At 42.9% G+C, this 57,671-nt stretch carries 56 protein-coding genes and 1 riboswitch (2 of these 57 only partly in view); of the genes, 12 read left to right on the top strand and 44 right to left on the bottom strand.

Features of this window, described 5'->3' with window-relative positions; all coding sequences use genetic code 11:
- The 3 genes in view from BLT29_RS03060 to BLT29_RS03050 are tightly spaced (at most 53 nt apart) and all read right to left on the bottom strand, a layout consistent with a single transcriptional unit that may run on beyond the window.
- Positions 1 to 433 carry the 5' portion of a glucose-6-phosphate isomerase gene (locus BLT29_RS03060; RefSeq protein WP_090774841.1) on the bottom strand. It extends 920 nt beyond the left edge of the window, so 433 of the gene's 1,353 nt are visible here — the first part of the coding sequence; its start codon is at positions 431 to 433; its stop codon lies beyond the left edge, outside the window.
- Positions 434 to 486: 53 nt separating this feature from the next.
- Positions 487 to 1,584, bottom strand: coding sequence for a D-alanine--D-alanine ligase (ddlA, locus tag BLT29_RS03055; RefSeq protein WP_090774840.1), 1,098 nt, complete (start codon positions 1,582 to 1,584; stop codon positions 487 to 489).
- Positions 1,585 to 1,612: 28 nt separating this feature from the next.
- A complete protein-coding gene (locus BLT29_RS03050; RefSeq protein WP_090774839.1) occupies positions 1,613 to 2,776 on the bottom strand; it encodes an iron-containing alcohol dehydrogenase in 1,164 nt (387 codons plus the stop codon).
- Between the two features lie 179 nt (positions 2,777 to 2,955).
- Between BLT29_RS03050 and BLT29_RS03045 the strand changes: the two genes are divergently transcribed.
- The gene (locus BLT29_RS03045; protein ID WP_090774838.1) at positions 2,956 to 3,189 is read left to right on the top strand and encodes a DUF378 domain-containing protein; all 234 of its coding nucleotides are present in this window, start codon (positions 2,956 to 2,958) and stop codon (positions 3,187 to 3,189) included.
- Positions 3,190 to 3,225: 36 nt separating this feature from the next.
- Here BLT29_RS03045 and yugI read toward each other — a convergent pair whose 3' ends face one another.
- Complete coding sequence (yugI, locus tag BLT29_RS03040; RefSeq protein ID WP_090774837.1) at positions 3,226 to 3,630, bottom strand: S1 domain-containing post-transcriptional regulator GSP13; 405 nt, start codon at positions 3,628 to 3,630, stop codon at positions 3,226 to 3,228.
- A 93-nt stretch (positions 3,631 to 3,723) separates the two neighbouring features.
- On the bottom strand, positions 3,724 to 4,863 hold the full coding sequence (locus BLT29_RS03035; RefSeq protein ID WP_090774836.1) for a DEAD/DEAH box helicase: 1,140 nt from the start codon (positions 4,861 to 4,863) through the stop codon (positions 3,724 to 3,726).
- Positions 4,864 to 5,013: 150 nt separating this feature from the next.
- Between BLT29_RS03035 and BLT29_RS03030 the strand changes: the two genes are divergently transcribed.
- The gene (locus BLT29_RS03030) at positions 5,014 to 5,565 is read left to right on the top strand and encodes a cysteine hydrolase family protein (RefSeq protein WP_090774835.1); all 552 of its coding nucleotides are present in this window, start codon (positions 5,014 to 5,016) and stop codon (positions 5,563 to 5,565) included.
- A gap of 47 nt (positions 5,566 to 5,612) precedes the next feature.
- Here the strand turns inward: BLT29_RS03030 and BLT29_RS03025 are convergent, their stop codons facing one another.
- Positions 5,613 to 6,083 (bottom strand): S-ribosylhomocysteine lyase, encoded by a 471-nt coding sequence (locus BLT29_RS03025; RefSeq protein ID WP_090774834.1) that lies wholly within the window; start codon positions 6,081 to 6,083, stop codon positions 5,613 to 5,615.
- 113 nt (positions 6,084 to 6,196) lie between these two features.
- On the opposite strand from BLT29_RS03025, the gene BLT29_RS03020 reads away from it, so the two are divergent.
- Together BLT29_RS03020 and BLT29_RS03015 are read left to right on the top strand one after the other, a co-directional pair.
- Positions 6,197 to 7,018 (top strand): YihY/virulence factor BrkB family protein, encoded by an 822-nt coding sequence (locus BLT29_RS03020; RefSeq protein ID WP_090774833.1) that lies wholly within the window; start codon positions 6,197 to 6,199, stop codon positions 7,016 to 7,018.
- Positions 7,019 to 7,097: 79 nt separating this feature from the next.
- Positions 7,098 to 7,370, top strand: coding sequence for an HU family DNA-binding protein (locus tag BLT29_RS03015; protein WP_090774832.1), 273 nt, complete (start codon positions 7,098 to 7,100; stop codon positions 7,368 to 7,370).
- Positions 7,371 to 7,452: 82 nt separating this feature from the next.
- Here BLT29_RS03015 and BLT29_RS03010 read toward each other — a convergent pair whose 3' ends face one another.
- A complete protein-coding gene (locus tag BLT29_RS03010; protein WP_090774831.1) occupies positions 7,453 to 7,722 on the bottom strand; it encodes a hypothetical protein in 270 nt (89 codons plus the stop codon).
- Between the two features lie 22 nt (positions 7,723 to 7,744).
- On the bottom strand, positions 7,745 to 9,232 hold the full coding sequence (locus BLT29_RS03005) for a leucyl aminopeptidase (RefSeq protein WP_281241395.1): 1,488 nt from the start codon (positions 9,230 to 9,232) through the stop codon (positions 7,745 to 7,747).
- A gap of 177 nt (positions 9,233 to 9,409) precedes the next feature.
- Between BLT29_RS03005 and BLT29_RS03000 the strand changes: the two genes are divergently transcribed.
- Positions 9,410 to 9,874 carry a divergent PAP2 family protein gene (locus BLT29_RS03000; RefSeq protein WP_090774830.1) on the top strand — a complete coding sequence of 155 codons (465 nt, stop codon included), beginning with the start codon at positions 9,410 to 9,412 and terminating at the stop codon, positions 9,872 to 9,874.
- A 230-nt stretch (positions 9,875 to 10,104) separates the two neighbouring features.
- On the opposite strand, the gene BLT29_RS02995 is transcribed toward BLT29_RS03000, so the two are convergent.
- Complete coding sequence (locus BLT29_RS02995) at positions 10,105 to 10,431, bottom strand: YuiB family protein (protein WP_090774829.1); 327 nt, start codon at positions 10,429 to 10,431, stop codon at positions 10,105 to 10,107.
- A gap of 80 nt (positions 10,432 to 10,511) precedes the next feature.
- A complete protein-coding gene (locus BLT29_RS02990) occupies positions 10,512 to 11,720 on the bottom strand; it encodes an NAD(P)/FAD-dependent oxidoreductase (RefSeq protein WP_245701019.1) in 1,209 nt (402 codons plus the stop codon).
- Between the two features lie 241 nt (positions 11,721 to 11,961).
- Between BLT29_RS02990 and BLT29_RS02985 the strand changes: the two genes are divergently transcribed.
- Entirely contained in the window at positions 11,962 to 12,954 is a 993-nt protein-coding gene (locus BLT29_RS02985) for an NAD(P)/FAD-dependent oxidoreductase (protein ID WP_090774828.1), read from the top strand.
- 119 nt (positions 12,955 to 13,073) lie between these two features.
- On the opposite strand, the gene BLT29_RS02980 is transcribed toward BLT29_RS02985, so the two are convergent.
- The gene (locus BLT29_RS02980) at positions 13,074 to 14,375 is read right to left on the bottom strand and encodes an NCS2 family permease (RefSeq protein WP_090774827.1); all 1,302 of its coding nucleotides are present in this window, start codon (positions 14,373 to 14,375) and stop codon (positions 13,074 to 13,076) included.
- Between the two features lie 54 nt (positions 14,376 to 14,429).
- Positions 14,430 to 14,531: riboswitch (purine riboswitch) on the bottom strand.
- Positions 14,532 to 14,722: 191 nt separating this feature from the next.
- Between BLT29_RS02980 and aceA the strand changes: the two genes are divergently transcribed.
- Positions 14,723 to 16,009, top strand: a complete 1,287-nt coding sequence (gene aceA, locus BLT29_RS02975) for an isocitrate lyase (protein WP_090774826.1) — start codon at positions 14,723 to 14,725, stop codon at positions 16,007 to 16,009.
- A 119-nt stretch (positions 16,010 to 16,128) separates the two neighbouring features.
- Here the strand turns inward: aceA and BLT29_RS02970 are convergent, their stop codons facing one another.
- Complete coding sequence (locus BLT29_RS02970) at positions 16,129 to 18,303, bottom strand: malate synthase G (RefSeq protein ID WP_090774825.1); 2,175 nt, start codon at positions 18,301 to 18,303, stop codon at positions 16,129 to 16,131.
- Positions 18,304 to 18,484: 181 nt separating this feature from the next.
- Between BLT29_RS02970 and BLT29_RS02965 the strand changes: the two genes are divergently transcribed.
- Entirely contained in the window at positions 18,485 to 19,117 is a 633-nt protein-coding gene (locus BLT29_RS02965) for a hypothetical protein (protein WP_090774824.1), read from the top strand.
- Between the two features lie 44 nt (positions 19,118 to 19,161).
- Here the strand turns inward: BLT29_RS02965 and BLT29_RS02960 are convergent, their stop codons facing one another.
- From BLT29_RS02960 to BLT29_RS02865, 20 genes are all read right to left on the bottom strand, one after another.
- Positions 19,162 to 19,653: an acyltransferase gene (locus BLT29_RS02960; protein WP_090774823.1), complete on the bottom strand. Its 492-nt coding sequence runs from the start codon at positions 19,651 to 19,653 to the stop codon at positions 19,162 to 19,164.
- Positions 19,646 to 20,293 (bottom strand): pyrophosphatase PpaX, encoded by a 648-nt coding sequence (gene ppaX, locus BLT29_RS02955; RefSeq protein WP_090774822.1) that lies wholly within the window; start codon positions 20,291 to 20,293, stop codon positions 19,646 to 19,648. Before ppaX ends, BLT29_RS02960 begins: the two co-directional genes overlap by 8 nt.
- Positions 20,294 to 20,315: 22 nt before the next feature.
- Complete coding sequence (gene lgt, locus BLT29_RS02950; protein WP_090774821.1) at positions 20,316 to 21,131, bottom strand: prolipoprotein diacylglyceryl transferase; 816 nt, start codon at positions 21,129 to 21,131, stop codon at positions 20,316 to 20,318.
- Positions 21,112 to 22,059 carry an HPr(Ser) kinase/phosphatase gene (gene hprK, locus BLT29_RS02945; RefSeq protein WP_090774820.1) on the bottom strand — a complete coding sequence of 316 codons (948 nt, stop codon included), beginning with the start codon at positions 22,057 to 22,059 and terminating at the stop codon, positions 21,112 to 21,114. The genes lgt and hprK overlap by 20 nt, the downstream gene beginning before the upstream one ends.
- A gap of 171 nt (positions 22,060 to 22,230) precedes the next feature.
- A complete protein-coding gene (locus BLT29_RS02940) occupies positions 22,231 to 22,578 on the bottom strand; it encodes a phage holin family protein (protein WP_090774819.1) in 348 nt (115 codons plus the stop codon).
- Positions 22,572 to 22,772 carry a PspC domain-containing protein gene (locus tag BLT29_RS02935; protein WP_090774818.1) on the bottom strand — a complete coding sequence of 67 codons (201 nt, stop codon included), beginning with the start codon at positions 22,770 to 22,772 and terminating at the stop codon, positions 22,572 to 22,574. The genes BLT29_RS02940 and BLT29_RS02935 overlap by 7 nt, the downstream gene beginning before the upstream one ends.
- A gap of 80 nt (positions 22,773 to 22,852) precedes the next feature.
- Positions 22,853 to 23,935: a DUF4097 family beta strand repeat-containing protein gene (locus tag BLT29_RS02930; RefSeq protein WP_090774817.1), complete on the bottom strand. Its 1,083-nt coding sequence runs from the start codon at positions 23,933 to 23,935 to the stop codon at positions 22,853 to 22,855.
- Positions 23,936 to 24,072: 137 nt separating this feature from the next.
- A complete protein-coding gene (gene uvrA, locus BLT29_RS02925; protein WP_090774816.1) occupies positions 24,073 to 26,937 on the bottom strand; it encodes an excinuclease ABC subunit UvrA in 2,865 nt (954 codons plus the stop codon).
- A gap of 4 nt (positions 26,938 to 26,941) precedes the next feature.
- The gene (gene uvrB / locus BLT29_RS02920) at positions 26,942 to 28,912 is read right to left on the bottom strand and encodes an excinuclease ABC subunit UvrB (RefSeq protein ID WP_090774873.1); all 1,971 of its coding nucleotides are present in this window, start codon (positions 28,910 to 28,912) and stop codon (positions 26,942 to 26,944) included.
- A gap of 204 nt (positions 28,913 to 29,116) precedes the next feature.
- The gene (locus BLT29_RS02915; protein ID WP_141769833.1) at positions 29,117 to 30,280 is read right to left on the bottom strand and encodes a PDZ domain-containing protein; all 1,164 of its coding nucleotides are present in this window, start codon (positions 30,278 to 30,280) and stop codon (positions 29,117 to 29,119) included.
- 154 nt (positions 30,281 to 30,434) lie between these two features.
- A complete protein-coding gene (locus tag BLT29_RS02910; RefSeq protein WP_090774814.1) occupies positions 30,435 to 31,853 on the bottom strand; it encodes a S41 family peptidase in 1,419 nt (472 codons plus the stop codon).
- A gap of 120 nt (positions 31,854 to 31,973) precedes the next feature.
- Positions 31,974 to 33,275: a murein hydrolase activator EnvC family protein gene (locus BLT29_RS02905; protein ID WP_176763770.1), complete on the bottom strand. Its 1,302-nt coding sequence runs from the start codon at positions 33,273 to 33,275 to the stop codon at positions 31,974 to 31,976.
- A gap of 27 nt (positions 33,276 to 33,302) precedes the next feature.
- Entirely contained in the window at positions 33,303 to 34,193 is an 891-nt protein-coding gene (gene ftsX, locus BLT29_RS02900) for a permease-like cell division protein FtsX (RefSeq protein WP_090774812.1), read from the bottom strand.
- Positions 34,183 to 34,869: a cell division ATP-binding protein FtsE gene (gene ftsE, locus BLT29_RS02895; protein ID WP_090774872.1), complete on the bottom strand. Its 687-nt coding sequence runs from the start codon at positions 34,867 to 34,869 to the stop codon at positions 34,183 to 34,185. The genes ftsX and ftsE overlap by 11 nt, the downstream gene beginning before the upstream one ends.
- A 245-nt stretch (positions 34,870 to 35,114) precedes the next feature.
- Complete coding sequence (locus tag BLT29_RS02890) at positions 35,115 to 35,447, bottom strand: c-type cytochrome (protein WP_245701016.1); 333 nt, start codon at positions 35,445 to 35,447, stop codon at positions 35,115 to 35,117.
- On the bottom strand, positions 35,448 to 36,314 hold the full coding sequence (locus tag BLT29_RS02885; protein WP_090774811.1) for a YitT family protein: 867 nt from the start codon (positions 36,312 to 36,314) through the stop codon (positions 35,448 to 35,450). It lies immediately after the preceding gene.
- Positions 36,315 to 36,427: 113 nt separating this feature from the next.
- Positions 36,428 to 37,532 (bottom strand): peptide chain release factor 2 gene (prfB, locus tag BLT29_RS02880; protein WP_141769832.1). Its coding sequence is split into 2 segments (ribosomal slippage): positions 36,428 to 37,459 and positions 37,461 to 37,532, totalling 1,104 coding nucleotides; the frame shifts between segments, so codons are not numbered across the junction.
- Positions 37,533 to 37,560: 28 nt separating this feature from the next.
- Positions 37,561 to 40,083, bottom strand: a complete 2,523-nt coding sequence (gene secA / locus BLT29_RS02875; RefSeq protein ID WP_090774870.1) for a preprotein translocase subunit SecA — start codon at positions 40,081 to 40,083, stop codon at positions 37,561 to 37,563.
- Positions 40,084 to 40,262: 179 nt separating this feature from the next.
- On the bottom strand, positions 40,263 to 40,829 hold the full coding sequence (hpf, locus tag BLT29_RS02870) for a ribosome hibernation-promoting factor, HPF/YfiA family (protein WP_090774809.1): 567 nt from the start codon (positions 40,827 to 40,829) through the stop codon (positions 40,263 to 40,265).
- A gap of 162 nt (positions 40,830 to 40,991) precedes the next feature.
- On the bottom strand, positions 40,992 to 41,189 hold the full coding sequence (locus BLT29_RS02865) for a cold shock domain-containing protein (RefSeq protein ID WP_090774808.1): 198 nt from the start codon (positions 41,187 to 41,189) through the stop codon (positions 40,992 to 40,994).
- A 372-nt stretch (positions 41,190 to 41,561) separates the two neighbouring features.
- Between BLT29_RS02865 and BLT29_RS02860 the strand changes: the two genes are divergently transcribed.
- Entirely contained in the window at positions 41,562 to 42,386 is an 825-nt protein-coding gene (locus tag BLT29_RS02860; protein ID WP_090774807.1) for a DUF6612 family protein, read from the top strand.
- Positions 42,387 to 42,397: 11 nt separating this feature from the next.
- On the opposite strand, the gene BLT29_RS02855 is transcribed toward BLT29_RS02860, so the two are convergent.
- The 5 genes from BLT29_RS02855 to BLT29_RS02835 form a co-directional block, all read right to left on the bottom strand.
- Positions 42,398 to 43,102, bottom strand: coding sequence for a ComFC family protein (locus tag BLT29_RS02855; protein WP_176763769.1), 705 nt, complete (start codon positions 43,100 to 43,102; stop codon positions 42,398 to 42,400).
- Between the two features lie 2 nt (positions 43,103 to 43,104).
- The gene (locus BLT29_RS02850) at positions 43,105 to 44,433 is read right to left on the bottom strand and encodes an ATP-dependent helicase ComFA (protein WP_090774805.1); all 1,329 of its coding nucleotides are present in this window, start codon (positions 44,431 to 44,433) and stop codon (positions 43,105 to 43,107) included.
- 49 nt (positions 44,434 to 44,482) lie between these two features.
- Complete coding sequence (locus tag BLT29_RS02845) at positions 44,483 to 45,325, bottom strand: DegV family protein (protein ID WP_176763768.1); 843 nt, start codon at positions 45,323 to 45,325, stop codon at positions 44,483 to 44,485.
- Between the two features lie 159 nt (positions 45,326 to 45,484).
- Positions 45,485 to 46,198: a response regulator gene (locus BLT29_RS02840; protein WP_437182617.1), complete on the bottom strand. Its 714-nt coding sequence runs from the start codon at positions 46,196 to 46,198 to the stop codon at positions 45,485 to 45,487.
- A gap of 24 nt (positions 46,199 to 46,222) precedes the next feature.
- Positions 46,223 to 47,242 carry a sensor histidine kinase gene (locus tag BLT29_RS02835; RefSeq protein ID WP_090774804.1) on the bottom strand — a complete coding sequence of 340 codons (1,020 nt, stop codon included), beginning with the start codon at positions 47,240 to 47,242 and terminating at the stop codon, positions 46,223 to 46,225.
- A 293-nt stretch (positions 47,243 to 47,535) separates the two neighbouring features.
- On the opposite strand from BLT29_RS02835, the gene BLT29_RS02830 reads away from it, so the two are divergent.
- Positions 47,536 to 48,168 carry a YigZ family protein gene (locus tag BLT29_RS02830; protein ID WP_090774803.1) on the top strand — a complete coding sequence of 211 codons (633 nt, stop codon included), beginning with the start codon at positions 47,536 to 47,538 and terminating at the stop codon, positions 48,166 to 48,168.
- Here the strand turns inward: BLT29_RS02830 and BLT29_RS02825 are convergent.
- A complete protein-coding gene (locus tag BLT29_RS02825; protein ID WP_090774802.1) occupies positions 48,147 to 48,782 on the bottom strand; it encodes a pyroglutamyl-peptidase I in 636 nt (211 codons plus the stop codon). The genes BLT29_RS02830 and BLT29_RS02825 overlap by 22 nt on opposite strands.
- A gap of 133 nt (positions 48,783 to 48,915) precedes the next feature.
- Between BLT29_RS02825 and BLT29_RS02820 the strand changes: the two genes are divergently transcribed.
- Positions 48,916 to 49,521 carry a trimeric intracellular cation channel family protein gene (locus BLT29_RS02820; protein ID WP_245701014.1) on the top strand — a complete coding sequence of 202 codons (606 nt, stop codon included), beginning with the start codon at positions 48,916 to 48,918 and terminating at the stop codon, positions 49,519 to 49,521.
- A gap of 278 nt (positions 49,522 to 49,799) precedes the next feature.
- Entirely contained in the window at positions 49,800 to 50,138 is a 339-nt protein-coding gene (locus BLT29_RS02815; RefSeq protein ID WP_090774800.1) for a hypothetical protein, read from the top strand.
- A gap of 63 nt (positions 50,139 to 50,201) precedes the next feature.
- Here BLT29_RS02815 and BLT29_RS02810 read toward each other — a convergent pair whose 3' ends face one another.
- The 6 genes from BLT29_RS02810 to BLT29_RS02785 form a co-directional block, all read right to left on the bottom strand.
- Complete coding sequence (locus BLT29_RS02810) at positions 50,202 to 52,025, bottom strand: oligopeptide ABC transporter substrate-binding protein (protein ID WP_245701012.1); 1,824 nt, start codon at positions 52,023 to 52,025, stop codon at positions 50,202 to 50,204.
- 372 nt (positions 52,026 to 52,397) lie between these two features.
- Positions 52,398 to 54,212 carry an oligopeptide ABC transporter substrate-binding protein gene (locus tag BLT29_RS02805; RefSeq protein ID WP_090774866.1) on the bottom strand — a complete coding sequence of 605 codons (1,815 nt, stop codon included), beginning with the start codon at positions 54,210 to 54,212 and terminating at the stop codon, positions 52,398 to 52,400.
- A 15-nt stretch (positions 54,213 to 54,227) separates the two neighbouring features.
- Positions 54,228 to 55,136, bottom strand: a complete 909-nt coding sequence (locus BLT29_RS02800) for an ABC transporter permease (protein ID WP_090774799.1) — start codon at positions 55,134 to 55,136, stop codon at positions 54,228 to 54,230.
- A gap of 18 nt (positions 55,137 to 55,154) precedes the next feature.
- Positions 55,155 to 56,117 carry an oligopeptide ABC transporter permease gene (gene opp4B / locus BLT29_RS02795; protein WP_090774798.1) on the bottom strand — a complete coding sequence of 321 codons (963 nt, stop codon included), beginning with the start codon at positions 56,115 to 56,117 and terminating at the stop codon, positions 55,155 to 55,157.
- Positions 56,118 to 56,121: 4 nt separating this feature from the next.
- Positions 56,122 to 57,054, bottom strand: a complete 933-nt coding sequence (locus tag BLT29_RS02790; RefSeq protein ID WP_090774797.1) for an ABC transporter ATP-binding protein — start codon at positions 57,052 to 57,054, stop codon at positions 56,122 to 56,124.
- A protein-coding gene (locus tag BLT29_RS02785; RefSeq protein WP_090774796.1) for an ABC transporter ATP-binding protein crosses the window boundary here: on the bottom strand, positions 57,041 to 57,671 show its 3' portion. Its footprint extends 392 nt past the window's final position; only the last 631 of its 1,023 coding nucleotides appear in the window; the start codon falls outside the window, past its right edge — the gene reads right to left on this strand; the stop codon is at positions 57,041 to 57,043. Before BLT29_RS02785 ends, BLT29_RS02790 begins: the two co-directional genes overlap by 14 nt.

Here is a 57,671-nt window from a genome sequence, read left to right as displayed (position 1 = left end):
ATTTTGAAATGACATTAATTGAGAAATCTTTATCACTGAGCACATCCAATAAGTCATGCACATACGTTGAACTCATCGTCTGTCCAACAAAAAAGACTTGCGGCGCTTTCCGTTCTTCACGTGGCAATTGATTGAAAAACGAATGATTGAGTGCCTCTAACGCCGCTTTTGCGCCAAGGTAAGAGCCGCCAATGCCTATGACTAATAATACGTCGGAATCGTGTTGAATCCTTGTTGCTGCTTTTTCAATTCGCGCAAATTCCTCTTGATCGTACGCGATCGGCAAGTCAACCCAACCTAGGAAATCATTCCCTGCTCCTGTTTTTTTATGTAACGCTTCGTGAGCTACATCTACTTGTGCTTGTAACATATCTATTTCATGTATTCCTAAAAAAGGTTTTGCTTTGCTGTAATCAAAGTGAATGACTGTCATGACGTTAATTCAATCCTTTCATCGTTCATACACTGCCTCGTCGTTCTTTCCTGCTAAACACGTGAATGCTGCAATGAATTGTTTTGAGCATGGCGCTCCATCGCTAATTCGACCAATGTTGTAATCAATGTTTGATAAGACATCCCGGTCTCTTCCCATAATTTTGGGTACATACTGATCTTCGTGAAACCTGGCAATGTATTAATTTCATTCACCACAATTTCATTTTCCGCTGTTAAAAAGACGTCGACACGAGCGAGACCAGCACAACCAAGTGTTCCATACGCCTGAATGGCGACTTCCTGAATCCGTTTTTCTACACCTTCAGCAAGGTTGGCCGGAATTGCAAGCATGGCGCCATCGTCGTCAATATATTTGGCATCATATGAGTAAAAACCATCTCGTGGAAGGACTTCGCCACAAATACTTGCTCTAGGCTCATCATTCCCTAAAACGGCACATTCAATTTCGCGACCGATCACAGCTGCCTCAACGACCACTTTGTGATCATATAAAAAGGCATCATCAATGGCTTTGTCCAAATCAGCTTTGGTCATTACTTTGCTCACACCAACAGAAGAACCTTGATTCGCTGGCTTTACAAATAAAGGTAAGCCAAACGTCTCAACGAGCTCATCCACATCTATGCTCCTTCGCTTTGCACGCGTATATGCCTGACCACAAGCGACCTGTAAACCTGCCTCACGCAACAGTCGCTTGGCAACATCTTTATCCATGCTCACGGCAGATCCAAGTACATCTGAACCGACAAAAGGGATATTTGCTAAACGGAGCATCCCTTGTAGCGATCCGTCTTCACCAAGTGTCCCATGGACAATCGGAAACACAACATCGACATCGGTCAATGCGCGATAGGATGAAGACACAAGCGCCGTTTTCTCGGCCCCTGGGATCATCGCTACGCCTTGCCCTGACGGTGCAAGTGCAATCGTCGCCGGATCATCAGCATTCATTAAAAAGTGATCCTCATCACTTACATGCCATTTTCCGTCTTGATCAATCCCAATTAAGACGGGCTCATAGCGTTCACGATCAAGCGCATCAATAATATTTTTCGCCGATTGTAATGAAACTTGGTGCTCAGCCGATTTTCCGCCAAAAATGATCCCCACACGCTTTTTTACACCCATATTCAATTCTCCTCCCCACGACATTCATTTACAAAGATGCGTGCAAAATCCGCAGCACATCCGCTCTATCTAGTCTGTAGTAATGACCAAAAATGCCATTCCCACAAGCAATATCGGTGATCTCCTCAAGTTGGTCTTCACTAATGCGATAATCAGCCAAACGCGTTGGTGCACCTAATTCACGCCAAAAAGAAGCTAACTGGTCAATTCCTTCTAACGCCACATCGCGCGCTTCTTTACCATTCGCATCAATCCCAAATACGCGCGTTGCTAATTGTGCGCCACGAGTTGGATTTACATCAACACTTTCACGTAACCAATTCGGGAACAAAATGGCCAATCCACCTGCATGGGGAATATCTGATACAGCTGACACCGCATGCTCCAATATGTGTGTGCCCCAATCGCCTTTTGCCCCCATTTGCGTCATACCATTCAATGCCATCGTTCCACAGTACATCATTGTTTCCCGTAAAGAGACGTCATTTAGATCATTTAACAACGCGGGTGCTGTTTCCAATACAGTTTGCAAAATTGACTCACAAAAACGATCTTGCAATGGTGTATTTTCAGCAGGGTGGAAGTAGGCTTCCAATACGTGACTCATGATATCTACAATTCCGTATACCGTTTGCTCACGCGGTACAGACAGTGTATTCACAGGATCTAAAATCGAGAAGTTCGGAAAGCTAAAAATGCTGCCCCATCCAATTTTTTCGTTTCTTTCCCAATCTGTGATCACCGATCCCGAGTTCATTTCTGATCCCGTCGCTGCAATGGTTAAAATTGTTCCAAACGGTAATGCATCACGAGGGGTCTCCACTTTTGTAATCACATCCCAAATGTCACCATCATGTCTTGCGCCAACTGCAATGGCTTTTGTCGCATCAATGACACTACCACCACCGACAGCTAAAATAAAACCAATATTCTTTTCACGACAAAGGGCAATGCCTTTTTCTACCGTTGTTAACCGTGGATTCGGTTCAACTCCCGCTAGTTCTGTGACATGACAACCTGCATGAGACAGTTGCTCGAGGACGGTGTCATAAAGGCCATTATGCTTAATGCTCCCACCACCATATACAAGCAACACATTCCTGTCATATACAACCATTTCCTCAACTAACGTCGTTGTCTTTCCTTCACCGAAAATGAGTTTTGTTGGATTATAAAATGTAAAAGCGTCCATGTAGGAATATTCCTCCTTGTTTTAACCGGACTATATTTATGTTACCTTGTTTTGCCCGACGTTGCAAAATATGCTACTTCCATCAAAACACTTGCATAATCTATCCGCAAAAACGTAAAGATATTAGTAAGCACATTATTTTTTGTGTGTCTAACACGTTTTTAGCGGAGGTGAATCACGTGAATGGGTTTCAAAAAACAGCGCTTGTTCTAATCATTATTGGTGCCCTCAACTGGGGATTAATCGGCTTCTTCCGCTTTGACCTTGTTGCCTTCTTATTTGGCGGACAAGCAGCCGTCTTCTCTCGCCTCATTTATGCACTTGTCGGTTTGTCAGGATTATACGCCATTTCTATCTTGATGAGACCTCAAGTAGCCTTCGACGAGGATCATACGACTGAACCACAACGTTAAGCAAAAAGCAGCTAGAAGCTCTAGCTGCTTTTCTGCTTATTTCTTTGCACGTTTATTTAAGTCAGCTTGAATTTCGTTTGACTGTTTTAACCAGTCTTTGAGTTTATCTTCTAACGTATTAAACCCTTGTTGTTTCGTTTGCGTGACTTGCATGCGACGTCCTCCACTGGTTGGACGCGGCTTATTCGCACGTGCAGGGGCTTCTTGTGTCGCGCGAATAGAAAGGGAAATCTTTCCTGATTCTTCATTCACTGACATCACTTTTACTTTCACTTCATCGCCTACACTCAATACTTCGTTAATGTCTTTCACATAACCATGAGCAACCTCAGAAATGTGCACCAATCCTTGCTTCTCGTTATCAATTGCAACAAATGCACCGAATGGTTTAATACCCGTTACCTTTCCTTCAACAATCGTACCTTCTGCGTAATTAGACATACATCACAACTCCTAAATATGTTTTAACCTTTTAATTTTATCATATCTAAAGAAATTGCGCAAAGGGATTGTCGCAGGTTGTCAGCAAGCATATCACTTGCTTATCTTCAATTGCCCATGACGTAACGTCCCTTCACTAAAAATTGTGCCTAGCGTTGCTTCATACTTCTGAACTTTATAAGCCTCACGCGCTTCAAGAAGGGTAATGACTTTTCCTGGTGCATTAAAACGACCCGTTCGACCAGCGCGGTGAATGTAACTTTCAACCGTGTTCGGTGCATACACTTGGATGATGTGTGTAATATGAGCAATATCTAAACCGCGAGCTGCGACATCTGTTGCCACAAGTATGGCTGCTTCTCCTTGTTCAAATGCACGAATCGCTTTGCTACGTTCATGTTTATCTCCTTCAGAAGAAAGCGCAACTGCCGAAATACCATGATAACGTAATTTTGCTGTGACTTCATTTAGTTGATCAATTTGGTTGACAAACACAAGCCCTTTTTTAATTGATTCGGCATGAATCACTTTACGGGTAACATCAATGCGTTCTCTCGCAGTCGTTTGGATCACGATGTGCGCCAAAGTATCTGGCAGCAAACCACCGTCCACTTTGATCTCATGAACTTCAGGTAACCAAGCTAAAAGCTGCTTCGCCACATCTGCTTGCACTGTCGCCGATACACATAAAAATTGCGCCGTACGACCAATCCTTTTTCCAAGCATCTCAACCGTGCGCCACGACACCGCTTCATCAACCATCCGATCAACCTCGTCAAGCGCAACCATCGCCACATCGGTTAATTTCAATTTTTTCATTTCGATTAGCTCTAATACACGTCCAGGTGTGCCAATAACAATATGAGGTTTTTGTTTTTTTAATTTGTCGACTTGACGATTGATATTTGTACCACCGATAAATGCTGCTGAAGTAATCGGACCATTTTGTGTCAACGTGCGTACCACTTCCATGATTTGGAGAGCCAATTCTTGTGACGGTGCAATCACAATCGCTTGAACTGCTTTTTTATCAATTTGTATATGTGCCAAAATCGGTAACACATAGGCAAGTGTTTTGCCTGTTCCTGTTTGTGAACGCGCCAAAATGTTCTTTTTTGCTAACGCCTCTGGAATCATTTTTGCTTGAATTGGGGTTGGGTCTGTCACCCCTTGCGCTTGTAAAACTTCAGAAATCCCAGATGGCCACGTAGTCATTGTAAAATGTTTCAACATCAGTCTTTATACTCCTTTGTACGGACTAAGCCGTTGCTCACTAACCATGCACAATTCGTCCTATCTTCATTGTATGAGCCGAGGCGCTTTGGTCATCCTAATCATAACATATTCCTACTCCTGGAAACGACAGAGAAAGAGAGATGAATCATGACGATCAATCGCTCAAATGATGCACTACTTATTATTGATATGATTAACCCCTTTTCCTTTCACCATGCAGAGCAACTTTATCCGTTTGCTGAAAAAGCCGCATATCAAATTGCTTTGCTTAAAAACCACATGAAAAAACGCGGGCGACCCGTGATTTACGTCAATGATCATTACGAACGCTGGCAAGCGGAATTTACAACGCTCGTGCACAATGTCATTGACGCCGATGCGATCGGGTCACCTCTTGCAAAAATTTTAATGCCTTGTGCGGATGACCTATCCGTTATGAAACCAAAATTCTCCGGTTTCTTTGCCACACCGCTTCACTTGTTGCTTGAACACTTGAAAGTGGATACACTCATTTTAACAGGCATTGTTGGCAATATGTGCGTGTTATTTACTGCAAATGACGCATACACACTTGAGTACGAGCTCATTATTCCACGCGATGCCATTGCTTGTTTTTCCGAAGAAGATAGCGATCATGCTTTGCATCACTTCAAGCATTTATTAAAAGCGAATATTTCACCAATAAACACATGGCTATAAAAAATCGAGCCACCTCTGTCAGGGCTCGATTTTTTTATAATCGGTCATTAAAAAACTTGGGCGAGTGACTTCTTATCTTGTGCTAACCATTTGTTCATTTGTTCTTTCGTCCCAGCTAAGTTGTGCAACTTCGCCTGACCACATTCTTTTTCGGTGGCGGCAGGAATTGACGTTTCCGTTAACGAATATACGAATGTTTTCTCTAACAGCGTGATCACTTCGTCGACTGTTGGTTTACCACTTACGATTAAATAATAACCTGTTTGGCATCCCATTGGTGACACATCAATAATGTCAAAATGTGCATATTCATCCGCAAAACGACGAATATTGAGCGCAAGTAGATGCTCCAATGTATGAATCACATCCGGATCCAATCTATCTTTATTGGGCTGACAAAAACGGATGTCAAACTTATTCACTTCCCCATCTGTTCCAACATGATGCGTCCCACAATGACGGACATACGGTGCTTTTACAATCGTATGATCAAGCTCAAAACTTTCTACTGATGGCATATTAAACTCACTCCTCTTTTGTTCATGCTTTTATTATAAACGATGACGGATCATTTTGTCGAAACAAAAAGTCTACAATCCCGATCTGAATTAAAATTAGGGGGGCACCCACAGTGAATCTTCACTCTTTTTTTCGAAAATGGTTTCACAATCTAAAAGACAGTTACATTTTTGACGCTGCCGCCACACTTGCCTTTTATTTTATTTTGGCGATTTTCCCGCTCATGGTTTGTGTGTTAGCTAGTGTATCATTTTTTCGTGTCAATACATATGACGTACATCAATTTATTACTTCCTATGTCCCAGGTGAATTAGGAGATATGTTTGGAAAAATTGTTTTAAACACGATTGGTGATCCAAAAACAGGACTATTTTCGATTGGTATCATTGGTACACTTTGGTCTGCTTCTAATGCCATTAACGCTTTCATCCGTTCCGTCAATCACGCATACAAAATCGAAGAAACGCGTCACTTCCTTCATTTACGTATCATCGCCATCATTTTAACGATTGGCATGATTTTGTTAATTGTGCTCGCTCTTGCCTTGCCGGTTTTCGGAAATGTGATTTTGTTGTTTTTAGAAGACCACCTCCATTTATCGAAAACAGTTGGCGATTTATTAAGCTCTTTACGATGGGTTGTAACTACACTTATCATATGTGTTGTTTTAAGCGTCCTATACAAAATTGCACCAAATCAACCATTGCGTTGGTATGATGGACTAGCGGGTGCTTTATTTGCAACTGCCAGCTGGCAGCTCATCTCCTTTCTTTTTTCTCTTTACCTTAGTCACTTTGCTCATTACGAAAACACATATGGACCCATTGCTGGTGTCATCGTTCTCATGCTTTGGTTCTATTTTACTGGTATGATCTTAATTATTGGTGCAAAACTTAATGCAACCTTTTATCAGCTGAGGAAAAAAATTGCTTAGAAGATGTATACAATGCGCATAAATGGGTACGATGGTAGCAGAAATGATCACGTTTTAACGATAAAGGAGTGAATGTTAAATGAACAAAACAGAATTGGTACATGCCCTCGCAGAACGAGCACAACTATCAAAAAAAGATGCTGGAATTGCTGTTAACACCATGTGTGATTTAATTACAGAAGCGCTAAGCAAAGGCGAGACTGTTCAACTCATTGGGTTTGGCAACTTTGAAGTACGTGAGCGTGCTGCGCGAAAAGGACGGAACCCACAAACCGGTGAAGAAATCGAGATTGCTGCGACACAAACGCCAGCTTTTAAAGCCGGAAAACAACTAAAAGAAGCCGTAAAATAAGAAAAAAAGCCTGTTCATCGATCGATGAACAGGCTTTTTTCATGCAACCGCATCATATCTATGCAACGACATGGCGCCTCATTTACTTTTTTGTAAACGTTAATGAATGATCACGACGTCCTCTCAATTCATATGAAAGGGTGTCTCCTGGTTGGACAGACAACTGTAACGGCGCAGTGGTCACTCCTTTATTCATTGCGATGAGCGTATGCGTACCTGCTGGCACTTCAATGACCATTTTTTGCCTTCTTTTCAATACACCCATAAAACAATTGTTAATGAATACTTGTGACCGCCGTTTTAATGCGTAAAGTTCTCGCACACATGTAATTTCTACATAAGCAATGTCCATCTGTCTTTTTCCTCTCTAACGTTTACTTGTTTGCACGAATTATATGATGTGCAAGTGTTCGCGCCATCACACCGGTCGCACCGGCAGGACCAAGTGGTGTGCCTTTTTCTAACCAAGATGTACCAGCAATATCAAGATGTACCCAAGGGGTTTCTTCAACGAATGCACCTAAGAAAAGGCCTGCAGTAATGCTACCAGCTGGACGCCCAGGGGCATTGTTTAAATCCGCCACATCGCTTGTCTTTAATAGCTTTTCATACGCCTTACCACTTGGGAATTGCCAAATTGGCTCGCCCATTTCCGCGCCTGCTTGACAGAGCTTGCACATAAAGTCTTCATCATTTGTGACGGCGCCCGTCGTTTCATGACCTAGCGCAACGATACAAGCACCTGTTAACGTTGCGACATCTATTAATCGTGTTGCACCTAGTTGTTTTGCATACGTCAAGGCATCTGCTAAAATTAACCGCCCTTCGGCATCGGTATTACGTACTTCAATGGTTTTCCCACTTAAAGAATGTAATACATCTCCTGGCTTCATGGCTTCACCATTAATTAAGTTTTCACTAGACGGGATTACAGCAAGAACATTCGCCGCTGGCTTTTCTGCACCTATAATGTCCATTGCCCCGAGTACTGCCGCAGCGCCGCCCATATCGCCTTTCATTTCGTGCATGCCAGCAGACGGCTTCAACGAGTAACCACCCGAGTCAAACGTTAACCCTTTTCCGACAAAGGCAGTGACACAATCGTCTTTCGGGTTTCCTTCGTAGCGGAGGACGATGAGTTTAGCCGGTTGGGAACTCCCTTGCGCCACGCCGAGAAGTGCCCCCATCCCGAGACGATGCATTTCTTCCTCGTCTAATACTTCATACTCAAACGCATGCTTCATTGCCAAGTCAACAGCGACATCTTCTAAATCGGTTGGTGTCATTTTATTTGCTGGTGTATTCACCAAATGCCGGGCCATATTTGTTCCTTGACCATATGTATAACCACGTTCCGCAAAAAATACACCGTTTTTTTCAAGTGATTCTCCATATAGCGCGACAGAAACTATTTTTGTTTGTGCACCCTCTTCAGCTTCCTTATAGTGGTGCTTTTCATATTGGCTTAACGACAGTGCTTCCCCAATACAAAAAAGCACATCATCTACTGGTGCAGACCCCAAAAATGAGTCCACATCAACACCCACCGTTTCTAATTGATTTTGTTGCAATGCTTGGCCTATTTTACCAATATGTAAACGCAAATCATGTTGGTCGCCGTTATAATTTTCCCCTAAATAAATAAGATAAAGCCATTTTGTTTGTGTTTTTCCAAGTGTGGGTACACTAATGAAGTCGCCAATTTTCTTTGTTTGTGCCATTTGCGTCGCTAGCTCTTGTAACTGACCTGATAAACATCCATCTACTTTTCGAAATAAGCTCGTAAGTTGATTTGACGTGACACCAAGTAAAAAGGCATCTTGAACAGTTGTTGCATCCCATTGTTGCTTCATTTCAAACAAATGTCTCATCTCCTCTTTGCATCTTATGCTTTAAAGTATAGCATATCCCAAGCAAAAACAGCGCGAAAAACAGCGACCAGTTTCGTAAAATTGTTTCATCGTATATGGTATACTAGTATTTGTTGGAAAACATAAACGTTACATAATGATTTGCAACATAGAAAGGAGCATCTTTTTATGGATATTTTGTACAACTTTCCCCTTTTATCTGCTTTTCTCGCCATGCTTATCGCCCAATTCCTAAAAATACCGCTCACTTTTTTTGCGACACAAAAAGTCGATTGGTCCTTATTTACAAGTACTGGCGGCATGCCTAGTTCACATTCAGCAGCGGTTACAGCGCTTTCGACAAGCATTGCACTCGAGCAAGGGCTTGATTCTTCGTTGTTTGCTGTTTCCGCCGTATTAGGGATCATTGTCATGTTTGATGCAACGGGTGTCAGGCGCCACGCTGGTTATCACGCAACAGTTTTGAATCAGTTACTAAAAGACTTTAACAAGCTTGTAGAAGAAGTTAAAACATGGCAGAAAAAGGAAAATGAGCAAAAGCTGAAGGAACTACTTGGACATCAACCGATTGAAGTCTTTTTCGGCGCATTACTTGGGATCCTCATTGCAATTGTATTCAACATGGTTGTTTAGATATTAAAAAAATGCCCTTTCTCTTACGCACAATCATCATAAGAGAAAGGGCATTTCCACTTGCATTTAAAAGTGACCCAAGGTCAAATTCGTAAATACGTAAATGGTTGACAACAACGCAGATAAACATAACGCACACATAAACAAACGTAACAACCATTTTCTCATTAGGCTCACACTCCTTCCTTACATCCTTTCCTGTAAGGAAGTGTTTATGCAGGTCTCACTCATTAAAACATTTGGTATCCTGCCTTACGTAACAGCTTCATAATGATTCCAGCTGCAATGGTACCAAACAAACCACTTATTAACACAATAATATCAGCTACATGTAGTGATGCAAAACTAGAGAAAAGTTGTGAAAACGCGTTCCCAGGCTCTTTTACATACAACATATAGGGAGATTTATTCACAATCAATAAAATCACAATTGGATACAAAAATGCCATAATCCAAGTCAAACGTAAAATCATGTTTAACAAAAAACCAATACCAGCAAACAAAATAAAAAACAATAGCACCGATACAAGCAACTGCAAAATATGTACCTGCTCCATCTATCATCCCTCCACATCGCTAGTGTACGAAAAAAGCACCTCGCACGTCAAGGCGAGGCGCTTTCGTACATCGTTACTTATTACAACGGGAATTTCCCTTTTTTTAGCGCGAGCAAAGGGCCACCCAGCATCAGCAATGCCCGATTATCAATCATTTTTTTCATGAAACTCGCTGTGCCACCATACAATTTCTTCGAGCCGACCACACCGATCGCTTCTTTTCCACCAAGAGAAGCAACGGTTCCTTTAATATCCGGTTTAAACGTTGCAAGGTTGCTACCGCCACCAACAAGTGTCATCACATTATGTGCACATGTCTTTGCCATTTGCATCGCAATTTGTGCAGTCGGTGGGTATGGACGGTTCGCTTCTTCATTAATAATCAGGGCACAGTCCCCGATAATGAAGACATCATCATGACCTGGTGCGCGTAAATCTGGTTCAACTTTGACACGTCCACGATTTGCTTCAAAACCAGACTTTTCAATGACTGGATTCCCGCGTACGCCTGTTGCCCATACAATCGTTTCTGCCTTAATTTCTTCCCCTTCACCAATTTTGACACCTGTCTCGGTCACTTCTTTGATTGGTGTATTAATTTTAAACTCTACACCACGACTTTCAAGCACATTCATCCCATATTCGACCAACTCAGGATCAAAACCAGGTAGGGCCATCGGCGCTGCCTCAACTACGTATAGACGGACTGCCTCGCGTGGAACATCATACTTTTTGCATAGTTCAGGTACACGCTCTGACAACTCGCCAATAAACTCCATGCCTGTAAAACCCGCACCTGCAACGACAAATGTCAACCGTCCTTCGTGCTGATCCTCGCCATTGTGATAGCTTGCAAATTGTTTTTCGATATGCCCTTTTACTTGACGGGCACCATTTAATGTCCATTTCGTAAATGCATGTTCATGCACACCAGGAACGCCAAATGTTTCTGAAACCGCACCAAGTGACACAACGAGGTAATCATAAGACACTTCACCATCTTTAAGTAAAACTTTCTTCTCTTCACGCTTAATTTCAACAACTTCGTCCTGAAGAAAATGAACCCGATTCGTATTTAACACAGTTGAAATTGTCACACGTGCTGCTTCAGGATCCATCGTCCCAGCTGCTGGCTCATGTAGCCACGTTGTTTGATAATGATAATCGTGTTTATTCACGAGTGTAATAGACGCATCGTTCGCGCCAAGTTTCTTTGAAAGAGTTACTGCCGTATTCATCCCCGCATAACCAGCTCCAAGGATAACAATTCTTGCCTTCTTCACGCTCATCACTTCCATCTTTTTAAGATTCATTCGTTCATGGTAGCATGTCAATTTCTTTGTGATCTATTTCACGTTTTTCTTCAAGAAATCGTCACCATCTTCAACACTCTAATGATAGTTGTTTTTTGAATGAAATTCAACCTCTTTTTCTTTATTTTCTAAGGAAATCATCGCCTTTCCTTTTCGAAGCTGGACAGGTCATGTATAATGAGAAAGGATCTCATTTCAAAATGGAGGTGCAACGGTTTTGCACAAGACGAACGAAACATTCGATTTAACCATTATCGGTGGGGGTCCTGCCGGGCTTTTCGCCACATTTTACGCCGGAATGCGACAAATGAACGTACAAGTTATTGAAAGTATGCCGCAATTAGGTGGGCAACTTTCCGCTCTCTATCCAGATAAATATATTTATGATGTCGCTGGTTTTCCAAAAGTGAAAGCACAAGACTTAGTTGATCAACTGGCAAAGCAAGCACAGCAATTCAATCCAACATTGTCACTTGAGGAAGCGGTTCAGCAATTACACCGTGAAGAAGATGGGTCATTTACGCTCACAACAAACAAAGCGGTTCACAAAACAAAAGCCGTGTTGATCACCGCTGGGGCAGGTGCTTTTGCGCCCCGTAAGTTAAAAGTCGCCGACGCAGATCTCTATGAAGATAAAAATATTCATTACTTTATTCGCGATTTATCTGTATTTACTGGTAAACGTGTCGTTGTTGTGGGTGGCGGGGATTCTGCAGTTGATTGGGCACTCATGCTCGAGCCGATCGCAAAAGAAGTGACACTTGTTCACCGCCGTCATGAATTCCGCGCTCACGAGCACAGTGTCGAACTACTGAAAAAGTCATCTGTGAACCTTTTAACACCATTTGAAACAGCGGCATTGCACGGCGATGAGCATGGCGTCAAAGAAATTACTTTCCAAGAAGTGAAAGGAGAACAAATGAAAAGGATTGCTATCGATGAAGTCGTCGTCAACTTCGGCTTTGTTTCAAGCCTTGGACCGATCAAAGAATGGGGTTTAGACATTCACAAAAATGCGATTGTCGTCAACTCCAAAATGGAAACGAACATTCCAGGTGTGTACGCAGCAGGAGATGTGACAACTTACGATGGCAAAGTAAAGTTGATTGCAACGGGATTTGGTGAGGCACCGACTGCTGTGAATAACGCCAAAGTATTTATTGACCCAAAAGCGCGCGTGTTCCCAGGACATTCAACAAGCCTTTTTTAAGGAAAAAAAACCAGTAGCGTGCCGCTACTGGTTTTCTTATTTGTATCAATGAATTATTTACTATTCTAACCTCAACGGCACTCTTGATGTTGATATTACCTAAAACAGGCTTGATGCCATTAATGATGTAAGAAACCTAAATACACAATAAACACAACAAATAATGCATACATGAGCGGATGTAATTCACGCCCGCGTCCTTTCACAACCATCGTTAAGGGATATAACACAAAGCCTAAGGCAATCCCCGTAGCAATGCTATATGTGAGTGGCATTGTCACAACTGTAAAGAAAACCGGAATGGCAACTTCCATCTTCCCCCAGTCAATAAACCGTAGTGATGTCGCCATCATCACACCAACGATAATTAAAGCAGGTGCAGTGACTTCAGCGGTGATGACACTTAACAACGGTGAAAAAAACAACGCGACCAAAAACAATAAACCCGCGACAATCGCTGTCAAACCGGTACGTCCCCCAACAGCAACACCCGATGACGATTCAACGTACGCCGTTGTCGTCGACGTACCAAACAATGAACCAATCGTTGTCGCACTCGCGTCAGCAAACAAGGCCCGACCGGCGCGCGGCAAGCGATTATTTTTTACAAACCCGGCTTGCGTCGCAACAGCAAACAATGTTCCGGCCGTATCAAAGAAGACAACAAACAATAACGTTAAGACAATCCCGACCATCTGTAGTGTGAACACCTCGGCCTGCCAATCGACGGCAAATGCAGCCAAAAATGTCGGTGCTAAACTTGGCGGTGTTGCAATAACACCAGCAAACGAGGTAAAGCCTGTCACAACACCGACGACCGCGGTGAGCGCCAACCCATAAAAGACAGCACCACGAACACCACGGACAACCAAGATGATCGTCACGACAATCCCAAACAATGACAATAGTGCCCCTGGCTCACTTAAATTCCCTAAAGCGACAAATGTACTTTCATTGCTGACAATGACACCTGCATTTTTAAAACCAATAAACGCAATAAATAAACCAATCCCCGCTCCAGCGGCATACTTTAGCTCCTCTGGAATCGCATCAATAATTTTTTCCCGGATTTTAAACAATGTAATAGCTACGAAAATAACACCTGAAACAAACACCGCAAACAAGGCCGCTTGCCACGACAAGCCCATACCAATCACCGCTGTATAAGCAAAGAATGCATTCAAACCCATTCCTGGCGCAAGCGCGATCGGATAATTAGCGAGTAACCCCATAATAAGCGATCCGACGCAAGCTGCAAGTGCAGTCGCAACAAATACAGCACCCACGTCCATTCCGGCCGCTCCTAAAATTTCTGGATTAACGAATAAAATATAGGCCATCGCGAGAAATGTTGTGAAACCGGCCAGAACCTCTCTCCGTACACTTGTACCATTCTCTTCTAATTTAAAAAAACGCACCATCTCTGCCTCCCAAAATGAAATAAACCTCAAGCAATAAACACTTGAGGCAGACATGACGAACCATCATCATGTCGTAGTCAAGCCATTTACGGTAGCTCGGTAGAAACTTGCAGGCCTTATCCCTGCGATTATACGACCATGAAACACAATTTTCTTCATTTTTTTCAGTATAACAATTGTTTCCTACGTGGTCAATAAAAAACGAACATTGTTTTGTGGATAACCATCATTATTCGTCTTTATACAACATGAATAAAAAAATGATTGACCATTCATTTATACTGTAATAGTATAGAGTTAGAAATATAATTTTGTATTATAACAGATGCTCAAGGGAGAGATGATGAATGACAAACGCAGTAGCAGCCACAACTTTAGAAGCATTTTGGGCAAATGATGCCCGTTGGAAAGGCATTGAGCGCCCGTACTCAGCAAAAGATGTGCTCGCACTACGCGGCTCCGTTAAAATCGAGTACACATTAGCACAATTAGGTGCAGACCGTTTATGGAAGTTAATGCATGAAGATCCATTTGTCCGTGCGCTCGGTGCATTGACTGGTAACCAAGCGGTCCAACAAGTCAAGGCTGGGTTGAAAGCGATTTATTTAAGTGGTTGGCAAGTTGCCGCCGATGCCAATTTATCCGGCAACATGTACCCTGACCAAAGTTTGTATCCAGCCAACAGCGTCCCGCACGTCGTCAAACGCATTAATCAAGCGTTACAGCGCGCCGATCAAATCGAACATGCCGAGGGAAATACCGACCATCATTGGTTTGCACCGATTGTCGCTGACGCAGAAGCTGGGTTCGGTGGGAAGTTAAATGTCTTTGAGTTGATGAAAGGCATGATTGAAGCTGGAGCAGCTGGCGTGCACTTTGAAGACCAGCTTGCTTCTGAGAAAAAATGTGGTCACTTAGGCGGAAAAGTATTAATTCCAACGCGCACCGCGGTGCAAAACTTAATTTCTGCCCGCTTAGCCGCAGACGTCTTAGGTGTTCCGACGATCTTAATCGCCCGGACCGATGCAAACGCTGCTGATCTTCTCACAAGCGATGTTGATCCAGCTGATCATCCGTTTATCGCAAGCGGCGAACGTACGGAAGAAGGGTTTTTCCGGACAAATGCTGGGCTTGACCAAGCGATTGCCCGCGGCCTTGCTTACGCCCCATACGCGGACCTTATTTGGTGTGAAACATCTGAACCGAACTTGGAAGAAGCACAAGCATTTGCTGATGCAATCCATGCGAAATTCCCGGGCAAGCTGCTTGCTTATAACTGCTCGCCTTCATTCAACTGGAAAGCAAAATTAAGTGATGCTGAGATCGAAACATTCCAAGAAAAGCTCGGTGCGATGGGATATAAATTCCAGTTTGTGACACTCGCTGGCTTCCACGCCCTCAACCACAGCATGTTTGAACTCGCACGCGGTTACGGCAAACGCGGCATGGGCGCCTACTCAGAGTTACAACAAGCAGAGTTTGATAATGAAGTGAATGGTTATACAGCGACACGCCACCAGCGCGAAGTCGGTACTGGTTACTTTGATAAAGTTGTAGATGTAGTGTCCGGTGGAAAGTCTTCGACAACAGCGATGAGCGGTTCGACAGAGACGGAGCAGTTTACGAAGGTGTGAGTGACATACAACAAGACCCGGTGGGGAATTTCCCGACCGGGTTCTTTGAATTTATCATTGGACGATTTCAGCTATAATCTTGGGATTGCTTAAACACTCTATTAAGAGCACGTCACTTCCTACTTTGCCTTCACAAACTGCCTCGCTTTCGCTTGCCGGCGCCGTTCATGCAAAATCGGCTCCGTATAACCATTCGGTTGCGCGCGTCCTTTAAAGATTAAATCGCACGCTGCTTGAAAAGCAATCGACTGCCCGAAATCGGCGCTCATTGGCTCATACACGGGATCTCCTTCGTTTTGTTTATCAACAACTACAGCCATTTTCTTTAACGAAGCCATAACTTGCTCGCGCGTGCAAATACGGTGATACAACCAATTCGCTAAATGTTGGCTTGAAATGCGCAGCGTCGCGCGGTCTTCCATTAATGCGACTTGATGCAAATCGGGCACTTTGGAACAGCCAATTCCTTGATCAATCCAACGCACGACATAACCGAGGATACTTTGGACGTTGTTATCAATCTCTGCTTGAATCTCCTCATCTGTCCATGCCGGTGTAGTAACGATTGGTATCTCTAGCAATTGATCATTGGCTGCATCAACACCAGCAGCAATCATCTTCTGCTGTACATCACGCACGTCAATCTCATGATAATGGAGCACATGTAACGTTGCTGCTGTCGGTGATGGCACCCACGCCGTGGATGCGCCAGCTCGTAGTTGTGCGCCTTTTTGCACAATCATTTCTGCCATTAAATCAGGCATCGCCCACATCCCTTTTCCAATTTGCGCTTTTCCTTGGAAACCAGTTTGTAAGCCGGCTTGTACATTCGCCTGTTCGTATTGTAATAACCATGGCGCCTGCTTCATTTCTTGCTTGCGTCGCATTGGCCCTGCAACAAGTGAGGTATGAATCTCATCACCTGTACGGTCAAGGAAGCCTGTATTAATAAAGACGATCCGGTCTTTCACTTCCCTAATACACGCTTGTAAATTCAATGTCGTGCGGCGTTCTTCATCCATCACGCCAACTTTTAGCGTATACCGGGGCAAGTCAAGCATATCTTCTACTCGATTAAACAGCGTGTTCGTAAACGCCACTTCTTTTGAGCCATGCATTTTCGGTTTCACGACATACATAGAACCTTTTTTAGAATTGTAACGAGACCTCACATCATGTTTAGCGATTAAGCTAGTGACGACTGCGTCTAATATCCCTTCAGGAATCGGTTGCCCGTCCCCGTCTAGCACTGCGTCTGTCTTCATTAAATGTCCGACGTGACGAATGAGCATGAGCGATCGACCTGAAAGCGTCAGCGTTTTCCCATCAACACCTTTATACGTGCGGTCTTCATTTAATGTTCTCGTCACTTCTTTCCCATTCTTTGTAAATGTTGCTTCAAGCGTCCCTTTCATTAAACCAAGCCAGTTGCGGTATACACCGACTTTATCCGCTGTATCAACGGCTGCGACCGAGTCCTCACAATCCATGATTGCCGTTAATGCCGACTCCATATATACATCTTGCACCCCTGCTCGGTCATTTTTGCCAATGTTCGCCGTGCGATCTATTTGTATTTCTACATGTAGACCGTTGTGTTGCAATAACAGCGCCGTTGGAGAAGCAGAATCTCCTTGGAAGCCACGCCATTGCAACGAATCTTTTAATGTCGTTTTCTTTCCATCTGCGAGAGTCATCACCAATGATTGGTCGGAAATTTCGTAAGAGACGACATCGGTGTGCGAACGCTCACATAAAGGGAACGTATCGTCTAAAAACTTCTTCGCATATGCGATGACCTTTTCCCCACGTTTTACATTGTAAACACCTGTCCGGGCTGTGCCTTCTTCCTCCGCAATGACGTCCGTGCCATATAGCGCATCGTATAAACTGCCCCAACGCGCATTCGCAGCATTGATGGCAAAGCGGGCATTGTCAATGGGCACGACCAACTGCGGTCCCGCAAGCATGGCAATCTCTTCGTCTACATTTTTCGTCCCGATTTGAAAAGGGGCAACTGCCGGCTCCAAATAGCCAATTTTTTGTAAATATCGCTTGTAATCTTCCTTTTCCGTCACCTCATGTTGCTCGTGCCAGTCATCAATTTTTCTTTGCATTGCATCTCTTTCTACTAACAAATTTTCGTTTAGTGGGGTGAAGTCCGCAATGATTGCCGATAATTCCGTCCAAAAATGAACAGGTTCCACACCCGATTCCGGTAATACTTCTCGCTCTAAAAATTCGTACAACGCTGGATCAATCTGTAAATGACCTACTTGTTGATAAGCTGCCATTTCTTCCTCTCTCCCTTCATCTTATCACTACAAAGACTACAAAACTCTCATCGCACTCTTTCTTATTGTAATATAACAGATTGAATCGGGCAATAGGTGTTATACAATCTTACGAAAACCCTTTCTTTTCCACCTGCTTTCAGTTATAATTTAAACAACTTGTTTAAGGAGGTTTGCGGCAATGAAAAAACATGCACTCACTCTACTCTCAATAAGCATTGCAAGTACACTTTCACTTGCAGCTTGTGGTGGAGACAAACCAACCGACGCAGAGCCAGAAGAAAACAAGCAAGAGGAAAAATCCGAAAGTAAAGATGCAGCGAAAGAAACCGCTGACAAATGGGAACAACAAGTCGGTGATACAAATGAGGACGGCACCATTCGCCTGCTTGCACGTAATGATACAACAGATGCGATTGAAACTGGACCGGTAAAACTGAACTTCTCGCAAGTGACTGTCAGTGAAGTTTTGGAATGGCCTGAAGAAATGGCAGACATGTATGATTTTGAACCGACCGGTGTGATCCAAATTGACGTTGAAACAGAAAATACCTCTGAAGAAACGATCCAATTTTTCATTAGTCAAGCAAAGATTACAACCGATACCGGCGAACAATTAGAAACTGATATGCTTGCTAGCGACCACATTGACGCGGAATTTATCGGCGCTGTGAAAAAAGATGGCTCACTGCGCTATTTGCTCAAGTCATCTAATCCAAGCGAAGTTACGTCCATCCGTATCCTCGTAGAAGATCCAAAAGACGAAAATATGACATCTATCGGTGACAGTATTGATGTGACCATTTCATTTTAGCATTGAAAAAAGGGACAAGACGCATGATCGTCTTGTCCCTCCTGTTATTCTCGCGCGTCCTTCACCACTTGCATTGGATTCCCTGCCACAAACGTGTTTGCTGCTACATCTTTATGAACAACTGTGCCCGCTGCAACAATCGCCCCATCTCCAATCGTCACACCCGGTAAGATGGTACAATTCGCGCCAATCATGACCTCATCGCCGATGATCACATCACCGAGCCTGTATTCGGAAATCAAATACTCATGCGCCAAAATCGTCGTATTGTAACCAATAATTGTATTGCGACCAATTTTAATTCGCTCAGGAAACATCACATCCATCATGACCATCAACGCAATCGCTGTCGTTTCACCAATTTCCATTCGTAAAAACGTCCGATATAGCCAATTTTTTAAACGAAAAGAAGGCGTAAACCTTGCAAGTTGGGTCACCATAAACACTTTCGCCACTTTCCAAAAAGACACCGTCCGATAAAGCTGCCAAAGACTGTTTGTCTTCTCGACCGGATAGCGCGTTGTTTTTCTACTCACGGTTTGCTCCGACGATCTCTAGTAAATCGTCCATTGTTTTTAACACATACGTCGGTTCAAACGAACGCAAATACGCCTCGCCCTTTATTGCCCAACCGACAGCTGCCGTTTTCACCCCAGCCCGGTGACCAGCTTCGATGTCATGTGAATTATCGCCCACCATGATCGCTCGCTCTTTGCTCGCACCAAGTTTTTCCAGCGCTAATTCGATAGGTTCTGGGTGTGGCTTCGCATGCGTCACATCGTCTAAGCCGACAACAACATCAAAAAACGGTAACATGCCTTTTAACTCGAGCCCCATCAACGCTGTTTTCCGTATCTTTGTTGTAACAATCGCCATTTTATAACCTTGTTCGTGGAGATTCTTTAACCCTTCATATACTCCAGGATAATCACCGACAAGTTCGTCATGCAATGCGTGATTATGGGCGCGGTAACGCGCAACCAACGCATCCGCTTTTTCACGATCAATAGTTAAAAACGTCTCATACAACGGCGGACCAATGAACGAAAGTACCGATTCTCGCGTATACACACCCGGGTATTCCGACTCTAATGTATGCAAAAACGACTGAATGATCAACTCGTTCGTGTCAATCAATGTGCCGTCTAGATCAAATAACAATGTATCCATCGTCACAACTATACATCCTCTCTATTTATCAATCATTTTCCTGGTAACGTGGTGGCACCACGCGTACACGACGGTAAATCCATAGCACAAGTGCACAAATAATAAGCACCACAGACATCAACTGTGCAGTTTTCAACGTTTCTCCGATTAAGAGGTAATCCTCCCGTATGCCCTCGATAAAAAAGCGGCCGATTGAATACCAAATGACATACGTGAAGAATAGCTCACCTTGCCGTAAATTCACGCGACGTAACCATAAAATAAATGCCACACCGACCAAGTTCCATAACGACTCATATAAAAATGTCGGATGATAGTATGTGCCGTGAATATACATTTGGTTGATTAACCAATCCGGTAACCATAACCCTTCTAAAAATGATCGTGCAACCGGTCCCCCGTACACTTCTTGGTTCATAAAATTGCCCCAACGTCCAATTGCTTGTCCGATCAATAAACTTGGCGCCGCGACATCAAGAATTTTCCAGAATGGCAGTCCCCGTTTTTTAGCAAATATCATCGTCGTCAACACCGCACCAATGATTGCCCCATGGATCGCAATCCCGCCTTCTCGCAAGTAAAACACACTCACTGGATTGTCAGCAAACTGTTCCCAGCGGAAAATAACGTAATACGCACGTGCGGAAATAATTGAAATTGGTAATGCCCAAACAAGTAAATCCGCAAAGGTATCTTTTGGAAGCCCCCGCTTTACTGACTCTCTTTTCGCCATCCAATACCCAACAATGACACCAAGCATAATGAGCACGGCATACCAATAAATCGCGACAGGACCAAGTTGGATAAACACCCGGTCAAGTGGTTCAATTTGTTCCTCTATCATGATCCTCATCTCCTTTTTCAATGACTTGTGACAATCGTTCAGAAAAATCTTGTGCTGCATTAAAACCAAGCCGCTTCAAACGGAAATTCATCGCAGCCACCTCGATAATGACTGCTAAGTTTCGCCCTGGACGTACTGGCACTGTCATTTTCGTAATTTCTGTGTCAAAAATTTTCTTTTTCTCTTCTTCTAAGCCCAATCGGTCATACGCTTTTCCTTGCTCCCATATTTCTAAATCAATACATAAACTAATGCGTTTATGTAAGCGAACCGCACCGGCTCCGAATAATGTCATAACATTGATAATGCCGAGCCCACGAATTTCAAGTAAGTGTTGCAACAGCGGTGGTGGGGAACCAACGAGCGTATCTTCATTATGTTGGCGAATTTCAACAGAATCGTCTGCAACAAGCCGGTGCCCCCGTCTCACAAGGTCAAGCGCCGTTTCACTTTTTCCGACGCCACTCCCACCCGTAATGAGGACACCAATCCCATAAATATCAACAAGCACACCGTGCACAGCCGTCACCGGCGCAAGCGCACTTTCTAAAAAATTCGTCAGCCGACTACTTAATTGTGTTGTCGTTGATTGAGACCGAAGTACCGGCACCCCACGCTTTTCTGCCGCTTCAAGTAACTGTTTCGGTGCCTCTAAACCACGCGACAAAATAATGCCTGGTGTGTCATATGTACATAGCTTCGTCATCCGTGCTTTTTTTTCTTGGTCTGACAACGATTGAAAAAAAGACCACTCTGTGCGTCCAATTAACTGCAGGCGCTTTGCTGGATAATATGTAAAGAAACCCGCCATTTCAATACCCGGGCGAGAAATATCACTCGTTGTAATTGGACGATAAATGCCTTCCTCTCCAGCGAGTAGTTCCCATTCAAACCGTTCAATTAAATCATTGGCCGTTACTTTCGACATCCACTTGCCACCCTTTCTACAAATACAACCGTTCTTACAAGACTTCCCTCTGCCACAATATCCATTCGCTTACACTTATTGTAGCACGATTCACAACGAAACACGTAAAAAACTTGTCCACACAAAAATGCCAGAAATCGGCACGATAGACCGATCTCTGGCTTAAAACATTTATTTTTTTGTTAACGGTCGAATAACTAACGCCTGTACAATCGCTAAAATGACTGCACATAAGAGCGCGACCCAAAAGCTTGAAATGATAAACAAGTCTCCCATTAGAAAAGCAGCAAGCAACAATGTCACCGCACTAATAACAAAGGAGAACAAACCGAGTGTAAGCAATGTCACTGGCCAAGCAAAAAAAGCTAAGACCGGCCTCACTGTCCAATTCAATACCGTTAAAACAATACTCGCCAACACCGCCGCACCGATATTCGCTAAATAAAAACCTTCAAGAAACTGTCCCAACAAAAACAAAATGAGCACATTTAAACAGAAACGTATGAGCAGTTTTACCATTCTTCATAGTCTTCCTTTGGAATGATCAAGGCGGCAATCAAATAAAACAAAACAAGCGATCCGACTGAAAAGAGTACAAGCGCCACCATACCTAAGCGGACAAGCGTCGGGTCCAGTCGAAAATAATTCGCCAGTCCGCCACAAACCCCCGCAATCATGCGGCTATCTCGTGAACGTGTCAACCTTTTTCCCATATTCAACCTCTCCTATCTTTCACTTACGTATGTGGAAGTCGGGAAATATATTTTCCGACTTCCGCACACGCTATGCTCTTTCACTCATCTTCCACAGTAATGGAACCCGTATTCGCAGTTGCCCGGACACGGACGCGTTTTTCCTCACTTGCATTCGATACAATATGCATAAATCGTTGTGCAAGTTCTTTGCGTTCTTCCATCACTTCGCTATTTGCCAAACGATTATGGATCGAGCCAACATTTGATTTAAGTTTCGCTTCAAATCGTACTTCAGGCGCCACACGCAATTTCACACTGCCCGTCGCAGTTTTCAAGTCGACATACCCAAGTTCAGCAGCTTTTGCTACGGTGTAGTCAATCGTTCCGTTACCCGTTTCGATATCCGCATCTTCTATCAAACCTGTCACTTTTACTGAACCATTTAACGTTTTCGCTTCAAGTAATTTTACCTCGCTTGCTTCACTCGTCACACTACCGTTCATTGTTTCCATTGATGCTTTCTCAGCCGTTAACTGTGACAGTTTAATCGCACCATTCGTTGTCTTCGCCTGGAATGTGTTAGCATGAAGTGATGCTGCTTGTAACGTCCCATTAAAAGTGTAAAAAGAAACATCTTGATACTTGTTTTTAGGGACGTGTAACACGGCCCGTACTTTAAATGATTTAGATTTCGTTTTAAATGTGAATGCTTCTTCCGATACGGAAAAGATCGATTCTCTTAAAAAGAGTTCGCGCGCTTCTTCTTCATCTTTTACACGATAAGCTTTGACTTCACAATCGAGTCGTATGCCTGGGTCGTCAGAAGTTTCGACTTGCACAGAACCGTTTTCTAACGCCACAGATAAAGACGCCGGTGTTATTTCATCATGCAAAAATGTATGGTCAAACGCTACAACATGACCAAAATTAAAATCGAGGTCACCATCACGTACTTTTTGGATTGCGGCTTCAAAAAAGTTTCCTATTTTTGATAAAGGGGTTTCGTCTGAGTTGTCACTAAAAATTTTTGACCGCTCTTTTACGGGCGTCACCTTTCCCGACTCACCTTTTTGTGAATCAGCCGTTTGATCCTGTCCAATGGCTTCAAGCAATCGCGTGCCTTCCTCCGCCGTAATCTTTCCGTCCTCAATCATCTTTAAAATCATCATCCGCTCTTCCATGTCGATCTCCTCCCACTTCTTCTATCATCGATATTTTAGAAGTATGCAGTACGAAACGAAAGCAGTCGCCTCGATGCTAGCCTCTACCAATGTATACGAAAATACTTGCCCTCATGTTTCATCTTTTGATGATTTTTTTACTCAGTAGAAATATGACTGGCAGAAACGGTGCGTGCTTGATCACGTTCGAGCACTGGCTTTAAATATTTCCCTGTATATGAAGCTTCGACCTCTGCCACTACCTCAGGTGTGCCGGAAGCAACAAGCATACCGCCACCGTCACCTCCTTCTGGACCAAGATCAATCACATAGTCAACCGTTTTAATGACATCCAAATTATGCTCAATGACAAGGACTGTATCGCCATTATCAACAATACGCTGTAACACTTTTAACAAACGATCAATATCATCCACATGCAATCCTGTCGTCGGTTCATCTAAAATATATAACGTCCGTCCTGTTGCTCGTTTGTGCAACTGTGATGCCAACTTCACTCGTTGCGCTTCACCACCAGATAACGTTGTGGCCGGCTGACCTAAGCGAATGTAACCTAAACCAACATCAAGTAACGTCTCGATTTTCCGTTTAATTTTCGGGATGCTACTGAAGAAGTTGACACCTTCTTCTACAGTCATCTCTAACACATCAGCAATTGTTTTCCCTTTATATTTCACTTCCAATGTTTCCCGATTGTACCGTTTGCCATGGCACACTTCGCATGGTACATACACATCTGGTAAAAAGTGCATCTCAATTTTAATGATGCCATCACCACGACAAGCTTCACAGCGACCACCTTTGACATTGAAGCTAAAACGTCCTTTTTGGTATCCCCTTACCTTTGCTTCATTCGTCATCGCAAACACATGGCGAATATCATCAAATACGCTTGTATACGTAGCTGGGTTCGAACGCGGCGTTCGACCGATTGGTGACTGGTCAATGTCAATAATCTTGTCAATCTCTTCCATTCCAACGATCTCAGCGTGCTTTCCTGGTTTTTCTTTTGCTCGGTGTAATTTTTGCGCCAATGCTTTATGGACAATTTCATTGACAAGTGTACTTTTACCAGAACCAGAAACACCTGTCACCGCAACAAACAATCCAAGCGGGAACGTCACATCGACTTTCTTCAAGTTATGTGCCTCCGCTCGTTTCACTGTGAATGACCGTTCTGTCACTGGGCGCCGCGTCGTTGGAACAGGAATAAATTTTTCCCCAGACAAATAGTTTCCTGTTAACGAATCGGGATTTGTCATTAATTCTTCCGGTGTCCCTTCTGCTGTCACAACCCCACCATGTATACCTGCTCCGGGACCGATATCAATAATATAGTCTGCAGCAAGCATCGTGTCTTCGTCATGTTCAACAACAATCAATGTGTTACCTAAATCACGCATATGCTTCAATGTTTCGATGAGACGGTCATTGTCGCGTTGATGCAAACCAATGGATGGTTCATCTAAAATATATAATACACCCATAAGTGAAGAACCAATTTGCGTCGCTAAACGAATCCGCTGCGCCTCACCACCTGATAACGTTCCGGCTGCGCGAGCAAGTGACAAATAATTGAGACCAACATTGATTAAAAAACCGAGCCGATCTTCAATCTCTTTAACAACCAATCGGGCAATCGCCCTCTCTTTTTCGGTCAATTGGAGTTGCGCCATAAACGCAGCCGCTTCTGTGCACGACAGCTCACTCACTTCACCAATATGTTTGCCTCCTACAAAAACAGACAGTGACTCTTTCTTTAGTCGGTATCCTTTACAAGCTGGACAAGATTTTTCTGTCATATAGGACGCCATTTGGTCACGAACATAATCAGAGCTTGTCTCGCGGAAACGCCGGGCTACATTTGCGAGCACCCCTTCAAATACGATCGCATGTTTACGTACATGACCAATTTCATTTTCATAGTGAAAAGGGATTTTCTCAGTGCCAGCCCCTTCTAACAAAATGTTTTGTTGCGACGTTGAAAGAGATGCAAATGGTACGTCCATATCAATGTCGAAGTGCTCACAGACCGCTTGTAATAATTGTGGGTAGTAAGTCGAACTCACTGGTTCCCACGGTAGTAGTGCATGTTCACGTAATGACCTCGTAGGATCGAGTACAACCAAGTCGCGGTCTACTTCCATTTTCATACCTAATCCATCGCAAGACGTGCACGCCCCGTATGGACTATTAAAAGAAAACATCCGCGGCGCAAGCTCTGGAATCGAAAAACCGCACTCCGGGCACGCATGGTGTTGACTAAACAATAATTCTTCACCGTCAATAATATCAACCAACACCCGTCCTTCCGCTAAAGAAAGCGCGGTTTCCAAGGAATCTGCCAAACGAGGTTGCACACCTTCTTTGACGACAATTCGGTCAATCACAACTTCAATTGTATGCTTTTTATTTTTTTCCAGCACGATTTCCTCATCTAACTGATGCATGTCACCATCAATACGTACCCTGACGTAGCCATCCTTCTTCAACTGCTCTAACGTTTTCACGTGCGTGCCTTTTCGGCCTGTGACAATCGGTGCAAGAATTTGTAGCTTCGTCCGCTCAGGAAACGCTTCAATGCGATCGACCATTTGCTGCACCGTTTGCGCCTTAATTTCCTGCCCATGACGAGGACAAACTGGACGACCAACTCTCGCATAAAGCAAACGTAAATAATCATGAATTTCTGTTACCGTGCCGACCGTTGAACGTGGATTGCGACTCGTTGTCTTTTGGTCAATAGAAATAGCTGGAGATAACCCTTCAATTGCGTCCACATCTGGCTTATCCATCTGTCCTAAAAACTGGCGTGCATATGCCGACAATGATTCCACATACCGCCGCTGTCCTTCAGCATAAATGGTGTCAAACGCAAGCGAAGACTTTCCAGAACCAGATAATCCAGTCAAGACGACAAGCTTATCTCTTGGAATCACAACATCAATATTTTTTAAATTATTAGAGCGTGCGCCTTTCACATATATTCTTTCTTGTGCCACCGTATCAACCCTCCACCTTTAGTTCTAGCAACAAGTCACGCAATTGTGCTGCCCGCTCAAATTGCAATTCTTTTGCTGCTTGCTTCATTTCTTTTTCAAGCTGGGCAATAGTCGTTTGCCGTTCTTTTGTCGTCATTTTTTTCTTCTCACGATATTCCGGTGCATCTTCTGCTACATATGTCGCTTGAATGACATCTGGTACACGTTTTTGAATCGTTTTTGGCGTTAACCCATGTGCCTCATTAAACGCCGCTTGTTTCTCACGTCGCCGTTCTGTTTCACGGATAGCGACCTCCATTGAGTCTGTCTGTTTATCTGCATACATAATGACATGCCCATGTGCATTCCTGGCGGCTCTACCAATAATTTGAATCAACGACCGTTCTGAACGTAAGAAACCTTCCTTATCTGCATCTAATATCGTCACGAGCGACACCTCAGGCATATCAAGTCCTTCTCTGAGCAAATTAATCCCGACAAGCACATCGAACGTACCGAGTCGCAATTGACGAATGATATCAAGCCGTTCTAACGTTTTTATTTCCGAATGCAAATACCTCACTTTAATACCAAGTTCTTTCAAATAATCCGTTAACTCTTCTGCCATTTTCTTCGTGAGCGTCGTAACGAGCACACGCTCATTCTTTTCAATGCGTTCATGGATCTCACCTAATAAGTCATCTAACTGACCTTTCGTCGGTCGCACATCTATGGTTGGATCAAGCAAACCTGTTGGTCGAATGATTTGTTCAATCATCTCTGGCGTTTTGTCTAATTCATACGGACCTGGTGTGGCTGACACATACGCTGCTTGATTGACTTTCTCCTCAAACTCTTCAAATCGAAGCGGACGATTATCAAGCGCAGACGGCAAGCGAAAACCATGCTCAACGAGCACATTTTTCCGCGCTTGGTCACCATTAAACATCCCGCGGACTTGCGGCAACGTTACATGGGACTCGTCAACAATGAGTAAGAAGTCTTTCGGGAAATAGTCGAGCAATGTATAAGGTGTCGCACCTGCCTCACGTAATGTCAAATGACGCGAATAATTTTCAATACCCGAACAAAAACCCATTTCCGCCATCATCTCTAAGTCATGACGCGTTCGTTGCTCGATCCGTTGAGCTTCTAATAGCTTTCCCGCTTCACGCAATACATGTAAACGCGCCTCTAACTCTTGCTCAATATTTGCCATCGCTTTTTTCATTTTTTCTTCGCGCGTTACAAAGTGAGAAGCTGGGAAAATGGATACATGTTTTCGTTCTCCTTTTATTTCACCTGTGAGCGCATCGACTTCTGTAATCCGCTCCACTTCATCGCCAAAAAATTCAACCCTGATGCATTGCTCGTCCCGAGAAGCCGGAAAGATTTCAACGACATCGCCACGTACGCGAAACGTTCCACGTAGAAAATTTAAGTCATTGCGATCATATTGAATGTCAACTAATTTCCTTAATAAAGTGTTACGGTCAATCTCCATTCCAACACGGACGGATAATACTAAATCTCGATAGTCTTCTGGAGAACCTAAACCATAAATACATGACACACTCGCAATGATAATGACATCACGCCGCTCTAATAATGCACTTGTCGCTGAGTGGCGCAGCTTATCAATTTCATCATTGATGCTTGCATCTTTTTCAATAAATGTATCCGAGGAAGGAACATATGCCTCTGGTTGATAATAGTCATAATAACTTACAAAATACTCAACCGCATTGTGCGGAAAAAACTGTTTGAATTCACTATAAAGTTGCCCTGCTAACGTTTTGTTATGGGCCATGATTAAAGTCGGCTTATTCACAGCTGCAATGACATTTGACATTGTAAACGTCTTACCTGTCCCTGTTGCTCCAAGCAGCGTCTGGTGTCGGTTTCCAGCATGAATTGAGGAAACCATTTGTTCAATTGCTTTTGGCTGATCGCCTTGTGGTGTGTAATCTGAAACAAGTTCAAACGTCTTTCCCAACACGTTGAAAACCTCCCCTGTCTATCCATCTCTTACAATATCATCGGTCTCGCTCAACGAGACGAAAATTTGTTCTAAACAAACGTTCGCTCTTCATTATAGCACAATCTTTTGCAAAATCATACCGTAAACACCTCACATCACACAGTGAAAAGCAGCTACCTCGTCATGAGATAGCTGTTTTTCATTACATATCACAACCCATTAAATCACAGAATCGATCCGCTTCTCGTCTCGGCGCACAAGTAAGACACCCATTTGATGGTGCTCTCCATCATAAAGTGCACCTTGCACAAGCCGTAACTCTCCCGCTCTATCACGGATTTTCAACTTACAAAACACTGGATTTTTTTGTAACGCGCCATACAACGTCCGCTCGTCAAAAACAACACATCCATTGACATTCACAATTTCTTCGCCAATCGCAAGCCCCATCTTTGCGGCTGGACTCCCCGGTAAGATACCAACAATCCGAACGCTTTTTTCCTCTTCTGTAAATAGTGGCGGTTGTTGCTGTTCTTTTCGATAAACGTAGTAAGAGGAACTGGCATGAATGATGCCTATTGATAGCGCGCCGATAAGTGCCAACCACGGTGAAGCATACATGTACAATCCCATAGCCATTAACAACGATAGACAAGCACTTATAAAATATGGGACCGCTTCACGGCGCGCCGCAACTGTGGGCAAAAATGCATGGGTATTTTTTTGGAAACCTAATAAGAAAGGAACGAGTATTGGCTGCACGGATACATCACCAAATGTCATTGCAAAGCCTGGAAGCAAACCTTCTGGAATGAAAACAACAACTGGCAACAACCACAGTCGTTTCATTTGATGAGAACCAATCAACCGCCCTCGTTTACTATAGCTTAATTGCGGTGAAGAAAGTGTCGCACCATTATGTCGAATCAACATCCTTTGGGCAAATAACAACAATGCTTGTAAAAGAAACAAACTTGGCAGCCATGCTGCTTCTTTCAGTTGGGTAGTGAACATATTTGGAACTGAAAAGAATGAGAGCACGACAAAGCAACAAAGCACAAGGGACATCGTGTATGCAGGCGTTTGTAATTGCAATGCACGTCCGCAAAAAAACAATATCGGGACAATCGTCAAACCGAGTAATAAGGGTAACGACATTGTGATCCCGAGAGAAATGGTCAAGATTGAGATTGCAAAACCAGCCAACAAACTTGGAAGAACGGTCAGAATAAACTCAGCACGCTTTCCATATACACGTGTATGAAAAGATGCCCGTTCTTTCGCCACTCGTGTTGCCCCAATCATTGCTAAACAGAATATGCCTACATAAAACAAAGGGTGAACGAAAAAGGTGGAGAGCATCGAAAGAATTGTGTGTATCATGTTCATCCCTACTTTCTAGCAGTGAGCGTAGCGATTGTCACGCGACACCCACCTTTATTTCTAAGATGATTTGTCTTTACTCATTACATCTTTTCGCCACCAGCCTACAATAATCCTTCATATGTTGACAAATAGAGCAAAACGAAACTTGAAATCAGTTGTCACTTTTTAATTTGCTCACAGCTACTTCGATTGCTTTGTTTAACTGCACGTCATTTTTATCATCACGAATGTGCGTCAAAATTTCTTCTTGCAATCGACTCGCAACGTCTTTATTCAGCTCTCCATTGACAGTCAAGTCATGTGCTTGTTGAAAAGCTTCCATTGCCTTCACCGTCTTTTTGTCAAAATACCCATCCGTACGCCCCGTCTCAAAACCGAGTGCAGTTAAAATCTTTTGTGCATGCGCAGTTTGTTCTGAAACCGTATCATACGTTAGTGGTTCTTCAATAGACAACGCTGCTGCATAAAAATAATCGGGATGGTCTTGGGCAATCGTAGGTTCCACACCTTCATGATCAATGACATTGCCACCAGCTGTCAGCCAACGGGATGTCGTAATTTTTAACATGCTACCATCATTCATTTCTATAGGTGCTTGCACCGTTCCTTTTCCGAACGTTGTGTTACCAACGAGTTCATAACCACCGGATTCTTTTAACGCTGCCGCCAAAATTTCCGAAGCAGACGCACTACTTTCATCAATTAAACCGACAATCGGGTAAGGCTTTGTCTCTTTTAATGTCGATGTTTTCACATCCACGTTGCCCGACTTTTCTTCCACTTGCACAATGGGTTCGCCACCCGGGATCAATAAATTGCCGATTTTCTCTGTCTCATGTAAATAACCACCCGGATTGCCGCGGACATCAATAATGAGTCCATCTAATCCTTTTTCCTCTAGTTCACTTAATGCTTCAGCGAACTGTGACGCGACATTCTCAGAAAAAGACGTAATCTGTAGGCGGGCAATTGTTTTCCCATCCCGTTCAAATGATTGTACACGTACAGACTCGATTTTTATTGTATCGCGGGTAATCTCAACTTGAAAAGGGTCACTCGTACCACTCCGCTGAATCGTCAACGTCACCGATGTACCACCTTCTCCGCGGATTTTCGATACCGCCTCGTGCACAGACCAACCTTCAATTGACTCACCATCAATTTCAACAATCCGATCATTCGCTCGTAATCCTGCTTTTTCCGCAGGTGAGTCACGAAGCGGGCTCGTAATCGTTACGCCCCCGTCTATTAAACCGATTTCAGCACCTATTCCTTCAAAAGAGGATTCTAATGATTGGCGGAACTGTTTAGACGTCTCGCTGTCCATGTAATCAGAAAAAGGGTCTTCTAATGTGGAAACCATTCCTTCAATGGCTCCCTCAATAAGTTGATCACGCGAGACATCATCGACGTAATGTTGTTCAATGGTGTCGAGGGCCTTCGCCAACTTCCCACTAACTTCTTGATCATTCTTTTCTTGTTTCGCAAAGTTTTGCGAGAAAAAGAACGTGCCTATACCTATCATGAGCACAGCTGCAGCTATACCTAGCAAAATTCTTCTTAATTTCAATCTTCATCACTCCCGTTTGCACATCTCAATGATTCCTTCTTTTCATTTTAGTTGGTTATGCGGGTTGTGTCCAACATTAGTTAAAAAGCGCCCCTAGGGGCGCTTTTTAACTAATGTTCTTTATAAATATTTCATCGGATTCACAGCACTCGCCCCAAATCTAAACGGCCCTTCATGAATTTCAAAGTGCAAATGCTGCCCCGTGGAATCACCTGTGCTACCCATCAAACCAATTGTTTGTCCTTGGCTGACACTTTCTCCAGCAGCCACATATCTCTCTTTGAGATGGGCATACAATGTGGTCATTTGTTTCCCATTGACGTTATGCGTAATCGTAATCCAGTTTCCATAGTCATGTCGATAACCAGAATTGGACACCGTGCCACTTTGTGAAGCAATAATTGGGATATGTCCACGACTTGAAAAATCAACGCCATTATGCGGACGACCATTTCTCATCCCAAAGCCAGAGTAAACTCCTACACCAGGTGCTGGATGAATAAATCCAGCTGAAGACGCTGCTGGTGCTGACGAGCCACCACTGTTCCCTCCGCTGCTCGAAGAAGAGCTGCTAGATACAGCGTTTGAAGATGATTTGCTTTTACCATTACTACGGTTCGCCGAAGACTGACCACTTCCACCATTAGACGCAGCCTCTTCTTGTTTATTTAACTCTGCTTGCAATGCTGCCTCTTGGTTTTTCAAGATCTCTTCTTCTGATATAATCTCGCCAAGTTCATTTTCTAATTGTTGCTTCTTTTGGTCGAGATCGCCACGTAGCTTGTCCATTTCTTCACGCTTGGAAACCAATTCTTGTTTCAATGCTTCTAGTTCTTGCTTTTGGGCTTCCACTGCCGCTTTCTTCTCTTCTACAGCTGCCTTCATTTCTTGTAATTTTTGCTCGTCAGCAATGTGTTCATCAAGCATATCACGGTCATGTTCTGCAATGGTTGTCATTGTTGTCGCTTTAGAAACGAAATCACCAAAGTTCTGTGAGCCTAGCAATACTTCTAAATAACTTGCATCGCCACCAGATTGGTACGATTCTACTGCACGCTGCTCAATGAGTGCTTTGCGCTCTTCAATCCGCTCTTCAAGAATTTTAATCTCTTCTTGTAGCTCAAGAATTTCATCTTCTAATTTCTTTAACTGCTCTTCTGCTTCAGCTAATTTCTTTTCCGTCTCAGCTTCTTTACTACGGATAGAATCAATCTTTCCTTGAATTTCTTTTAACTCACCATCAAGTTTTGTAATCTCTGACTGCTTCTCTGATACTTTTGTTTCCACCTCTTGTTGCTTGCCTTTTAGATCACTGATTTGGGCATTCACACCGCTATTCGCTACCGCTGGTTGCACCCCACTTGAAATTAAACTACCGGCTACCGTTAATACAACTGCTGCTTTCATCATACGTTTTTTCATCATCTTGATCTCCCTTCGTTATCCCACTTAGATTTTCAAGAATTTCCGTACTGACATCGTGCTACCCCAGATACCTACTAACAATCCTACAACCAGTAACAACAAGGAAATTTGCACAATTAACTGTCCCGGTGACAGTAAGGAGTACAGTGCGTCACTTGGTGGCGATAGACGCGCATAAGCGTATGTATAGCCAAATCCCATCAATGTGATCGGGATCACGCTCCCTATTACACCAAGCAATGCACCTTCCACGAAAAATGGCCCACGAACGAATCCATTTGTCGCTCCTACTAGTTTCATAATTTGAATCTCTTTTGAGCGTGCCAAGATTGTAAGCTTAATGGTATTGGCAATTAAAAATATCGCTGTAAATAACAATCCAATGACAACGGCTAACCCAGCAATTCTTGCAAAATTGGTTACCTTGAATAGAGAATCTATATAGGCTTTGCCATACGTCACTTCTTTGATGTGTGCATTCTGCCGAATCTCAAGCGCTACTTTTTCCGTAAGCTGTGGAGATGTCGCAGTCACTTCAAGTGCATGTGGCAAAGGGTTCTCGCCTTTGAAACTTTTATATACTTCACCATTCTCTCCTGAAGAGGCAATAAATCTCTCCAGTCCTTCTTCTTTATCAATAAAACGGACGGATTCTACATCATCTAGCGCTTCTACTTCGGCAATGACTTCTTTCACTTTCTCATCGTCTGTACCTGTCTGATAAAAAGCACGGATTTCCACACTATTTTCAACCGTATGGGCAATGTGATTGCCATTTAAAAACATGACAAGGAAAAAGCCAACAATGACGAGCATGACTGTCACAGCACTGACAGAAGCAAACGTCATCCAGCCATTACGTACAAGGTTTTTTGTACCTTCGCGCATATGACGCTTCAACGTTCTAATATTCATATGCGTAATTCCCCCTTGCCTCGTCCCGCAAAATACGGCCATCTGCAATGGCAATGACGCGTCTTTTTCTTGTGTTCACAATTTCTTTATTATGTGTCGCCATGATGACTGTTGTACCAAGCTGATGAATGTTGTCAAGTACATCCATAATTGTCCATGCCGTGTCGGGGTCTAAATTTCCTGTTGGCTCATCCGCAATGAGCACTTCTGGTTTGTTCGCCACGGCGCGAGCGATGGCGACCCGTTGTTGCTCCCCTCCAGAAAGTTCGCTCGGTAAAAATTTCGCTTTATGCTCCAATTTAACAAGACCTAACACTTCAGTGACACGTTTCTCTATGTTTTCTGGTGTTTCCTCTATTACTTCTAACGCAAACGCCACATTTTCAAAGACTGTTAGCTGTTGTAACAACTTGAAGTCTTGGAAGACGACACCAATTTTGCGGCGTAAAAGTGGGATGTGCTTGTCAGGTAACGTAGATACATCGGTATCCCCTATAAATACAGCACCTTTTGTCGGACGTTCTTCTCTATACATTAAGCGAATAAACGTTGACTTTCCTGCACCGCTGGGACCGACTATGTAAACAAATTCTCCTCTAGTGACTTCCACTGTTACCCCACTAAGTGCTTTGACATTATGAGGGTATACTTTCCAAACATCTTCGAGCCTGATCATGATCACACAACCTTTTTTTCTTGTTTGTTGCAATAACATTGTTTTATTTTGTTTATCACACGGGGGCATATTACGCGTCACTTCATCATACGACGTGATCGCCTCATTACCCCTCTTCTGCGACAGGCTTCGTGCTGATTATACCATTAGAATCTTACATATAACATTACAGTTCTATTTCAGTTCTTTTCAAGGTTTGTTTCAAGCTGTCGGATGTGCTGAAAACACGCAAAAAAAGAGCGAACTTATTGTTCACTCAACCACGTCGCCAGCACCGTTAAAATGTCAGCATCTACTTGTTGCGGCGGCATAAACCCTTTTCCCTTTGAAATAATCTGTTCAATTTCAGCTACCGACAAAGATTGTGATGTCAACGCCGGTCCTGATGCGCCTTGCAATGCGTCGCCATGACAAGCAATACACCCTTCTTGCTCATAGTACGCATAACCTTCACTTTGTTCAATGGACGTGTTTCCTGTCGACACATCTTCTTTTTCAACACCGTCCTCTTTACCCCCACAAGCAACGAGCACACCCACCATACATAGCGCGATATAGACACGCCACACGTCAATCACCTATCCCTTCTTAAATCCTTCACCTAACACTTCAGAAGCAGTAGAAAGCACGACAAACGCCTTTGGATCTGTTTGACGCACTGTTTGTTTCAAGCGAGCAACTTCATTTTGGTTCACCACACACATGAGTACTGCACGGGCTTCGTTTGTATAACCACCATAGCCAACAAGCTTCGTTACACCGCGATCAACCGAACGATAAAGTGCTGCCTGCACCTGTTCTTCCTCATTTGAAATGATATAAGCCACTTTTGCGTAACCAATGCCCATCTGTACAAAGTCAATCGTCTTACTAATTGCTACAAGTGCAATCAGTGCATACAGCGCAAGTTCAATACTAAACACAAATGCAGAGGTAACAACGACAAATCCATCAATTAAACCGACACACATGCCAACGGATAACCCGGTGAAACGCTGCACAATTTGTGCAATCAAATCTGTACCCCCTGTACTTGCATTTGCCAAAAAGACGATGCCTAAACCGAGTCCCACACCAATACCGCCAAACAACGCACCGAGCAACGGGTCACTTACTGCAACCGACCAATCTCGTGTTAACAATACAACGAGCGGAATAAACAATGTACCAACTAACGTTTTCAACCCGTAACGAAACCCACCAAGTAAAAGTAAACCCGAAATAAAAATAGGGATGTTTAACGCCCATAATGTATACGCTGGTTCAAACCCAAAGGCATAGTTTGCAATTGTACCGATGCCACTTACACCACCTGGTGCAATTTGGTTCGGCAATAAAAATAAATTAAACGCAAGCGCCACAATGGCTGAACCGAGTAACACACGGCTATAATCAAAAATGACTTGTGTCACCGCATTTGGCGGCGCTGATCGACGATTTCGCACGATATCTTTCTCCTTTTTACTCTTATGTTAAAATTTTCATGTTGAAACGTAAAAAAATGGACGTGCTGCCTCTAACGTACAAGAGGCAACTAGCAACGTCCACTCCCCATCAATCATCCCGATAGTGCCTGTCTTAAGTATGCATCTATAAAGCCATGAATATCGCCGTCCATGACAGCATTCGTATTCCCAATTTCATAATTTGTGCGGTGATCTTTCACCATTGAATATGGATGAAACACATAGGAGCGAATTTGACTGCCCCATCCAATATCTTTTTGTTCCCCTCGGATTTCTGCAAGCTCTCGCTCTTGTTCCTCAATTTGTAGTTGGTGTAACTTTGCTTTCATCATTTTCATTGCATGTTCCCGATTTTTAATTTGAGATCTCTCGCTTTGACACGTCACAACTGTATTGGTTGGCAAGTGTGTAATACGCACCGCTGAATCGGTCGTGTTAATATGTTGACCACCGGCACCACTGGCACGATACGTATCAATTTTTAAGTCTTCCGTATTCATCTCAACATCGACTGCGTCGTCAAGCTCTGGCATCACTTCACATGAGACAAACGATGTATGTCTACGTCCCGATGAATCAAACGGGGAAATGCGGACGAGTCGGTGCACCCCTTTTTCAGCTTTTAAATAGCCATATGCATGAAGCCCTTTGATCGACAATGTCACACTTTTTACGCCAGCTTCTTCACCAGGTAGGTAATCTAATGTTGCGACAGAAAAGCCATTTTTCTCGGCCCATCGTGTATACATTCGAAGTAACATCGCAGCCCAGTCTTGTGATTCAGTCCCTCCAGCTCCTGGATGCAACTCCAAAATGGCATTGCTGCGATCGTAAGGACCATTCAATAACATTTGTAGCTCAAACTGGTTGATTGACTCTTTTAACGTTCCCAATCCAGCTGATAGCTCTTCTGCAAGCTCAGAATCCTCCTCCTCGCGCAACAGTGCAAAGCTAACCTCCAAATCTTCATACGCGGTCACCATCTCGGCAAACGTTCGCACCTGATCTTTTAAAGCATTCGCTTCATTAATAACCACCTGAGCTGCTTGTTGGTCATCCCAAAAATTTTCTTCAGTCATTTTCTGCTCTAACTCAGCAATGCGCTCTTCTTTTTCTTCGACGTCAAAGAGACCCCCTAAAATCAGTTAGTCGCTTCTCAATTACTGTCAATTCTTGCTTTATTTCTACTAAATCCATGACAATCACCCCACGCTTGCAGGAAAACTTAATTTTTCCCGCAGCAATTTTTATATTTTTTTCCGCTTCCACATACACAAGCATCATTTCGTCCTGCAACTTCACTTTTACGGATCGGCTTTCGTTTTGGCTTTTGATCTGCCTCTGTCGTTGTAGACTGCTGCATCGCTTTTCCTTCTGCTACTTCTTGACGTTCGAGATTTTGCTGTACTTGTGCTTTCATGACATACATGGAAACTTCTTCTTCAATTTCTGCAATCATCGCTTCAAACATGCTAAATCCTTCAAAACGATACTCACGCAATGGGTCGTTTTGACCGTACGCACGTAAGTGAATCCCCTGTCGCAACTGATCCATTTGGTCAATGTGGTTCATCCACTTACGATCGACTGTCCGCAGCAAAATGACTTTTTCAAACTCACGCATATGCGCCGGTGACACGTCTACTTCTTTCTGTTCATACGCTTGTTTCACTTGCTCATAAACAAATGCTATCATTTCTTCTTGGTCTTTTCCTTTGAGTTGTTGTTCCGTCATCGCATTCTCACTTAATAATTGCCCGTTCATATACGAAACAATCGCTGCAAGATCCCATTCTTCTTCCAGTTCTGCTTCAGGCGTATGTGTGGTCACAACACGTTCGACAACTGCCTTTTGCATCGTTAAAATGACTTCACGTAAATTATCAGACTCAATGACTTCCATCCGTTGTTTATAAATGATTTCGCGCTGCTCACGCATAACATCATCATATTGCAAAACTTGTTTACGCGCATCATAGTTATTGCCTTCAACACGTTTCTGCGCTGTCTCAACAGCTCTTGAAACAAGCTTCGATTCAATTGGCTGGTCTTCTTCCATACCAAGTCGATCCATCATTGTTTTCATATTATCCGAACCGAAGCGCCGCATTAATTCATCTTCCATTGACAAATAAAATTGGGAAGAACCTTCATCGCCTTGACGTCCTGACCGACCTCGCAACTGATTATCAATCCGGCGACTCTCATGCCGTTCTGTCCCAAGAACATGTAAGCCACCGAGCGCTTTCACACCATCACCGAGCTTAATGTCTGTTCCTCGACCAGCCATATTTGTGGCAATCGTCACTGCGCCTTTTTGACCCGCATTTTCAATGATCTCTGCTTCACGCTCATGGTTCTTCGCATTTAACACATGATGCGGAATCCGCTTTTTATGCAACATTTTCGCGACAAGCTCTGAGGTATCCACATTAACCGTTCCAACGAGTACAGGTCGTCCACTTTTATGAAGCGCCTCTATCTCGGCGACAACAGCTTCAAATTTCGCTTGCATCGACTTATAAATCAAATCTGGTTTGTCAATCCGCGCAATCGGTTTATTCGTTGGGACAACCATCACGTCCATCCCATAAATATTGCGAAACTCTTCTTCCTCTGTCTTCGCCGTACCAGTCATTCCTGCCAAGTTTGCATACAAACGGAAATAGTTTTGGAACGTCACCGATGCGAGCGTCATGCTCTCACGCTGTACTTGTAAACCTTCTTTCGCCTCTAACGCTTGATGCAAGCCATCACTATAGCGTCGCCCTTTCATTAATCGTCCTGTGAATTGGTCAACAATGACCACTTCACCTTCATCGACAACATAGTCGGCATCACGGGCCATCGCTACATGCGCCTTTAATGATTGTCCAATATGATGATTCAATTGTACGTGCTTTTGATCATATAAGTTATCAATTTGGAACGCGCGCTCTGCCTTGTTAACCCCTTCATCGGTTAGCTGTACATTTTTCGTCTTCACGTCATACGTGTAATCCACATCTTTTTTCAATGCCCGAACGAATGTATCCGCTTGACCGTATAATTTCGTTTTTCGTTCAACGGAACCCGAAATAATAAGTGGCGTCCGCGCTTCATCAATTAAAATCGAGTCCACTTCATCAATTAAAGCAAAATAGAGCGGACGTTGAACCATTTCCTCTTTATACAACACCATATTATCACGCAAATAATCAAACCCTAATTCATTGTTTGTACTGTACGTGACATCAGCTTGGTACGCTGCTTGCTTTTCTTCTCTTGACAAACCGCTCTCATTTAAACCTACTGTCAAACCAAGAAACTGAAAAATTCGACCGTAATTTTCAAGGTCACGGCGCGCCAAATAATCATTGACCGTTACAATGTGTACCCCTTTCCCCGCAAGCGCTTGTACATACATTGCAATCGTTCCAACAAGTGTCTTCCCTTCACCTGTTTTCATTTCCGCAATATTGCCTTGATGAAGTGCCAATGCACCGAGTAATTGTACGCGATATGGATATTCGTTGAGCACCCGACCGGCTGCTTCACGCACAACCGCAAGTGCTGGCACAACGATGTCGTCTAATGTACTTCCTTCTTTTAATTCCGCTTTGAACTGTTCCGTTTTTTGACGTAACTGTGTGTCGGATAATTGTTTTGTCTCATCGGCTAACGCTTCAATTTTGTCTACAACCTTCTCATTTTTCTTCAACTGCTTTTGCGCAGGATCTCCTACGACTTTTTTCAGTAACCCAAGCATCAACATCTTTCCCTTCTTGACAGTAGCATAAACAACACTCGCTCATCGCCATGTTTCTCTCTTTATCATACCAGTTTACACTGTCACTTACAATTTAGACAAGTGGTAACAAATAAAGAGGCGCACGATTATCCGTACGCCTTGTTATATTCTAGAAACGTCTTTCCTAATTGAAAATACTATACCGCTTCAATTAAACCGTATTTTCCATCCTTGCGCCGATATACCACATTTGTCCGCCCGCTATCTGCATCCGCATAGACAAAGAAATTATGACCCAACATATCCATCTGCAAAATGGCTTCTTCTGCATCCATTGGCTTCAAACTAAATCGCTTTGTCCGCACGACCTCTGGTTCCTCTAATGCACCTTCATCATCTATGATCTGTTCTTGTTGTAACGGCTCTAGCTCATTGACAAACATATATTTCAAACTACCTTCTTGACGGAACTTGCGGTTTACCTTCGTTTTATACTTACGGATTTGTCGCTCTAACTTCTCTACAACTAAATCGATTGCTGCATACATATCTGAGTGTGTCTCTTCCGCTCGTAAAAGCAATTTAGACATTGGAATCGTCACCTCTACACTTGCCTCGTTGTTACCTAAGAGCTGCAATTTCACATGAACATCAGCAACAGGCATCGTCGCAAAATAGCGGCTAAGCTTACTCACCTTCTTTTCGACATATGCACGAATCGGAGCTGTTACCTCAATGTTCTCTCCACGAATGTTAAAATTCATGTCAACTCTCCCCTTTCTTTCTTACACATACTATTTCGCCAAACCCCATATGTATTCCTACCAGAAAACAAACGTAAATGTGTACAAAATATGACAAAAGCCCACCTCGATGTGAAGTGGGCTGTTCATTAGCTATCATTCATATCCGTACAGGAATGTGAATTAAAGCTTCATTACGTTTGCAGCTTGCGGTCCACGCGCGCCTTCAACGATTTCAAATTCTACATCTTGACCTTCATCAAGTGTTTTAAAGCCTTCAGAGTTGATCGCTGAGAAATGTACGAATACATCGTCGCCATCTTCGCGCTCGATAAAACCGAAACCTTTTTCTGCATTAAACCATTTTACTTTTCCTTGCATGCTTCACATTCCCTTCGTTACTGAAAATTTCATTGTGGTGCTTTACCACATCTTCAACTATATCAGTGAAGTGGAGTAAAGTCAAACCATTTATTTTAAATCTGCATCATAAATCCATGTCTAATTCTAGCGATCTGTGATACTTTTTCTTTGCTCAATGTATCAAAGTACTGATTTATCAAGCTTTTTTCTCAATCATACTTCGAAAATATTGACGAAAGATTAGTGCAATATTTTTCTCTTTTTCTCTCCAACGATCACTAGTACATTTTCCCTATTCCATTAATCCATAACTTTTGTTACAATAGATGTCAAATGTAATACAATTGTAATGTTTTTTGCATGTTATTTCTCCAGAAGGGGGGTTCGCCTTTGTTTTCGCATTTACGTACCTATAGCCTTTTATTACTTTTCCTGTTAAGTGGTTGCTCTTTTTCAATGAAAGAGACACCGAACGTACAGACATATACAGATAATGAACACTTGGATGTGGACACATTGCTCCAACAATCCATCGAAACACACAATCATCAAAAAGTGTTTGGTTTTAAAAGCAAACAAATTGATACCCTGTCGCACCTCCTCCAAACAGATACTTACTCGACAGTAAACACTACTGTTACAGAAGGGACATCCCAATATGTATCAAATCAAGATGCGTGGTATAGTGAATTCAAACACATAAAGGACTGGGATCCATCTGTTTCTGACAGCCAGAGTGAAGATTTCTCCATCTGGAAGACTGACACATCTGCATTTGTATTAAATAACGGAGATTGGTCAGAGGAATCACCTCGTCTATCGACCTTTCAAGACACATCCATCATCCATTTTGCACCAGTTGATCACCTTGAAGTGTTCAAAACGTTTATCGATCATGTTATTTTTGAGCAACAAGAAGATATGTATGTGCTATCCGTAAAGGCAGATGAGACGCAACAACAGGCAGTTGCGGACACCTTCATTTTACCAGACGATATGGCGAATCAACAATCGGACAGAGAAAAAGAAGCATCGTACCAGTTTAGTCAGCTGCATTACATGTTATTTATTAATGAATCATCACTGCTCGTCGAACAAGTTTACATCTTTTGTGAACTTACAGCGCCGACAACAAAGGGCATCGAAACCATCAGCAAAGAATATACGCTTCTTAAGCTAGATACGCCGCCACAATTAGACACACGCTCCCCGTAATTACGCATGACTCAGGAACGCGCGATTGTCAAAGATGACACGGATTGTGCGCCATACTTGATCAGAACGCGCGCCGCTTGTCTCACCGTTGTTCCAGTTGTATAAATATCATCCATAATGACAACACTTTTTCCTGAGAAATAAGCAGGCTCAACATCTGATGCAAGTTTAAAAGGGTTTTCTTTTATGAGCGCGATCCGCTGCCGGCGCGTTTTTTTACTTTGTTTTCCTGAGTCGCTTGTTGCCCGCTGTAACCAAGTGACACGACCTGCCCAATTTCTAGCAAGCAATGCAGCCTGGTTAAACCCCCTCTCCTTGAGTCTTTCTGGAGAAAGCGGGATCGCTACAGGTATACAGTGAGCAAATGTTTTACGGTATGCCCGCCGCATAACCGCTACAAAACATTCATGTAAAGCAACATCTCCTCGATACTTGTAATCTGCTAATATCCCCTTTAAGAAATCATTATAATAAAACAACGAATAATTGCGTTCCAACACATCGCCTTCAAGCATTTTTGACCAGCGCACACAATCATAGCAAATCTCTTGCTTCTCATGAACAACCTTACTCCCACAACGCTGGCATCCGCTCCCCTCTATCGCTTCTAATTTTTCGTAACATTGCTCACACATCTTCTCTTCTCCTGGATCCATGAGCATTCGAAACGACATCGCTGTCCGAAATGAAACATGACAAATGATACACCGCCTCACACTCATTCCTCCTCGTTCATCGATACAATGTGCGCAATCGCTTTCTTCATTGCTTTTGTCTTACCGTGATGAAAGAATACAATGTCCCCTGTTGGTTCAGCCTGATTCCGCCCCACTCGACCGCTTATTTGTACAAGTGCTGCTTCAGTGAAAATATGATCCTCCGCGCCTAGTACAGCGACTTGCAAGCCTTTGATTGTAATTCCTCTCTCTAAAATTGTTGTCGTCACAATGCAATCAACTTCACCACGTCGATACAATGCTACATCTGTATGTCTTGCCTGCGACTGAGCATGAACGGCAACGTGTGCCATGTCAGCACGTTTTAAACTGATTGACAATTGTTCCAAAATGTGGACTGAGGGAACAAAAATCATTTTTGGCTTTATTCGGTGTGACATCATCCACGCGCGCACTTTCTTCGGCAACTTCCCTTGTTGCAAATCCTTTCGCCAATGTCCACACCATTGCAGAGAAGGGAGAGGTAAATCATGGCCATGGAACCTTCTCGAAATTTTTGTTTGATGAAAGCGATACTGTTTCTGAATTTGCCTAGAAGGGGTCGCACTAAGCAATATGAATGCGCTTACATTTTTGCGCGCACGCTCAACCGCGCGCTGCAAACGCTCATCGTAAGCGTAAGGAAATGCGTCCACCTCATCAACAATCACCACATCAAATGCATGTTGATAACGCATCAGTTGGTGCGTTGTCGCAAGTACAAGTTGTGCGTGTAACGGTTGTTTCCGGCTACCTGCATACCATACACTTTGAGATACTTTCGGGAACGCCTCATATAAACGCGGTGCTAACTCTTTTATTACATCTATTCTTGGTGCGACAATCGCAACACGATAACCAAGTGCAAAACTACGCGCTAACGCAGGATACAATACTTCTGTCTTCCCCGCCCCACATACTGCCCAAAGTAGATGTACATGCGCTTGTTCTACCGCGCGTACCAATGCCTTTGCAGCTACAGCTTGTGCAGACGTGAGCGTCCCACGCCACGCACACGCCGAAAATAGCGGACGGTAAGAGAACAATGCCCCTACCCACGTATATAAAAGCGTACACGAGGACGCTTTTCCGAGCCGAATACAATAGCGACAATATGTGCATTGCTGTTTACAACGCGCACATTCATGTGTATAAAAAAGGGCCTGCTCATCATTGCCACACCGACGACAATGCCAGTGGCCAAATTCACTTTGCAACGCTGGTTGGTGATTCACATGAAGAGAACGATGCAGCACTTCTTTAGGGAATGGCACTTCTGTTTCTAACAATTGTCGACCCGCTAAACATTGACGGATCGCCTGATTAGTCATAACGCCACCCCCACGTTTCAAAAAATAGTGTACATCATTTAAACGTAAATTAGTGCCAACCAATTCCTAAACTGCCCACTCCAAGATGCGTGCCAATGACCGGACTAAAATAGCCTGTACGTATTTCGAGTGTTTTATTATACGCTTCGATCTCCTGCTTCAATGCCTCAGCCCGATCAGGGCGGTTTGCATGAATAACAGCTACACGCGTCACTTTACCTGCATCAATATCAGCGTACAACATCGATAAAATGCGATTTAACGCTTTTTTTTCTGTTCGTACCTTTTCAAATGGCACAATGGTACCATCCTCAAAATGTAAGATCGGCTTGATTTGTAATAAACCACCAATTAATGCTTGCGCACCACTTAATCGCCCACCACGACGCAAATGATTTAAATCATCGACCATAAAATAAGCGCAGGCCTTCTCTTTTAATTGTTGTAACGTAGCGATAATATGTGTCGCATCAGCCCCATCCCGCACCATTTCTGCTGCGGTTTGTACGAAAAACGCTTGGGGCGCAGAACTAATTTCTGAATCAAATCCATGCACTGTTAGCCCTTCAACCATACGAGCCGCGGACATGGCGGTTTGATAAGTCCCACTAATTTTAGATGACAAATGAACGGAAACAACATCTGTATACCCATCTTCCTTAAGTTGCTCAAATAAAGATACAAATGCACCTACAGGCGGCTGCGAAGTCGTTGGCAATGCTTGCTCCGTCTCTAATTTTTCATAGAAAGCAGCCGCTGTCATATCAATCCCTTCACGGTATGCTTTTCCGTCAAAAATGACAGACAAAGGAACCTCATACACATTGAACGTCTTAATCATGTCTTGATCCAAAAAAGCGGTTGTATCTGTAACAATTGCTGTTTTCACCATTTACTATTCCTCCTACATCAGTCTTCCTAAATGTAGCGGAAAGTGCGCCGATAATCAAGGGAAATCGCTTAAATCATTTATTTCCCGAGAAATATCAGCAAATTTCTTGGTTGATTTTCTTTGTTACTGGAAAAAAGCACAATTTGACAACGAAACGCATCAATCATCACGCACAAGCACATAACCACGCTTCATGGCCTCTACAACAGCTTGTGTACGATCTTTCACTTTCAATTTTCGTAAAATACGACTAATGTGGTTTTTGACCGTCTTCTCACTAATGTAGAGCGATTCAGCCATTCCTTTATTATTTTCTCCGTCAACGAGTAATTGCAATATTTCACACTCTCTTACTGTCAACAAATGTAAGGGACGACAATATTCAACCACTTGGTAAGCAGTTGCAGCTTGTTGCGCTTGTTGTTTTTGCCATAAATCTCGGTACTCTTTTAAAACGTAAGGTGCCACTTTCGGATGAATATACATGCCCCCTGCCGCCGTCATTTTAATCGCTTCAATTAATTTTGTTGCTTTCATTTCTTTTAACAAATAACCTACAGCACCGGCACGCAACACAGAAGAGACATATGTTTCCTCTTCATAAATAGATAAAATTAACACCTTAGCGTTAGGAAATGACTGCAGCAATGTCTCTGTTGCTTCGATACCATTCACCTTTGGCATTTGCATATCCATGAGAATAATGTCCGGCTGGTACTGCCGCATGAGATCAACTGCCTCAGACCCGTCTTCTCCTTCTGCCACAACTTCGAAATTTTCTTCCATAGATAAAATTTGCTTTACTCCTGCACGAAATAAAGGATGATCGTCAATCATTGCGATACGTATTTTATGTCTTTCTTCTGTTTTCACTCGTGCGATTCCCCCTTGTACAACTCATGCTTCCTCTAAGGTCTGACTACAGTCTCTCGGTACAAAAATGGTTACACTCGTCCCATGACCGATGCCCGAATCAATGTCAATGACACCACCAAGTGCATCTACTCGTTCTTTCATCCCAACTAAACCAAATGAAGTGGCCTTACGTTGTGTTGGATCAAATCCTTTCCCGTTATCAACCACTTGTAATACAATCTCATGCGCTTTCATTTCTAACGTGACAGTTACCTTATCGGCCTCAGCATGCTTCTTCACATTATGCAGGGATTCCTGAACCAAGCGAAACAAGGCAATTTGCATATCTAACGACAAGCCCTCTGCTTCACCCATCGATTCAAAAACAATGCTTCCTTTAACCATTTGTTCTTCTATGCCTTCGATATAGACACGCAATGTTTCGACAATCCCTTTGTCACTCATATCTGCTGGTCTTAAGTCAGCCACAACGCGTCTTACATCTTCAGATAACGCCCTCACATACTCACGCAACATGTGAAGCTCGTCTAGCGCCGCATGTAATCCTTCTTTTTCGTAAACAAATGGAATATAATCTGTATGTAACATGACTTGTGTCATCAACTGTGCTGGACCATCGTGCATATCTCTTGCTAATCGCAATCGCTCTTCTTCACGAACAGCAACAGCTCTTGCCTGGATTGCCCGATCACTTGAATGTTGTTCTACACCTGCCAAAGCGTCTCCAGCCCGCGTTAATTGCTCAGAGTAACGCGTCGTCTTCATCATTGTCTGTTGCAGCACTAGCAGGCGTCCCTCCATGTCCATGTCCTTGTCGTTCTCTTGTCTCCTCATGAAAGCATCAACAGATTGATCTTCGCATGATATCTCTTCATCGTGACTTGCGGCAATTGCGTCCTGGGCACATGACTTCGCTTGCACAATCGCGTGATATTCCTCGCGTGCACACGCATCCATCGTCTTTATTTTCTCCTGCGCTCCTTGCACATCATCTCGGACTTGTTCCATTATCTTGTCACACATTGCTTCATTCGCTTTCATCCATTTCACCCGCCTTTCACAGATTTAGAGAAAAACCGAACATTGCGCACGATCCTGTCGCCATACATTTTGCAGGTTGTTCTTTTTACAACACCTTGCATCTTCTTTGGAAAATGATTTCACATCAGAAACAATCGTGGTAGAATAGTAAGACCTATACTTATTCAGTTTATCAAACATTCCCTATCCCCTGCAAACCTTACTTAAAACAAATTCCTGTCCCTATAAACTGATTATACTACATCACCCCGTTAAAAACTGACAAAAAACAAAGGAAATATGAGGAGCAGCCTATGTTACAACAATACTTGACCATTAAACAAACAGGAGAATACGAGATGGTCGTTCAAAAATCGCGCTTCATTGCTCACTTTAAAAGAACTGAAACCGAGCAAGATGCAACCAACTTTATTTTAAGTATCAAAAAAGAACATTGGCATGCTGCCCACAATTGCGCTGCTTACTTGATTGGCGAAAACGATACGATTCAAAAAGCAAACGACGATGGCGAACCAAGCGGTACAGCAGGTGTTCCCATGCTTGAAGTATTAAAGAAACGCGGGTTAAAGGATACATGTGTTGTCGTCACCCGCTATTTCGGTGGGATCAAATTAGGCGCTGGCGGATTAATCCGGGCATATGGTCGTGCTGTCAGTACCGGGCTTGAATCTATTGGGATCGTCAAACGCACCCGAGTTCAAGTTGTCCATACCACTGTCAACTACACCTGGCTTGGCAAACTTGAAAATGAACTACACACCTCCCCTTACATTATTAAAACCGTGTCGTATACAGACAAAGTGACGATTGAAACGTATGTTGAACAACATTTAGTAGATACTTTCCATCAATGGGTAACCGCAGTAACAAACGGTCAAGCAGTCATTGCAAACGGTGACACTTCTTATTTAGAAACGCCCATCTGAATCGTCTCGGTATCGATTGTGACAGCGAGCATCTCTTGAACTGCCTCAACCAATTTGTCATTTGTAAAAGGCGTATCATCTATCACTTTCATCTTGCTTGCATACGGGATGTGAACAAAACCAGCCCTCACATCGCTTGCGAACCCCGCTAGGTTCAGATAATGTAACACCCGGTACATGAGCATATTACACACGTACGTTCCAGCCGTATTGGAAATGTGTGCTGGAATCTTTTTTTCTTGTAACCTTTCTACCATTTCCTTGATCGGCAATGTCGAAAAATAAGCCGCCGGCCCTTCAGACGCAATTGACTGATCAACCATCTGCCTCCCATCATTATCTTTAGCACCATCCATCACATTGATTGCGACACGCTCTGGTGTGATGACATCCCTATCCCCTGCTAAACCAAGCATCATCACAACAGATGGCTTCTTGCTTATGACGAGCTTCAACAACTGTTGTGCCGCATCTTGATAGCTCACTGGTAACACATAACCGCAAATGGTATGACCCCCAACGACTTTGCCATTTAGTTTGCGCGCAACCATCTCCGTTGGATTTTCTTGGTGCTGCAAAAACGGTTCAAAACCTGTTACAATAATATTGCTCATTTCACAATACCCCTTTCTATCTCATAAGAAATGCCATAACTAAAATCCAAATACGTTAGTCTACATCATGCCAGCTATATCAAAGTACTCATTCATTGTATATCATTTTTATCATGCTAACGGAGGAATTATTTTGAATACGTGGGAAATCTTTACGATTATCGGTACACTTGCATTTGCACTCTCTGGCGCGCTTGTTGCTTTTGAAGAGAAATACGACCTGTTTGGTGTCTACACACTCGGTTTCATTACTGCTTTCGGTGGAGGTATGATCCGGAATCTCGTCGTCGGTATACCTGTCTCTGCCTTTTGGGCGCAAACGCCTTTATTTTTACTCACCTTTGCCTTAATCACATTGCTTGTCCTCTTACCGTCCTGCTACTTTCAGCTTTGGAACCGCTGGGGCATTTTCTTTGACGCCGTCGGATTATCCGCCTTTGCCATTCAAGGTGCGATCTTTGCCCAAAGTGCAAATGAATCGATTTTCGCGATGATGATTGCTGCTGTGCTCACCGGCGTTGGCGGTGGCATGCTCCGCGATGTTTTGGCTGGACGAAAACCTCTTGTTCTTCATACCGACATTTACGCAGGTTGGGCACTATTTGCAGGGTTGCTCATCGGTATCGGCTTCAGTCATCCGATTGCGCAGTATGTTTTATTCGTGTTGGTGATTTGCTTGCGGATGCTGACAGTGCGTTATTGCTGGCATTTACCGAGAGTGAGTAAGAACATCGCCTGAATCAGCCTCCAAACGACACGCGTCGCTTATGTCACTAAGTATTCGCCACGCGTGCAGGAGATTCCTGCTAAAAGAACAAAAAAAAGCAAACATAGCAATGACGTTTAGCCATACATGATTATTACTCAAAAATCGTACTCAAATATTCAAAAACACCGAAGCTGATTGCATAATCCGGCACAATGCGTTATAATTGAACTGAAAAGGTAGTTACTTAGTTTCCTACTTTAAACATAGGAACAACCTTTATCAAAAATACTAACTGGAGGTTTTTTACAATGAAGCGTGTAAAACAAATCACTTCGCTATCAATTCTATCAATAGCTCTCCTCATTCCCGGTACCACATCAGAAGCAGGGGCTATGTCTACACAAGTAAAACAGGGTGAAAGTATAGCTGCAGGAGAGGTAACAACTCAAAGTTCTAAAGGGATTTATGTTAGGGTTAAGAAAACTTACTATGGAAAAAAACCCCCAGAAACGATCCGCTATAACAAAGGCGGTCGAATTGGTACACTCAAAATAGTAAATAAGCATTTAGATAATGATACATGGTACGTTACCTACGGAGGATACCACTATTGTGACCCAAAGCGAGCTTGTATGATGCCTAATTAACTAAAAGTAACTCCAGTTTTGGGACTATGAACCATCCCGAAACTGGAGTTCTTATCAGGACCCCTAATTCACAACTGGCTCTTCCGCATTCAATTGAATCGTATGGTATCCATAATCATTGTTTCCTCGTTCAATTGAATACCCACTCACACGTTTGTTAATTGGCTCAACATCTAGGCTATAAAGTGTCGGCGCTAATGGCAATACTTCATTAATATATGCCTGAAACTTATTATAGACTTCGCGCCGGTAATCCAAGTTGAAAGCTTTATCAGATAATCCTTCTGTAATTAATTCCTCAATCCGATCATCAATATACCGCGGGAAATTGAATTGCGCTTCTGCCCCAAAAAGTCCTGACGGGTCAACATCTGATCCTACATTCCATCCTGCCGTGTACATATCAATTGCTGGATCATCTTCTTGGATACGATCATAGAAAGCATTCACCTCCATCAATGCACCATCAAGCAACTGCACATTCAAACCAATGTCCCTCCACGCTTGCATCTCGTAGTTAGCCACCGCTTCTGCTGTCGCATCACCTTGACGAGCTGCAAACATAATTTCTAAAGGTTCACCTTCTGGCGTTTCAACAAAGCCATCGCCGTCTTTATCCTCATAACCCGCATCCGCTAAAATTTGCTTTGCTTTTTCTGGATCATACGAGAAACCGGGGTTCGATTCATCATGAAAAAGTCGATAAGCAGGTGGTAACACAGTTGTAGCTGGGAACCTTAAGCCACTATACATTTTTTCCCCCAGTTCCTCATAATTAACGGCTAAGCGCACCGCCTTACGTAAGGAGACATCTGCCATTTTTGCATCAGGATCTGTGTTGATCTGACCTTCTTCTGCGTTCCACGTACCTAGATTAAAACCAATATACGAATAACTAAGTGCCACGCGTCCAAGCCAATCAACGTTATTCATGTCCGCATTATCTGCAAATTGCGATGATGGAAATGTATTCACCATATCAATTTCCCCTGATCGCAATGCTTGAGCCACTACATCAGGGTTCACCACTTTTAACACAACACGATCGACTTTGGGCTCACCTCGCCAATAATCCTCATTTTTAACAAGCGTCACCGATTCACCCGGTTCAATAGACTCTACTTTGAAAGGACCATATCCAATTGGTTTCACACGAACTTGATCAGAAGCTGACATATCGGCTATCTCAACACCCTCAAAATAGTGTTTTGCCATTGCATAAAACCAAATTCCACCATTCATTAACGACGGGGTCGCTTCTTTAAATGTCAACCTCACAGTCTTATCATCTATAATTTCAAACCCTGAGATCTCATCTGCTTCACCAGAATGATATTCTGCCATACCAACAATATTTTGGAATGATGCATCATAGCGAGGACCATCATAATCTTTATGACCAATTACTTCATGCGCAAACACAAAATCCTCTGCTTTCACTGGCTCTCCATCGTGCCAATTAACATTCTCTTTAATCGTGACCGTATATGTCTTTTTATCCTCTGATGCCTCAATCGTTGCTGGTCCTTCTTCTGTCACTTGAAAATCCTCATCGGTATAAAAAAGCGACTCATTAAACCATTCAATAATATCGGCATCTGTGGAAATACCATAAAATTGGAAGTCTAATGTCCCTTCAAAAGCTGAAGATGCGACAATTCCGACTTTTAATGTCCCACCAAGATTGTCTCCTTCTGTTTCTTTTGTTAATTCGAAATCATCGACAGAATAAATCCCGTCTTCTCGTTGAATTGTTTTTTGTTCTTTTGGGTTACCCTCATGACCCGGTTTTGAAGACGTATTACGATCATTTCCACACGCAGCCAATGTTGTTGTCACGACAAGCGTGGATACTGCTAGCCATTTAAATATAGACAGCTTCTTCAAAACTAATCTCCCCCTTAAATTTTTAAATTTTTCATCTTAACACATATTTACGCTTGGCTCACACCATTTATACACATGTATCATGTTTAAATGACCAATCATTCTACTTCACCCCCTTATTCCTTAGCTTTTTCTATCCACATTTATGATTGTCTTCTTTGAATGCTACACATTTTTAATATTATTTTTGTTTCATATTTGTTTCGATTTTCTTTTAATTAATAAACATGACAAAGAAACTCCCGAAAAAATTCGAGAGCTTTTTTAATACGCTATTTTGATTGCATAATCCATATATCCTTTAAAAAATCCCTCTACGCTATCACATCATTCATTAGATAGAGTAGAGGGACAAACCTTCCTCACAACTATTTACTTCGCCACAGCTGGTTTCTCATCATTCAGTTGAATCATGTGCCTCATTGAATCACCATACTCAAAATTCGCATTGTCAACTGAATAACCACTTACACGTTTATTTACTGGAATAACTGCCAATTCATATAGCGTCGGTGCGATTGGAAGCACTTCATTAATGTAAGCTTGGAACTCATTGTACACCTCAACACGGTGCTCTGGATCAAAGGACGCATCAGACATCCCGTCCGCAAGCAATTCTTCAATACGATCATCGATATAACGCGGATAGTTAAACATCGCATCTTTACCAAACAATCCTGATTGATCAATGTCAGTTCCAGACCCCCAACCAGCTGTATACATATCAATCGCTGGATCATCTTCTTGAATGCGGTCATACATCACGGTTGGATCTGTTACTGCCCCTTCTAGCAAATTCACATCTAAACCAATATCACGCCATGACTGCATCTCAAATTTTGCAACCGCTTCAGCCGTTGCATCCCCCGCACGAGCTGCATACGTGATTTCTAACGGTTCACCTTCAGGCGTTTCCACAAACCCATCTCCATCTTTATCCTCATAACCCGCATCCGCTAAGATTTTCTTCGCTTCTTCTGGATCATATGCAAATCCTGGGTTTGATTCGTCATGATACAACAAAAATGTTGGTGGAATGACTGTATTTGCCGGGAAACGTACCCCTTTATACATTTTCTTGCTAAGTTCGTCATAATCTACCGCTAAACGAACCGCTTTTCGTAAATTCACATCAGCCATTGTCGCTTCGGGATCAGGTACGACTTCACCTTTCTCTTTGTCCCATTTACCAAGCTTAAAACCAGTATAAACGTAACCATTATTTACATTACCAAGCCAATCAACATTTTCCAACTCAGCATTATCGGCAAATTGAGCCACCGGGAACTGATTCACCATATCAACATCACCTGTACGTAGTGATTCAGCCATGACATTCGGATTCAGCGCCTTTAAAACAACTTTATCTACTTTTGGCTCCCCTTGCCAATAGTCTTCGTTTTTCACTAACGTCACAGATTCACCAGGAGTGATACTTTCCACTTTAAATGGTCCATAACCAAGTGGTTTTTTGCGCACTTGATCAGAACTTGCCATATCTTTCACCTCAACACCTTCAAAGTAGTGTTTTGGCATCGCATATGACCAAAGGCCACTATTCATCAAAGATGGATTCGCTTCTTTAAAAGTCACCTTCACAGTTTTATCATCGACAATCTCAAAACCAGAAATATTGTCCGCTTTCCCATCATGGTACTCTTCCATGCCAACGATGTTTTTGAAAGTCGCATCATAACGCACACCATCGTAATCTTTATGCCCAATTACTTCATGCGCAAACACATAATCCTCTGCTTTGACAGGTTCTCCGTCGTGCCAATTGACGTTATCCTTGATCGTAATTGTATATGTTTTGTTATCATCTGAAACATCAATCGTCGCAGCACCTTCATCTGACATCAAAAAGTTTTCGTCCAAGCGGAATAACGATTCACTAAACCAGCCGATCATATCAGCGTCAGACCTCATCTCATAAAACTGCCAATCAAATACGCCTTCAAAGGCTGACGGTGCATAAATTCCGACATTTAAAGTGCCACCGATTGCCTCACCTTCGGCAGCTTTCGTTTGTTCAAAGTCATCTAATGTATAGACGCCATCTTCTTTTTTTGCCTTATTAGCACGATCCTTGTCGTCGTTACTATCTCCACCACCACAAGCAGCTAAAGCCAGTACACAAACAAGCGCAGGTACAGCAAAAAACTTCGTTTTAAGTAATTTTTTCATCACTCTCTTTCCCCCTTAACCTCTTCGTTGTTTTGCGTCAGTCGAACGTTTTAACGCTTGACCGACATTATTTATACACAACATCAATACTAATACTAGAATTGACGCAGGTAACCATACCCATGGGCGAAGCTCAAAAATTTGTGGATTAGTCGCATGACTCATTAATGTACCTAAACTTGGCTTTGACTCCGGAAACCCAAACCCTAAGAATGATAAGCCTGTCTCAATCCCTACATTTGCAGCTAAACTTAAAGTGAAATTGACAATAACAATCGAGCTTAAGTTAGGTAACAAATGACTAAAAATGATCTTATAATGAGGTGTACCTACTGTCCTAGCCGCATGAATATATTCAAGCGAACTTTGTTGCAATGCTTTTGAACGAATTAAGCGCGCCATTGATAACCATAAAAAAGCAGTCATAATTAACGAAAATTGAATGAGAGTATAACCAGGTACGACCGCCACAAACGCGATAATAATCAACGTTGTTGGCAAAACCATAAAGAAGTCAACGATACGCATAAATACATTGTCCACGTGCCCACCGAAATAACCGGCTACTAAACCAAAGACTAATCCGATTATACCGGACATGATTGTCACAGCAAATGCCATAATCAATGAGTTACGCGTACCAATAATTAGTTGTCCAAATATATCACGTCCGCCATGATCAGTCCCTAACCAAAACTCTGAAGACGGCGGTTCAAAAATGGCTAATAAATCAACCGTTACAATCTCACTCTCTTTCAAAACAAGAGAAACCCCGAAAACAAAAGCTACAATTAATCCAAACAAAATAAGTGAAAATAAAGCGAGCTTATCCCTAACAATTTCTTTCAAAACAATTTTCATTCCCGATGGCGACTTAACAATTTTGCCATCACCTAGCGGTTGTGCATTGCTTTGCTGCTTCATACGACGGTCCTCACTTTCTTATTTAATACGAATTCGTGGGTCAACAATACTTAAAATGATGTCTGAAAGCATCGTTCCAACAATTGATAAAAATCCTGATAACAGCAACAGCGCACTAAACACACTGTAGTCTCGGTTTGTTAAAGAATCTATCACCAGTTTACCGATTCCTGGAAAACTGAACACCATTTCAATAAAGATTGTTCCACCAAGTACCCCAACGATTTCATATCCTAAAAAAGCTGCAATAGGAACGAGTGAATTGCGGAAAATATGATGATTATACACACGATTTTCACTTGCCCCTTTAGCACGTGCAGTTTGAATGAACTCCTTGTGCTTCGTATCGATAATCTCGCTACGCAAATATTGGACAGTACTAACAACAGTGATAAGTGCTAGTGACATCGCTGGCAAAAGCATGTGATGAATCTTGCTCATAAAGTAAGAAAATGTCCCTGGCTCTAATCCAGGTGTGACACTTCCCCCTGTTGGAAACCAACCTAAGTTAAATCCAAAAACAAACAATGTGATAAGACCAAAAATAAAGCTTGGAATCGCAAAACCGAGATACGTATATCCTGAGATCACTCTGTCTGCCCATGAATCATTGTAACGACCACTGATGATCCCTAACGGAAGTGCAATCAAGTAGGAAAAAACTAGCGTAAATATCCCTAGACCAGCTGTATTTAACATCCGCTGACCAATTAGCTCAGAAACAGGCATTTTAAAGCGGAATGATTGTCCAAAATCACCTTGCAGTGCATTCCCAATCCACCGTGTGTATTGTTGATACCATGGATCATTTAGCCCATGAGCCTCACGTAATTCCTCTAAACGCTCAGCTGTAATGCTTGGATCAATTAATCCAGTAAACGGATCACCCGGCATTAAGCTCGCAAGAAAAAAAATAAGCAAACTAAGCACAAACAATTGCGGAATCGCTATTAACATACGCCGAATAATAAATTTCCACATACGCTCACCCTCTCTCCCGTACAGCGGCGAAATGCGTTGGAGAAATTGGCTTTAAGGAAAAGGCAAGTCCTTCTTGATCAAAATACTCATTTGCTCGCTCGCGATACTCTTGATTTACTTGGTTACGAAGCGCCTGTTGTTGCTCTCTATTTTCCGGGTTAATATCCGGGATCGCTGACAATAACCTTTTCGTATAAATATGCTGCGGATTCATAAAGATCTCTTCTGTTTTCCCAACTTCAACGAGCCGGCCTTTATACATAATACCGATATGATCACAAAAATGGCGAACAATACCTAGATCATGACTAATGAATAAATACGTTAAGTTTAACTCGCGTTGAATATCTTGCATAAAATTCAACACTTGTGCTTGCACCGATACATCTAGTGCAGAAACAGGCTCATCTGCAATGACCAATTTCGGCTTCAGTGCAATCGCTCGGGCAATACCAATACGTTGTTTTTGTCCTCCAGAAAACTCGTGTGGATATTTATAAATGCTATCCTTACTAATATTTACCATATTGAGCAACTCTTCCACCGCACGAAATTCTTCGTCTCTCGTCATCTTTTCAAAATTGCGCAGCGGCTCTGCGATGATATCTAATATCCGCTTTTTTGGATTTAATGAAGAGTACGGGTCTTGAAACACCATTTGAATATTACGTCGCATATCACCTTTGCTACTTCGCTTATCTGTAATATCGACGCCATCAAAAATGATTCTCCCGGACGTAATATCATTTAAACCAATAATCGCACGCCCAGTCGTACTTTTCCCTGAACCAGACTCGCCAACAAGCCCATACGTTTTTCCCTGCTCCAGCTCAATGGTCACGCCATCTACTGCCTTGACATGTCCAACCGTTCGTTTCAAAATACCAGCTTTAATGGGAAAGTGGACTTTCAAGTCTTGGACTTTAAGAAATCCCATTTGCAATTTCCTCCTCTTTCTTTCCTGGAAAATCAAATGTTTGATAACATGTACAACGCACATAATGTCCCGGTACAACCTCATGTAATTTTGGTTGTGCTTCATGCGCGGATTCATCTATCCACGGAATTCGTGATTTAAAACGACACCCTTCACGTGGCAAGTTCACCAATGATGGTACAACCCCTTGAATCACATGTAGTTTAGACTTCTCTTGACTCATTGTCGGATTCGAGCGTAGTAATGATCGTGTATACGGATGTTTCGGATTTTTAAACAGTTCCTTCACTGGTGCGATCTCCACCACTTGCCCCGCATACATGACAGCTACACGATCTGCCATCTCCGCCACAACCCCGAGGTCATGCGTAATCAAAATGATACCGCTATCTAATTCATTTTTCAGTTTCCTGATGAGATCCAAAATCTGCGCTTGGATCGTGACATCCAGTGCTGTTGTCGGTTCGTCAGCAATTAAAAACGTTGGGTCACAGGCAATCGCAATCGCGATGACAATACGCTGCCGCATCCCCCCCGATAACTCATGCGGATACTGGGAATAAACCGTTTCAGGACGCGGGATACCGACTTGATTCAACAAATCGATAACCTTTTTT

This window comes from Shouchella lonarensis, from assembly GCF_900096965.1.
Lineage (GTDB): Bacteria > Bacillota > Bacilli > Bacillales > Bacillaceae_D > Shouchella > Shouchella lonarensis.
Note: the sequence above shows the minus strand (reverse complement) of the source record. Positions and strands in the feature narration are given on the sequence as shown.

Bases quoted from the DNA above. Each gene is read 5' to 3' on its own strand.
- BLT29_RS02940 (WP_090774819.1), bottom strand. From the start codon at position 22,578: ATGGTAAAACTGCTCATACGTTTCTGTTTAAATGTGCTCATTTTGTTT.
- lgt (WP_090774821.1), bottom strand. From the start codon at position 21,131: ATGATAGAGGAACAAATTGAACCACTTGACCGGGTGTTTATCCAACTT.
- ftsE (WP_090774872.1), bottom strand. From the start codon at position 34,869: ATGATCAGGCTCGAAGATGTTTGGAAAGTATACCCTCATAATGTCAAA.
- hpf (WP_090774809.1), bottom strand. From the start codon at position 40,829: ATGAATTTTAACATTCGTGGAGAGAACATTGAGGTAACAGCTCCGATT.
- BLT29_RS02845 (WP_176763768.1), bottom strand. From the start codon at position 45,325: ATGGTGAAAACAGCAATTGTTACAGATACAACCGCTTTTTTGGATCAA.
- secA (WP_090774870.1), bottom strand. From the start codon at position 40,083: ATGCTTGGGTTACTGAAAAAAGTCGTAGGAGATCCTGCGCAAAAGCAG.
- BLT29_RS03050 (WP_090774839.1), bottom strand. From the start codon at position 2,776: ATGGACGCTTTTACATTTTATAATCCAACAAAACTCATTTTCGGTGAA.
- BLT29_RS02905 (WP_176763770.1), bottom strand. From the start codon at position 33,275: ATGAAAAAACGTATGATGAAAGCAGCAGTTGTATTAACGGTAGCCGGT.
- ddlA (WP_090774840.1), bottom strand. From the start codon at position 1,584: ATGGGTGTAAAAAAGCGTGTGGGGATCATTTTTGGCGGAAAATCGGCT.
- BLT29_RS02790 (WP_090774797.1), bottom strand. From the start codon at position 57,054: ATGGGATTTCTTAAAGTCCAAGACTTGAAAGTCCACTTTCCCATTAAA.
- BLT29_RS02805 (WP_090774866.1), bottom strand. From the start codon at position 54,212: ATGAAAAAATTACTTAAAACGAAGTTTTTTGCTGTACCTGCGCTTGTT.
- opp4B (WP_090774798.1), bottom strand. From the start codon at position 56,117: ATGTGGAAATTTATTATTCGGCGTATGTTAATAGCGATTCCGCAATTG.
- BLT29_RS02935 (WP_090774818.1), bottom strand. From the start codon at position 22,772: ATGGGAAAAAGGTTGACACGTTCACGAGATAGCCGCATGATTGCGGGG.
- hprK (WP_090774820.1), bottom strand. From the start codon at position 22,059: ATGTCGAAAGTAACGGCCAATGATTTAATTGAACGGTTTGAATGGGAA.
- BLT29_RS02990 (WP_245701019.1), bottom strand. From the start codon at position 11,720: ATGAGCGTGAAGAAGGCAAGAATTGTTATCCTTGGAGCTGGTTATGCG.
- BLT29_RS02850 (WP_090774805.1), bottom strand. From the start codon at position 44,433: ATGACTAATCAGGCGATCCGTCAATGTTTAGCGGGTCGACAATTGTTA.
- BLT29_RS03000 (WP_090774830.1), top strand. From the start codon at position 9,410: ATGGATATTTTGTACAACTTTCCCCTTTTATCTGCTTTTCTCGCCATG.
- BLT29_RS02930 (WP_090774817.1), bottom strand. From the start codon at position 23,935: ATGGAAGAGCGGATGATGATTTTAAAGATGATTGAGGACGGAAAGATT.
- BLT29_RS02980 (WP_090774827.1), bottom strand. From the start codon at position 14,375: ATGGTGCGTTTTTTTAAATTAGAAGAGAATGGTACAAGTGTACGGAGA.
- ftsX (WP_090774812.1), bottom strand. From the start codon at position 34,193: ATGAATATTAGAACGTTGAAGCGTCATATGCGCGAAGGTACAAAAAAC.
- yugI (WP_090774837.1), bottom strand. From the start codon at position 3,630: ATGTCTAATTACGCAGAAGGTACGATTGTTGAAGGAAAGGTAACGGGT.
- BLT29_RS03015 (WP_090774832.1), top strand. From the start codon at position 7,098: ATGAACAAAACAGAATTGGTACATGCCCTCGCAGAACGAGCACAACTA.
- BLT29_RS02865 (WP_090774808.1), bottom strand. From the start codon at position 41,189: ATGCAAGGAAAAGTAAAATGGTTTAATGCAGAAAAAGGTTTCGGTTTT.
- BLT29_RS02970 (WP_090774825.1), bottom strand. From the start codon at position 18,303: ATGGCAGCTTATCAACAAGTAGGTCATTTACAGATTGATCCAGCGTTG.
- BLT29_RS03025 (WP_090774834.1), bottom strand. From the start codon at position 6,083: ATGCCATCAGTAGAAAGTTTTGAGCTTGATCATACGATTGTAAAAGCA.
- BLT29_RS02835 (WP_090774804.1), bottom strand. From the start codon at position 47,242: ATGAAAGCGAATGAAGCAATGTGTGACAAGATAATGGAACAAGTCCGA.
- BLT29_RS03010 (WP_090774831.1), bottom strand. From the start codon at position 7,722: ATGGACATTGCTTATGTAGAAATTACATGTGTGCGAGAACTTTACGCA.
- BLT29_RS03035 (WP_090774836.1), bottom strand. From the start codon at position 4,863: ATGTTGAAACATTTTACAATGACTACGTGGCCATCTGGGATTTCTGAA.
- BLT29_RS03030 (WP_090774835.1), top strand. From the start codon at position 5,014: ATGACGATCAATCGCTCAAATGATGCACTACTTATTATTGATATGATT.
- BLT29_RS02815 (WP_090774800.1), top strand. From the start codon at position 49,800: ATGAAGCGTGTAAAACAAATCACTTCGCTATCAATTCTATCAATAGCT.
- BLT29_RS02830 (WP_090774803.1), top strand. From the start codon at position 47,536: ATGTTACAACAATACTTGACCATTAAACAAACAGGAGAATACGAGATG.
- aceA (WP_090774826.1), top strand. From the start codon at position 14,723: ATGACAAACGCAGTAGCAGCCACAACTTTAGAAGCATTTTGGGCAAAT.
- BLT29_RS02800 (WP_090774799.1), bottom strand. From the start codon at position 55,136: ATGAAGCAGCAAAGCAATGCACAACCGCTAGGTGATGGCAAAATTGTT.
- BLT29_RS02915 (WP_141769833.1), bottom strand. From the start codon at position 30,280: ATGATACACACAATTCTTTCGATGCTCTCCACCTTTTTCGTTCACCCT.
- BLT29_RS02995 (WP_090774829.1), bottom strand. From the start codon at position 10,431: ATGGAGCAGGTACATATTTTGCAGTTGCTTGTATCGGTGCTATTGTTT.
- BLT29_RS02825 (WP_090774802.1), bottom strand. From the start codon at position 48,782: ATGAGCAATATTATTGTAACAGGTTTTGAACCGTTTTTGCAGCACCAA.
- BLT29_RS02965 (WP_090774824.1), top strand. From the start codon at position 18,485: ATGAAAAAACATGCACTCACTCTACTCTCAATAAGCATTGCAAGTACA.